The sequence below is a fragment of the Duganella fentianensis genome, from assembly GCF_964031615.1.
Classification (GTDB): Bacteria; Pseudomonadota; Gammaproteobacteria; order Burkholderiales; family Burkholderiaceae_D; genus Rugamonas; species Rugamonas fentianensis_A.
The window spans coordinates 114,521-172,191 of sequence record NZ_CAXIQN010000003.1; the positions used below are offsets into that span (position 1 = coordinate 114,521).

Annotated in this window: 36 protein-coding genes (2 of these 36 running past the window's edge); 17 read left to right on the forward strand and 19 right to left on the reverse strand. The window is 60.8% G+C overall.

What is annotated here, in order from left to right; all coding sequences use genetic code 11:
* The 4 genes from ABNT42_RS01425 to ABNT42_RS01440 all read left to right on the forward strand — a co-directional run.
* Positions 1 to 1,199, forward strand: partial view of a methyl-accepting chemotaxis protein gene (locus tag ABNT42_RS01425; protein WP_348693017.1) — the 3' portion only. The gene continues 526 nt to the left of window position 1, outside the view; 1,199 of the gene's 1,725 nt are visible here — the last part of the coding sequence; its start codon lies off the left edge, out of view; the stop codon is at positions 1,197 to 1,199.
* A gap of 137 nt (positions 1,200 to 1,336) precedes the next feature.
* Complete coding sequence (locus tag ABNT42_RS01430) at positions 1,337 to 2,893, forward strand: hypothetical protein (protein WP_348693020.1); 1,557 nt, start codon at positions 1,337 to 1,339, stop codon at positions 2,891 to 2,893.
* Between the two features lie 9 nt (positions 2,894 to 2,902).
* On the forward strand, positions 2,903 to 3,907 hold the full coding sequence (locus ABNT42_RS01435) for a sensor domain-containing diguanylate cyclase (RefSeq protein ID WP_348693023.1): 1,005 nt from the start codon (positions 2,903 to 2,905) through the stop codon (positions 3,905 to 3,907).
* A 19-nt stretch (positions 3,908 to 3,926) separates the two neighbouring features.
* Positions 3,927 to 4,175, forward strand: coding sequence for a TIGR02450 family Trp-rich protein (locus ABNT42_RS01440; RefSeq protein ID WP_348693026.1), 249 nt, complete (start codon positions 3,927 to 3,929; stop codon positions 4,173 to 4,175).
* Between the two features lie 5 nt (positions 4,176 to 4,180).
* On the opposite strand, the gene ABNT42_RS01445 is transcribed toward ABNT42_RS01440, so the two are convergent.
* The 5 genes from ABNT42_RS01445 to ABNT42_RS01465 form a co-directional block, all read right to left on the reverse strand.
* Positions 4,181 to 4,876: an SDR family NAD(P)-dependent oxidoreductase gene (locus ABNT42_RS01445; protein ID WP_348693029.1), complete on the reverse strand. Its 696-nt coding sequence runs from the start codon at positions 4,874 to 4,876 to the stop codon at positions 4,181 to 4,183.
* 254 nt (positions 4,877 to 5,130) lie between these two features.
* Entirely contained in the window at positions 5,131 to 8,007 is a 2,877-nt protein-coding gene (locus ABNT42_RS01450) for a TonB-dependent receptor (protein WP_348693032.1), read from the reverse strand.
* 387 nt (positions 8,008 to 8,394) lie between these two features.
* Positions 8,395 to 9,561: a glycoside hydrolase family 88 protein gene (locus ABNT42_RS01455; RefSeq protein ID WP_348693033.1), complete on the reverse strand. Its 1,167-nt coding sequence runs from the start codon at positions 9,559 to 9,561 to the stop codon at positions 8,395 to 8,397.
* A 62-nt stretch (positions 9,562 to 9,623) separates the two neighbouring features.
* Positions 9,624 to 10,850 carry a DUF4861 family protein gene (locus ABNT42_RS01460; protein WP_348693036.1) on the reverse strand — a complete coding sequence of 409 codons (1,227 nt, stop codon included), beginning with the start codon at positions 10,848 to 10,850 and terminating at the stop codon, positions 9,624 to 9,626.
* A gap of 187 nt (positions 10,851 to 11,037) precedes the next feature.
* Entirely contained in the window at positions 11,038 to 12,396 is a 1,359-nt protein-coding gene (locus tag ABNT42_RS01465) for a BNR repeat-containing protein (RefSeq protein WP_348693039.1), read from the reverse strand.
* A 447-nt stretch (positions 12,397 to 12,843) separates the two neighbouring features.
* Here ABNT42_RS01465 and ABNT42_RS01470 point away from each other — a divergent pair, with 447 nt between their 5' ends.
* Positions 12,844 to 15,789: a TonB-dependent receptor gene (locus ABNT42_RS01470; protein ID WP_348693041.1), complete on the forward strand. Its 2,946-nt coding sequence runs from the start codon at positions 12,844 to 12,846 to the stop codon at positions 15,787 to 15,789.
* 302 nt (positions 15,790 to 16,091) lie between these two features.
* On the opposite strand, the gene ABNT42_RS01475 is transcribed toward ABNT42_RS01470, so the two are convergent.
* The 5 genes from ABNT42_RS01475 to lldD all read right to left on the reverse strand — a co-directional run bounded on the left by ABNT42_RS01475 (position 16,092) and on the right by lldD (position 25,424).
* The gene (locus tag ABNT42_RS01475; RefSeq protein ID WP_348693043.1) at positions 16,092 to 17,105 is read right to left on the reverse strand and encodes a LacI family DNA-binding transcriptional regulator; all 1,014 of its coding nucleotides are present in this window, start codon (positions 17,103 to 17,105) and stop codon (positions 16,092 to 16,094) included.
* 181 nt (positions 17,106 to 17,286) lie between these two features.
* A complete protein-coding gene (locus ABNT42_RS01480) occupies positions 17,287 to 19,668 on the reverse strand; it encodes a beta-galactosidase (RefSeq protein WP_348693046.1) in 2,382 nt (793 codons plus the stop codon).
* A complete protein-coding gene (locus ABNT42_RS01485; protein WP_348693048.1) occupies positions 19,665 to 22,808 on the reverse strand; it encodes a glycoside hydrolase family 2 TIM barrel-domain containing protein in 3,144 nt (1,047 codons plus the stop codon). The genes ABNT42_RS01480 and ABNT42_RS01485 overlap by 4 nt, the downstream gene beginning before the upstream one ends.
* A 1-nt stretch (position 22,809) precedes the next feature.
* Entirely contained in the window at positions 22,810 to 24,060 is a 1,251-nt protein-coding gene (locus tag ABNT42_RS01490; protein ID WP_348693051.1) for a DUF2264 domain-containing protein, read from the reverse strand.
* Positions 24,061 to 24,275: 215 nt separating this feature from the next.
* Positions 24,276 to 25,424, reverse strand: a complete 1,149-nt coding sequence (gene lldD / locus ABNT42_RS01495; RefSeq protein ID WP_348693054.1) for an FMN-dependent L-lactate dehydrogenase LldD — start codon at positions 25,422 to 25,424, stop codon at positions 24,276 to 24,278.
* A 179-nt stretch (positions 25,425 to 25,603) separates the two neighbouring features.
* Between lldD and ABNT42_RS01500 the strand changes: the two genes are divergently transcribed.
* From ABNT42_RS01500 to ABNT42_RS01515, 4 genes are read left to right on the forward strand one after another with little or no spacing between them, the layout of a single operon-like run.
* Complete coding sequence (locus ABNT42_RS01500) at positions 25,604 to 27,496, forward strand: rhamnogalacturonan lyase (RefSeq protein WP_348693057.1); 1,893 nt, start codon at positions 25,604 to 25,606, stop codon at positions 27,494 to 27,496.
* On the forward strand, positions 27,496 to 28,719 hold the full coding sequence (locus ABNT42_RS01505; protein WP_348693060.1) for a DUF4861 family protein: 1,224 nt from the start codon (positions 27,496 to 27,498) through the stop codon (positions 28,717 to 28,719). The genes ABNT42_RS01500 and ABNT42_RS01505 overlap by 1 nt, the downstream gene beginning before the upstream one ends.
* 3 nt (positions 28,720 to 28,722) lie before the next feature.
* Positions 28,723 to 31,500, forward strand: coding sequence for a Tat pathway signal sequence domain protein (locus ABNT42_RS01510; RefSeq protein WP_348693063.1), 2,778 nt, complete (start codon positions 28,723 to 28,725; stop codon positions 31,498 to 31,500).
* Positions 31,497 to 32,783 carry a rhamnogalacturonan acetylesterase gene (locus ABNT42_RS01515; RefSeq protein WP_348693066.1) on the forward strand — a complete coding sequence of 429 codons (1,287 nt, stop codon included), beginning with the start codon at positions 31,497 to 31,499 and terminating at the stop codon, positions 32,781 to 32,783. Before ABNT42_RS01510 ends, ABNT42_RS01515 begins: the two co-directional genes overlap by 4 nt.
* Positions 32,784 to 32,859: 76 nt before the next feature.
* Here the strand turns inward: ABNT42_RS01515 and ABNT42_RS01520 are convergent, their stop codons facing one another.
* The 3 genes from ABNT42_RS01520 to ABNT42_RS01530 are packed head-to-tail and all read right to left on the reverse strand — an operon-like array spanning position 32,860 to position 36,707.
* Positions 32,860 to 34,278: a glycoside hydrolase family 88 protein gene (locus tag ABNT42_RS01520; RefSeq protein WP_348693069.1), complete on the reverse strand. Its 1,419-nt coding sequence runs from the start codon at positions 34,276 to 34,278 to the stop codon at positions 32,860 to 32,862.
* A 15-nt stretch (positions 34,279 to 34,293) separates the two neighbouring features.
* Positions 34,294 to 35,013 (reverse strand): DUF6250 domain-containing protein, encoded by a 720-nt coding sequence (locus ABNT42_RS01525; RefSeq protein ID WP_348693072.1) that lies wholly within the window; start codon positions 35,011 to 35,013, stop codon positions 34,294 to 34,296.
* A 20-nt stretch (positions 35,014 to 35,033) separates the two neighbouring features.
* Positions 35,034 to 36,707, reverse strand: a complete 1,674-nt coding sequence (locus ABNT42_RS01530; protein WP_348693075.1) for a rhamnogalacturonan acetylesterase — start codon at positions 36,705 to 36,707, stop codon at positions 35,034 to 35,036.
* A gap of 156 nt (positions 36,708 to 36,863) precedes the next feature.
* Here ABNT42_RS01530 and ABNT42_RS01535 point away from each other — a divergent pair, with 156 nt between their 5' ends.
* Positions 36,864 to 38,204: a hypothetical protein gene (locus ABNT42_RS01535; RefSeq protein ID WP_348693078.1), complete on the forward strand. Its 1,341-nt coding sequence runs from the start codon at positions 36,864 to 36,866 to the stop codon at positions 38,202 to 38,204.
* Positions 38,205 to 38,301: 97 nt separating this feature from the next.
* Here ABNT42_RS01535 and ABNT42_RS01540 read toward each other — a convergent pair whose 3' ends face one another.
* The 3 genes from ABNT42_RS01540 to ABNT42_RS01550 are packed head-to-tail and all read right to left on the reverse strand — an operon-like array spanning position 38,302 to position 42,103.
* Positions 38,302 to 38,637 (reverse strand): L-rhamnose mutarotase, encoded by a 336-nt coding sequence (locus ABNT42_RS01540; RefSeq protein ID WP_348693081.1) that lies wholly within the window; start codon positions 38,635 to 38,637, stop codon positions 38,302 to 38,304.
* An 18-nt stretch (positions 38,638 to 38,655) separates the two neighbouring features.
* Positions 38,656 to 39,951, reverse strand: coding sequence for an L-rhamnose catabolism isomerase (gene rhaI / locus ABNT42_RS01545; RefSeq protein ID WP_348693084.1), 1,296 nt, complete (start codon positions 39,949 to 39,951; stop codon positions 38,656 to 38,658).
* A gap of 43 nt (positions 39,952 to 39,994) precedes the next feature.
* The gene (locus tag ABNT42_RS01550) at positions 39,995 to 42,103 is read right to left on the reverse strand and encodes a bifunctional rhamnulose-1-phosphate aldolase/short-chain dehydrogenase (RefSeq protein ID WP_348693087.1); all 2,109 of its coding nucleotides are present in this window, start codon (positions 42,101 to 42,103) and stop codon (positions 39,995 to 39,997) included.
* On the opposite strand from ABNT42_RS01550, the gene ABNT42_RS01555 reads away from it, so the two are divergent.
* The 7 genes from ABNT42_RS01555 to ABNT42_RS01585 all read left to right on the forward strand — a co-directional run bounded on the left by ABNT42_RS01555 (position 42,030) and on the right by ABNT42_RS01585 (position 49,317).
* A complete protein-coding gene (locus ABNT42_RS01555) occupies positions 42,030 to 42,326 on the forward strand; it encodes a hypothetical protein (protein WP_348693294.1) in 297 nt (98 codons plus the stop codon). The two genes, ABNT42_RS01550 and ABNT42_RS01555, sit on opposite strands and share 74 nt — an antisense overlap.
* Positions 42,327 to 42,418: 92 nt before the next feature.
* A complete protein-coding gene (locus ABNT42_RS01560) occupies positions 42,419 to 43,279 on the forward strand; it encodes a DeoR/GlpR family DNA-binding transcription regulator (RefSeq protein WP_348693089.1) in 861 nt (286 codons plus the stop codon).
* Between the two features lie 2 nt (positions 43,280 to 43,281).
* Positions 43,282 to 44,286, forward strand: coding sequence for a rhamnose ABC transporter substrate-binding protein (gene rhaS / locus ABNT42_RS01565; RefSeq protein ID WP_348693091.1), 1,005 nt, complete (start codon positions 43,282 to 43,284; stop codon positions 44,284 to 44,286).
* A gap of 77 nt (positions 44,287 to 44,363) precedes the next feature.
* A complete protein-coding gene (locus ABNT42_RS01570; protein ID WP_348693093.1) occupies positions 44,364 to 45,908 on the forward strand; it encodes a sugar ABC transporter ATP-binding protein in 1,545 nt (514 codons plus the stop codon).
* Positions 45,908 to 46,906 carry an ABC transporter permease gene (locus tag ABNT42_RS01575; protein WP_348693096.1) on the forward strand — a complete coding sequence of 333 codons (999 nt, stop codon included), beginning with the start codon at positions 45,908 to 45,910 and terminating at the stop codon, positions 46,904 to 46,906. The genes ABNT42_RS01570 and ABNT42_RS01575 overlap by 1 nt, the downstream gene beginning before the upstream one ends.
* On the forward strand, positions 46,903 to 47,961 hold the full coding sequence (locus ABNT42_RS01580) for an ABC transporter permease (RefSeq protein ID WP_348693099.1): 1,059 nt from the start codon (positions 46,903 to 46,905) through the stop codon (positions 47,959 to 47,961). Before ABNT42_RS01575 ends, ABNT42_RS01580 begins: the two co-directional genes overlap by 4 nt.
* 3 nt (positions 47,962 to 47,964) lie before the next feature.
* The gene (locus ABNT42_RS01585) at positions 47,965 to 49,317 is read left to right on the forward strand and encodes an FGGY family carbohydrate kinase (RefSeq protein ID WP_348693102.1); all 1,353 of its coding nucleotides are present in this window, start codon (positions 47,965 to 47,967) and stop codon (positions 49,315 to 49,317) included.
* A gap of 111 nt (positions 49,318 to 49,428) precedes the next feature.
* Here ABNT42_RS01585 and ABNT42_RS01590 read toward each other — a convergent pair whose 3' ends face one another.
* The 3 genes from ABNT42_RS01590 to ABNT42_RS01600 form a co-directional block, all read right to left on the reverse strand.
* Positions 49,429 to 53,307 (reverse strand): beta-galactosidase, encoded by a 3,879-nt coding sequence (locus ABNT42_RS01590; protein WP_348693105.1) that lies wholly within the window; start codon positions 53,305 to 53,307, stop codon positions 49,429 to 49,431.
* Between the two features lie 4 nt (positions 53,308 to 53,311).
* Complete coding sequence (locus ABNT42_RS01595) at positions 53,312 to 56,461, reverse strand: TonB-dependent receptor (RefSeq protein WP_348693107.1); 3,150 nt, start codon at positions 56,459 to 56,461, stop codon at positions 53,312 to 53,314.
* Positions 56,462 to 56,700: 239 nt separating this feature from the next.
* Positions 56,701 to 57,671: the 3' portion of a porin gene (locus ABNT42_RS01600; RefSeq protein ID WP_348693110.1), read on the reverse strand. The gene runs 10 nt beyond the window's last position; the window shows 971 of its 981 coding nt (coding positions 11–981); its start codon lies beyond the right edge, outside the window — the gene reads right to left on this strand; the stop codon is at positions 56,701 to 56,703.

Sequence of the window (57,671 nt, forward strand, 5' to 3'; positions counted from 1 at the left end):
AAGCCACCATCATGAAACCGGTCGACGAATTCGTCGCACTGCTGGACCAGCGCACCGGCGATGCCGTCACACTGGCCGAGCAGACCAACAGCCGGCGCTATTTCATGGTCTTGCTACTGCAACTGACTTCCATCGGCGTGACACTGGGCGGCCTGTACGTGGTGTACCGCGCGCTGTGGAAATTGCTGGGCGCCGAGCCTGCCGTGGCGGCCGGCGTGGCCCGCCAGATCGCCGCCGGTGATCTGACCGTGGCCGTTCCCGTGGCCAGCGGCGACAGCAGCAGCCTGCTGCACTCTATGGCGGCCATGCGCAACAGTCTGGCATCAATCGTGACACAGGTGCGCACCGGCACCGACGCCATCGTCAGCGCCTCGACCCAGATCGCCTCCGGCAATACCGATCTGGCCAACCGCACGGAAGCACAGGCCACTTCCGTCGAGCGCACGGCCTCGTCGATGGAAGAGCTGAACACCACTGTGGCGCAGAACAGCGCCAACGCCCAGGCCGCTAACGACATGGCCCGCTCGGCGTCTGACATCGCCCGCAAAGGTGGCGAAGTGGTGTCCTCCGTGGTGGACACCATGAGCTCGATTAACGATGCCTCGCGCAAAATTGTCGACATCATTACCGTGATCGACGGCATCGCCTTCCAGACCAACATCCTGGCGCTGAATGCGGCGGTGGAAGCGGCCCGTGCCGGCGAACAGGGGCGCGGCTTTGCCGTGGTCGCCACCGAAGTGCGCAATCTGGCCCAGCGCTCGGCTGCTGCGGCAAAAGAGATCAAGATTCTCATCGACAGTTCGGTCGAACGGGTCAACACCGGTAGCCGTCTGGTGGAAGAAGCCGGCAGCACCATGACCGATATCGTCCGCAGCATCAACAGCGTCACCCGCGTCATGGGCGAGATTACCGATGCCACCCGCATGCAGACCGAGGGCATAGGCCGGATCAATCAGGCGGTGGCCGAAATGGATGACGTCACCCAGCAGAATGCAGCGCTGGTGGAACAGGCCTCGGCGGCCGCCGTCAGCCTGCAGGAGCAGGCCCAGACACTGGCTCAGACGGTGGGACTGTTCCAGCTGGAGCCGCAGGCAGGCAATGTGCACCGCCTGCAGCGCGAGCCCGAGCGGCTCCGGGGCGACGCGCTGAACGCGCCTCGACTGGCGCTGCGCAGGATCGCCAACGGCGTGGCTGACTAGTTAGAACACCAGTGGCGCTGGCGGCCGGCGCCACCTAAAGTGTTTTTGCCGTGTCGAAACAAAAAGTGGGTAGATTGTTGCAATCGAGATACTTTCATGTCAGCATCACAGGACTGCCTTGCGCTTCCGGAGCCCGCATGAAATCGTCAATCCGACTACTACAGATCATCACTACTGCCACCCTGCTGACCTACGCTAGCGCAGCCTCCGTGTGGGCCAGCGCAACCGACGCAGCAACAGCTCAAGCCAGCAAGGCCGAAGACAAAATCCCCGAGGCCAAAGTCTGGACCAGCAAACACCAGATCAGTCTCGCCGGCAAAGCTATCAGCTATACGGCCAGCGCCGGCACGATGCTGATGAAAAATGACAAGGACGAGCCGATCGCCCTGTTCGGCTACACCGCTTACGTCCGCGATGTCAAAGACGATGAGCAGCGCGTGCGCCCCATCGTGTTCGCCTACAACGGCGGCCCCGGCTCGTCGTCCGCGTGGCTGCATATGGGCATCATGGGCCCCAAGCGCACCGTGGTAAAGGATCTGGAGGCCAACACGCGCGGCCCTTTCCTCAGCGTCGACAATGAATACAGCATTCTCGATCAGGCCGACATCGTCATGATCGATCCCGTCGGCACCGGTTATTCGCGCCCGGTCGGCAAAGGCGAAGGCAAACAGTTCTGGGGCGTGGATCAGGATATCAAGTCGGTCTCCGACTTCATCGTCAAATACGTCAGCCAGCACCAGCGCTGGTCCTCGCCCAAATTCATCCTCGGCGAAAGCTATGGCGGCATGCGTACGGCCGGCGTGGCCTATGAATTGCTCAGCAAGAAAAATCTGGCACTGAACGGCATCATCCTCGTGTCGCCCTACCTCGACTATGGCTCAGGCGCTACCGAGTCGCAGCTGGACACGGCATACGTCAACTTCCTGTCCACCTATGCCGCCACCGCGTGGTACCACCATGCGCTGGCCGAGCGCCCGGCCGAACTGCAGCCCTTCCTGCGCGAAGTGGAAGCCTTTGCGCGCGACGTCTACGCCCCTGTGTTGTTCAAGGGCCGCCGTGCCAGTGCCGAGGAGCGCCAGCGCGTGTTACAGGGACTGGCACGCTACACCGGCATCAGCGCGCAATACTGGGATCGCGCCAACCTGCGCATCGATGAAGGCCACTTCGTGCAGGAGCTCAAGCGGGCAACGGGGCGCGTGGTCGCCCGTATCGACAGCCGCTATCAGGGCGACATCCTCAGCCCGCTGGCCGAGTCGATGAAGCATGACGCCTATGCGTCCGCGATCGCACCGGCTTTCGTCGCCAGCTTTAACGACTATTACCGGCGCGAATTGAAGGTCGATGCGGAGCGCGAATACGCGTTTAGCGGCGATGTCGGCAGAGACTGGGATGCACGCCATGTCCAGCCCGATGTGGGCGATAAACTCACGCAGCCGAATACCAGCGTCGATCTGGCATGGAGCATGAAGCTCAATCCCAAGATGAAGGTGCTGATCGCCACTGGCTACTACGATCTGGCCTGCCCTTACGGCACGGTGGAATATGTGCTCGACCATCTGGACCTGACGCCCGAACTGCGCAACAACATCGGCGTCGACTACTACGAAGCGGGACACATGATGTATGTACACCCTGCCTCGATGGTCAAATTCAAGCGCGCACTGGCGGGCTTTGTGGAATCCAACAGCCGCTGACTGCCTGCCATGAACGATCGCACCGACCAATTGCCACGCGAAGCCTTCCTCGAAGTGGTGATGGAAGCCGCTGAACTGGACGTCTGGGAAAACGAACTGGTCAGCGGTCAGGTGACACGCAAAGCCACCAAGATCTATGCCGAACTCGGTTACACCGAGCAGGAGGCTGGCGACTATATGGACAATATTTTCGCCATCATTCATCCGGACGATCTGGCGCGCATGAAAACGGCGATCGACGATCACGCCAGCGGCAGAACCGCCAAATACCAGTGCGAATTCAGGATCCGCGCCAAATCCGGCGCGTGGATCTGGTACGCCAACAGCGGCAAGATCGTCCGCGGCGAGGACTATCCTGCCACCAAGCACCTGATCGGCGTCACCTACAACATCCACGCACGGCGCCAGCAGGAAGAAGAACTCAAGCGCCTCAACCTCGAACTGGCAGCCCAGAAAGCGCAACTGGAACGCCTCAACAGCAGCCTGCACAACATGGCGATGACGGATGCGCTGACCCGCCTGCCCAACCGCCGTCTGCTGATCGACCACGTGGACCGCGCCCTGCAGCTAGCCAGAAGAACGGGGCAGATAGGCGCGCTACTGTTTATCGATTCGGATAATTTCAAGGCCATTAATGACCAGCACGGCCACTTGGCCGGCGATCTGTTATTAAAGCAGATTGCCGCACGCCTGCAGAGCACAGTCAGAGAATGCGACATGGTGGCGCGCATTTCAGGTGACGAGTTTGTCGTCATGCTGGAAAACCTCGGCACCGATCCCGCTAAAGCTGGCCATGCGATCCGGGCAATTGCCGATAAAATCATGGCGTCGCTGAATGAGCCCTACCAGCTCCGCCATGTTCAGTGCAACAATAGCGTCAGCATAGGCGCTACCCTGATGAACGCAGACCAGCAGAACTTCGATGACTTGTGCCGCTCGGCCGATACCGCCATGTATCAGGCTAAACGGGCAGGCAAGAATACCTTCAGGATGTTTGTCGCCACCCAGCCATAATGTGACTATCGCACCCAGGATGACTGAATTATCTCTACCACCCAACATCTTGCGCCTCAATCCGGCCAAACTGCTACGCAGCAAATGGACTGCTGTCAGCCCCGCAAACCGTGAAAAGCACTTTATCGTGACGGCACTCATCGAGCCGGAACCCGCCGACGCCGACATCGAGCTGATCACGCTGGAAGCCGTGCTGACACGGCGCAGCTTCAATCTGCGCTGGCGCGAGCTCAATGATGCCAGTCGCTGGCAGCAGGGCTGGCGTTAAGCCTCCTACCACGGCAGGATTTCGCCCTGATAGGAGCGGAAGCTGCCGCTATCTGCCGGCGTCAGGCTATCGATCACCTGCAACAGATCAGTCGCCACGTCGGCTGCAGCACGGCCTATCTGTTCACCCCGAAACGGCCGTGACAGCGGCGAGTTCACCGTACCCGGATGCAACGCTACCAATACGCTCTGCTTGTTGCTGCGCGCCAGTTCGATGGCAGCAGTTTTCACCAGCATATTCAAGGCCGCCTTGGACGCCCGGTAGCCATACCAGCCACCGAGACGGTTATCGCCTATGCTGCCCACCTTGGCCGATAGCACCCCCATCACGCCCCGCTCGGCGTCCAGCAAAGGCGTAAAGTGGCGCAACACCAGCGCGGGTCCCAGGGTATTAACCTGAAACATCGCCTGCAGATGGTCATAGTTAAGATCGGCCAGGCGCTTCTCCGGCATCAACGTTCCCTGATGCAGGATGCCGGTGGCATTGATGATGAGATGGAAGCGCGGCGCAGATGCCAGCTCACGGGCTGCAGCGGCAATGGTTCCCTCGTCGGCAAAATCAATCCGCGGTGTCGAATGGCGATGCAATCCCGTCACCGCACCGCAACGGGGCAACTGCGCCAAGGCCGCCACCAAAGCGGCGCCGATCGCGCCACTGGAACCGATCACTAGCGCGCGAAACTGGTCAGGAAAGCTATTCATGCAGCAGATTTTCATTCAGTTTAATTTGAAGCCGATGTCGCTATCCATTGTCCCGCACACCATAGATTTTCACAACGAGACAAGGCGCGACTCGCTGGCGCCCATGCCCGCATAGGTGCCGAGTCTGGAAAGCCAGAGCACAGGCCTAAACCAGTGCCGCCCGGCGTACGTCGCTGCATTCGGATAATGTTTGATGAACATCACAGCACTGCGGCATGGCGCCGCAGTGCTGCTAAAGCTGTGCTGTCAGCACATCAGAGTTTGCCGCGGATACCGAATTTAATGGTACGGCCATCGTATTTGGCGTAGTCCATACGGCTATTCTTACCATTGCCGTATTTACCACTGACATCTTCGAAGTAGTCATACGCCAGGGTATTGCTCAAGTTGAGCGCATCGATGCGGAACTCCAGCTTGTCGTTGATCTTGTAGCTGATATTCGCATCCAGATAACCGCGTCCGGCGCGCCAGCGGATCAGATCATCGCCCAGGTTGGTCGAACTATCCGTATTGAGCGACTTGTCCTTGTAGTTCCACGACATGCGCATCGCCAGCGGTCCCTGCTCGAAGTAGACCGTGGTGCTATAGGCATATTTCGGCACCACATTCACACTCACCACTTTGCCCGCGTTACTGATCCAAGGCACATAGCTGAACGGATTGATGTGGGTATAACTGGCCATCGCGCCCAGACCATTCCATGGTGCCGGCAAAGCCGTGAACGCCTGCTGATAAGCCAGCTCGAAGCCCTTCATGGTCTGCGAACCGCCATTGGTATAGGTACGCAGCGTCATCGCCAGATTCGGATCGACGTGGCCGTTGGCATCCTGGAACAATGGACCCAGCGCCGTATCAGGCAAGCCCAGCGAACCGAAGGTCACCACTTTGGTGTTGGCCACGGTGGCATCGGTCAGCTCCTTTTTGAACAATGCAGCGGACAGCAGGCTACCGGGCTGGAAGTACCATTCCAGACTGGTATCGAGATTCTTCGATTGCTGCGGCCGCAGATTCGGATTGCCCGAAGTGGCGGAATTGTCGAACTGATTCGGGATGACAGTCTGCCCTGCAATAATCGACAGCGAAGCGCGCGTAATCGTCTTGCCCCACGACGCACGCCACATCAGATTGTCCGTCACATCCAGCGCGCCGCTCAACGATGGCAGCACATTGCTGTAGGAACCGTCTTCATGGTTGGGCGCATAGGCCAGATTCGTGCCCTTCTGCTTGAAGTTGTCGATGCCCGTATCCGTGCTGGCGAAACGCAGGCCGGCATTCAGGCGCAACGCGTGCTCATCCCACAGATTGCCTTTGAAGTCGGACTGCACAAAGGCCGTTTTGACCGCCTCTTCTGCCGCGAAACTCTGGTTAGGCTGGAACGTAGCATCGGTGTTGTAAGTGGCTGGATTGAACTGGGAATAGAAATAATTGCTATCCCAGGTGGCCCAGGTTTTAGGCCAGCCCGCCCCCAGATCCAGATTGGAAATCGGCGGCGTGGTGGTCATGGCGCTACGCAGTCCAGCCGCACCGATCGTATTCAAGTGGGCGGTCGCCAGACTGGTGCCATTGCGCTTGTTGACGCCTTTAGTGGTCGACACATAGCTCACACCGGCCTTCAGATGGCCACTCCACTCATAGGGCAAATCATAATCCCAGTCCGCCACCACGCGGGCCTGCTTGCCCTTATCCGTTTCACGGGTACGGTTGGTGCCGATGGTGAAGCCCGACCAGCTATTCGGATCGGTGTAACTGGTGCTCGAACTGACGGATGGATAAACGTGATCATTGCCATAATCGATGGTCGAGGTAGCACCATAGATATAGCCGGACAAAGTGCCGCCCATGCTTTGCGCACTACTCTGGTTAAGGCTGGCCTGACCGGTAATGTTCAGTTTGGGCGTAGCTTTCCAGCTAGCGTTCAGGGCGCCATAGCCGAACTGGGTCTCATCCTTGGTATAGGCCGCGCCGCCGTTGTAGGTGGTATTGCCGAACGTGCCAGTGAGCAGATTGGTGGCCGGATCGATGTGTACGTTCTGCGGAATCAAGCCATTATTACCGGAAGCGCCTACCGGTAAATTTCGGTTGGTGGTGGCCGTGCTACGAATCAGGATACCGAACAGTTGTTCCTTGCGGGTATTTTCCAGTTTGGAGTACATGGTATCGAAGCTGACGTTGAGCGTCGGCGTCTTCCACTGCAGCGAGGAAACCAGACCGTCGCGGCTACGTTCATTCTGGCTACCATAGAAGCGGTAGATACGCGGCAACAGCGCATTGGCAACCTGCTCGCGGGTATACCCCGACAGATTAGCCAGCGGGCTGTCGAAATCCAGCGCCAGCGCAAAATTGCCTTTGACGGGCTTGGAACTGCCATTGGCCGAACTATTGTAGCCACCGGTCGCTTCAAAGCCGGAGCGGGTATTCACGCTGCCCGTATGCGAGGCGCCGATCAGGAAGCCCAGATTGTCCCAGGTATTCGAGTACAGCGCATAGCCGTTCGGATCCTGATGCTTGGACTGGGTGTTGTAGGTGTCGGTGATGCCATAGCGGATAGTACGCTTGGGATTATCGAACGGACGCGGGGTCTGCAGGTCGACCACGCCGCCCATGCCCCCTTCCGTCAGTTCGGCCAGCGGCGATTTATAGAAATCGACGCGACCAAACAGTTCGGAGGCGAACACGTCGAAATTGAAGCCGCGCGCCGCGCTACCGATGGTCGAGGTGGAAGTGGTGTTGACGGGCGCACCGTTCAGGGTGGTGACGGAATATTCCGTCGGCAGGCCACGGATCGATACACGCTGGCCTTCACCCGACGAATCATCGCGATTCAGAATGATGCCCGGTACGCGCTGCAACGACTCGGCCACGTTCGCCTCGGGGAATTTGCCGATATCTTCAGCCACGATGGAATCGCGCACGCTGATGGCCTGCTGCTTGAGATTCAAGGCTTTCTGCAAGCTGTTACGGAAGCCCGTCACGACTACAGTGGCCGTATCGGCTGCGGGCGTGGCTTCCTGATTGCTGGCTGGCGTGGCGGCAGCTTCGGGCTGCGCTGCACGCTCTTGCGCCAGCGCCGGTGCGCCATACGCGGCGGCGAGTGCCACGGGAACCAATGTGGCGAGAATTTTCTTTTTCATCCATGTCTCCTTTTTTCAATCTTGACCATCTGTCGTCGCAGATGACCCCGTGCGTGACCTTGCATCACAGCATACGGCAAGCGTAGCAGAAAAGTCGGGCAACGTTACCATACTAAATGCATATGCAATCAAAACCAATTGATATGGCTGCCTTCAGCCATCCCCTAAGTCATTGAAAAACATGACATTAATTCAGCCAATCAAAGGCAGGTAGTGCCTCGCACTGGAAGAAATGGGGGATTAGATATGATATCGTTGTCACTTCGCAACGTCGTTGCGACACTCAAAAAGACAGCGCGGGCATGGCGCCCGCGCTGGAAAGACCTGCACGAGCTATGGCAGGTCTGAGGAGCTAGTCTGGCTCAGTTGCGGCGCAGGGGTTGGCCGTCACGGCTGAAGAAATTTGGCCATTTCTGCCCCGGCCAGCAGGAAGGCACCGACGCCGAAATGCGCGGTGCTTTGCTTATCCACCACCTGCCCGGCCACCGCGCGATCACCGATAGGCTGGACGTAGGCGATTTTGCCGTCTGGCTGCAGCGCCACTTCACGCAAGAACTTCCAGCCACGCTGCGCCGTCGGCAGATATTCCTGTTGCGACAGCACATGATTATTGATGCCCCACAGATAGGCGTAGGTAAAGAACGCCGTGCCGCTGGCTTCCGGCCCCGGTGCATGGTCGGCATCGAGCAAGCTGCGCGCCCAGTACCCATCGGCTTGCTGCAGCGGCTTCAAGGCTTGCGCCATCTGCACAAACTTGCGCTCGAACTCGGGCCGGTAGGGATCATTCTTGGGCAAGTCCTGCAACACGCGCGCCAGACCCGCAAACACCCAGCCATCGCCCCGTGCCCAGAAATCCTTTTTCCCATGCAGGCTTTGATGTTTCGGATACACATAGCGGGCATCGCGGTAGTACAACTGCGCCGCGCTGTCATACATGATCTCGTTCGCATAGGCGAAGTACTGCGCCAGCTTGTCCAGATAGCGACGGTCACCGGTAATAGTGTAGAGCTTGGTCATTACCGGCATCACCATGTACAGCCCATCGGCCCACCACCAGTAATCGCGATTCGGCGTGCTCATCTGGTATTCCATCACTTCGCGTGCGCGCGCGATCTTTTTGGGATCAGGATTTAGCTTGTAGAGGTCGGCATACACTTGAAAACAGATTTGCCAGTCGCCGAACATCACGTATTCATCGGTTTCACCGTAAGAATACTTCCAGCGTGACTTGTCGGGCGAGCGCGCACCAGACCAGCCATTATGTTCGGCCCACTGTTCGGTGTAGGCCAGCTGGGCGCGATCCTGCGTCACCTCATAGGCGGCCATATTGCCGGTATGGTAGGCGGCAACATTCCAGAAAGCCCATTCGGTGGCCGGCACCTGCTGCTGCCAATAGCGATTGGCCTTATTCATGGCCGCCAGCACGTCGGCCCGCTGGGCCGCCACTTGCACCGAGGTGCCAGGCGCCGTGCTGACCGGACCGGCACAGCCGGCGAGGCCAGCAGCCATGAAGGCGGCCACTAGCACACTGAGAACGCGTTTTTTCTTACTCATCATTTCCTTTCCAATTACGGCAGAATGTGTCCGGCGCCCTGCACCATGGCGGGTACACCGGATCAGGGCAGTACGGTGGTGGTAATCGTCAGAGGCGCTTGCAGGCGGCGCGCCTCGGCTTCAATTTCACTTTGCCACTGGCGCAGACTGTTGATGCCAGAAGCCTCGCTCCAGGCGGCGCCCGCGTAGTACAGCAATGGCCGCCCCGAAGTAACGCGCTGCAGGATCAGGGCATTTAGCCCATCTTCGGCATACTGGGGCTGCTTAGCCTCAGGGAGGATCACGGCGACGCCAAAGTTCCCATCACGCTGCTGACTAACCCATTGCGCCAGCACACCGTGCTGTGGCAAGCGCAGATACGCGATCTGCGGTTGCCGCTCCGGATAAGCAGGCGTCTTGTTCAAACCCACCGCAGCGTTCAGGCTAGCCTTGCCATCAAACACAAAGGTCGATTCAATGCGATCAAACCGATGGCCGGCATCGACCGTGATACGTTTGGTTTCCCGCACCACTACCCCCGCTGCATCCCAGCTGTCATAACTGAGCTCAAATACGCTACGGATCGGACCATTGGCGAGTATTTTCCAGCCGTGGTAATTGCGGCTGACCGCCAGCGCTTGCCCATCCCAGATGCCGACTCCGCCGGCACCGCGCGAACCTCCGACGCTATACATATCGAGCCCCTCGCCCTGGTCGGTGTGGTAGTGCTCATGTCCTTTGTTATACCAGCGATCGAGCACGGGATATGACACGCGCTTGAACCACACATCCATGCCGCTGGTTACCAGCACTTCCTTATCACTGCCTGCGGGCGCAGGCGCGGCCAGTGCCTGACCATAGGTGCGATGGCCGATCAGGTCATTTTCCCAGGCAAAATCGTCGAGACGTTCAGGCACGTAGCGGGCGTATGCACGCGTTGCAGATGGCGGGCTGACCTGCTCCGCACGCTCAACGGTAAAGCTGCTCAGTTGCTCGCCTGCGGCAAAGTCATGCTGGAACAGCAAGCTGCCGTAAGAGGCGCCGCGCTGATCGGGGTCGCGCGCCAGTGGTCGTTCATTGGTGACCTGATAGGCAATGCTCTGGCCCTGCTGGTTACGTACCACCAGATGCTGCAACAGTGCACCGGGCAACGCCGCCTGCACGCTGGCCCACGGAATGGCGATGGTTTCCCCGTTGCGCGCTTCGCCCAGCGTATGTGCGGCAGTAATCAGCAGCCTCGGTGCCGCATAGACATGGCAGCACGCACAAGTAAAACTTAGAATTGCCACCCGGGTAAGCCAATGCATCATGATTATCCTGTTTTTGACAGACTTGATTACTTCGCCTCAGAAAAAGACAACGTTACCACAAGCAAGCCAACAAAAACCTGCGAAATTCCATAACATTTTCATATATCATTTTAAGTTATTGATTTTAAATATGAATTTAAAATATAAAATCTGATAACGATGTCCGCTAGCAGTCTTGCGGCAACCTTTATGGCGTGGAACGGGACGGTGCGGCCCATTGCAGTACCCGCACCATGCTGGCAGGCGCTTGCGCGATGCCCTCGCCATCGACTTGCGCCACGGCTTGCAGGAAAACGTGCAGTTCGCGCCGCTGACGCCACAATTCTGTGTCGTAACTAGGCTCCCACGCCCCTACCCCGTGCTCGGTAAGGTCGCGTACCTGATACGTGCCGCTGGAAAAGTCCGCGATCTGCGCCACCGAGACGCGGTTGCCCCGCTCGGCATCACGGAACAGCAGCAAACCCGTCAACTGGTCACCCTGTTGATCAAGCAATAGCTGGGGCCGCGAAATCGGGATGGCCTTGGTGCCCTGCCCTTCCAGCGTAAATGGCGACTGGCGGAAATTCAGCGCCCGGGTGTGCCATGCGCCCTGAACATTGTAGACGATGTGAAACTGGGGAATCTTGCTGCCGGCGTCACGCCAGTAAGTCGCAATATAGGGATGGCCTGCGGCGTCGGCGCTCATCGACGTCTGATTGATGAGCTCACTATGCTGGGGGATGCGGGCAGCATACTCGGCCGAGGCTGCAGTGATCGGCAAGACATAGGGCGTGCCACGCGAGGTTTCCCAGCTGCGGCCGCCATCGCGCGAACGTGCATAGGCCAGATCGTGATTACTGCCCACATCGGGCGATTCACGCCAGACCCAGGACACGTGGATGGTGCCCTGCTCATCCACACAGGCTTGCCAGTAGGCGTTGCGCGCGCCTTCGCCACTGATTAAATTATCGGCCACCCGCGTCCAGCGCGCCTGCTGGCTGTCATAGCGATTGAGTACCAGATTGCCTTTGCCCGAGGCGCCATTGCGGTAGAAGAACAGCAGGCCGCCATCAGGCAGGCGGAAGAATTCCGGATAGGACACCGACGCTTCATCTGACCCTATCATGCTCAGCGGCGCAGTCAGGGTCAGTTCGCCGGGACGGATGCTATGGGCGTAGTGCAAGGCATCGTTATGGTGATCCCACGCTACATGCAAGGTCCCTCGACCATCGAGCATGATGCTGATGGCGTTATGGGCATCGCTGGCATTGCCGCGATACGGCGTACGCGCCATGGTCCATTGCTCGCTACCCAGCTTACGCTTGCCCAATACCACGTAGCGCTCGCTATCGTAAAACGCGATGTACTGCATCTGGCCATCACTGACCAGCGAGTTCTTGCGGAAGATCACCGTGTTGACCGAGTTATTGGCCCAGCCCGGCGCCACATCGACCAGTCTGGTAGTCAGTACAGCCGATGATGGGGCCAGCGTATGGCAGCCGGTCAGTGCGATGCCAGCGCAGGCGCCGAGCACCCGGAGCGAGCGAAGGAAAGGAGCGTAGTTCATAAGAGGAAGTGCTGGCGCGATAGGTTAACCTTAACAGGATTGGCGTAACCCTATCATTGCACGCTGGCGGCATGTGCTCAATTCGATGATTGTTAGGGACGCCATGGCGTCTGATGTCGGATCACAACATCAGCAGTTTTTTATTGCGTGACCGAGAAATTCTCAAATTCGTGACTGTTTGCGATGTCGCCGCACCCGCGCACTAAAACTGCCGCTTGATTATAGCCCTAGCTCACTTTTGCTAGCGTATTACACCCGCGCGTTAGCATAAAAATATTTATAGACGCAAGCCCCATTGCGCCATCGGACGCGCATTTGGCCACAAAACAGTGCGCGCAATCCGCTAATGTCAACGTTGTCACACAAAACTGCTCCCGCTATTCTGCAATGGTTGTTTCGCAGGCATGCGCTCAACTTGAATGCCCAATCGAATAATAAGGAGATGGAATGAGTAAGTTAGCAAAGAAAATATGCGCCCGTCAGGTCAGCTATGCACTTGCCCTACTCGGTGCTTTACCCGCAGCGCAGGCGCAGAACAGCGGCGCAACTGAAACCGCTGTGCCCGATTCAAGCGTGGTGCAAGTGACCGGCTTCCGAAAAAGCTACACCGATGCGCTGGTGATGAAGCGACAAAATATCGGCGTCACCGACAGCATTAGTGCCGGCGACGGGCGGTTTCCCGATCTGAACGTGGGCGAAGCCCTGCAGCGCATTTCGGGTATTCAAGTCAACCGTGAAGAAGACGGCCGCAGTGCATCGGTCAATCTGCGCGGTCTGCCCAGCGCCTTCGCCAAAGTCACCATGAATGGCATGGACTTCGCTGCCCCGGTGCTCGGCGGCGCGACCCCGATGGGAGCATTTGACTCCGATATCTTTAGCGCATTCACCGTGGTGAAGTCGGTCTCGGCGGCTGATCAGAGCGGCGGCATTGCCGGCAATATCGATATGGTGATTGCACCCGCGCTGTCGCGTAAAGAAGGCGCTTTCGTCAAACTGTCGGGCGAACATGATGCGCTCGGCGGCTACAATTCGCCCAAGCTGTCCGTCAACGTGGCCAAGAAATATATGGATGGTCAACTCGGCGTGTTCGGCATTCTGACCCGCAAGACCGAGAAATTCCGTCGCGATTCGCTGTATATCAATCAGTTCACCCAGCTCAATCCGGCCACCACGCCCGATTTCGCCCGCTACAAGGATTACTATGCGGCCGACTGCACGGGTCAGGCAGCACCCTGCGTCGCCGCACCCGGTGGTACCGGTCTGAAATCCAAGGCCGGCGTCACGCTGCCTTCGGATATCCGCCAGGGTGTGATGGTCAATGATGGCTCGCTCACCTCGGGCGCCTTCGGTGCCGAATTCAAGGTATCGCCGCAGCTCAAGGCTGGTGCGCAATACTTCTTCAGCAACCGTGAAATGAAGGGCACGTCGCTCGACATTCTGGACATCGACTATCGCGACAATAACACCATCATCAATCCCACTTCGGCGCCGTTCCTGCATTCCGATGGCCGCTACTATGTGATGGACTATAACTTTACCAACCCGCGCGTATATGGCTCGATGCGCAAACAACCGTTCGAGCAGAAATCGAATGGCCTGAATCTAAAAGCTGCGTACACCGATGCTGCATGGCGCATCGAAGGTACGGGCGTGGTATCGAAAGCCACCAACTATGGCTATCAGGGTCAGGTGGATATCCGCAATACAGCCAAGCCGCTCGGCGCCAGCGGCCTGGGTAACGGCATCACGGGGCGCGTAGGCCTGTCGGGCGGAGTGGATAATTTCGCGATGCTGTTTAATCAAAGCGCGCCAGCGTTGGGCGCAACCCAGCTGACGGGTCCATGGACCTGGGGCGGCACGGGCAATTCCCCGACCGTCACTAATGCCAATGGCGATGTGTTCATCGTAGCCGGTTCGGATAACTACGCCAACAATCAGGTCAAATCGGCGCGTCTCGATATTGAACGCTATGTCGATTTGCCGTGGATCGAATCGATACAGGGCGGCGCCCAGCTCAACAAGAATCAGTACAATTCGCGCGCCTACCGCTCGAGTGCAGCGGGCATAGACTATAGCAAGATCAGTTCGGGCTTCGTCACCCAAAGCGCTTTTGCCAATGATTTCTTCGGTGGTAATGCGGGCAATTATCTGACCAACTGGCAAACCGTGAACTACAACCTGGTCAGCGCGACGCTGCAGCCGACTATCGCTGCCAATCTGCAGAAAACCGCCAGCGGCTGGGTGAATGATCCGGCCGACGGTGGTTTCACCAGCAATAACTTCAGCATGGATGACGACATCAAAGCACTGTATTTGATGAGCAAGATCGATGGCAAACTGGGCGGTGTGCGCCTGCGTGGCCATGTCGGTCTGCGCCATGAGGAGACCAAGCAGACTGTGGTGTCGATGGACCGTACGGGTACGGGGGCGAGTGCCGTATTCAAGACCAATACCAAGGAAACCACCTACAAGAACAATCTGCCGTCGATGTTGCTGGCAGCCGATCTGAGCGACAAGCTGGTTATGCGCTACGGTAATTACCAGACCTTCATCCGTCCAAATCCGCGCGACATTTCGCCGATTTCTACCACCGTGGTGGAAGATAGCGTCAATGGTGGTTTCACGGTCAGTCTGGGACGTGTGAATATCGAGCCCTACACCTCGAAGTCGCAGGATCTGTCGCTCGAATATTACAACCGCCCTAACAGCATGATAGGCATGGCCGTGTATCGCAAGAAGATCGCCGGCATGATCGTCAATGAAAATCGTGACGCCCTGCTGTGCCCTGCCAATGGCTACAACCTGGGGCTGGGTAACTGGAGCGTAGTGGGCGATCGCTGCATCAGTGATCTGGCGGCACCAGCCGGTAAAGGCCTGAACGGTAAATACACCATTGATGTGAACGGTGCCGTGAACTCGCCGAACGACCTGATCGCCGAAGGTGCCGAACTGACGGTACAGCAGTCCTTCGACTTCCTGCCGGCGCCATTCAATGGCATGGGCGGTGTCTTCAATTATTCCTACACCCGTACCAAAGGCAAAGCGCCCGATGGCACACCGGCGTTCCTGAATAATGTCTCGCCCCGTTCGGCCAACTTTATCCTCTACTATGAAACTCCGGTATGGGGTGTGCGTGGCGTGTACAACTATCGCGATGACTACAACCTGCCTAGCGGTGGTACCTTCAGCGGGGCAGCGCGTAGCGTCAAGGCGCGCGGCCAGTTCGACCTGTCGGCATCGTACAAACTCACGCCCGATCTGACGCTGGCGGTGGATGCGTTCAACCTGACCAACACCTTCCGTCAGGAGTATGAAGGCACCGAAGCGAAGCTGCGCCGCGCCGATTATGATGGCCGCACCTTCCAGTTCTCGCTGCGCTATACCTTCTTCTAAGCTGCTCTGGAACTGGCAACGGCGACATGCTATGTCGCCGTTTTTTATTTCTACTTCCCCGGTTGCCACATAAAAAAGCCAAAGGCGTAAGCAAGCGCCTTTGGCTAAAACCCTGATGGACACTGGAAGCCTCAGGAGGGAGACGTCTGACGAAGCAGCTTGTCATGTGGCACCCTGCTGAAAGCAAGGCTGCTTTGCCACGAATATGACAACGTTGTCTCTCGCCTATCATACTGTGTTCAGGCGCACTTAGATAGTGTTTTTTAGGCTGATATGCAGGCGCCCCGCTCGGGGCGGCGGCCTTAGCCGCGCGGTGCCGGGCCGGTCGAATCGCGTTCCACAAACAGCGTCGGCAGCTCTAGCCGCCCACCGACCATGGTCTCGCCGTTGATGATGTTGACCAGCTCTTTGACGGCTCGGCTCGCGATGCTGGCCAAAGGCTGGCGGATCGTCGTCAATTTGGGGAACACATAATTGGCAGCGGTGACGTCATCGTAGCCTATCACCGACAATTGCTCGGGTACATTGATGCCCTGCTCTTTCGCGGCATCGAGCACGCCAAAAGCCATATCATCGTTCGCGGCGAAAATCGCCGTAGGCCTCTGCTTGAGGGCAAACAACTGCTTGGCAGCGTGTACCCCTGTGGGGTGGGTGAAATTACCCTGTTGAATATACTCTGGGCGTAGCGGAATCTGCGCATGGGCCAGCGCTTCTTCATAGCCGCGCTGGCGCTCCAGACTTTGCCCCGTATTACTGGAGCCCGCAATAAAGGCGATACGCTGATGACCAAGCGCGATCAGATGCTCGACAGCCTGACGCGCCCCTTCGCGATTGGCGCCGACGACCACGGGCAGATTAATCGGACGGGCACAGAAATTAATCAGCACACACTTGGCGTGATCACGCTCGAGTTTGTCGATATAGCTGTCGTGCACATTGGGTAAGATCAGCAAGACGCCATCGCATAATTTCCCCATCATCTTGCTGGTGCTGATGCGGCCTGGCGCATCAAAATTTTCCGCATTAAAAATCAGCAAGTCGAAACCGAGCGCCCGTGCTTCACGATTAACGCTGGTAATCAATTCATGCACAACGGAAGAGCCGAAGTGATTGACGAACACACCGATCAGGCGCGAACTGCCGCCGCGCATACGCTGCGCCATGATGTCGGGTTCATAATCGAGCGCCTTGGCGGCGGCCAGGACTTTTTTACGCGTACCATCTGCCACATAGCCAACGCCTCGCATTGCACGGGATGCAGTAATGACGGAGACGCCGGCAGCGAGCGCGACTTCAGTGATGGTGTTTTTTGCCATGGGCTTTCCGATTCAGGGGTTCAGCCACGAGCTAGCTGATGCAATAACGTGCAAGGTATTTCGTGGCAACGTTATCTTAACATGGCCTGCCCTGCTGCCCCCTATCGTCCCATGTGCTTTTTAGCAAAAAGCACAAAGTAGCCATATGCAAAGTGATATGGCTGCCTGCGTGCAGTAGCACTCAATCTTCACTCACCAGCTGATCGCCGACATAGATGTGGAAGTTGCGGATACGCCCCGTCACAGTGTCCGGTCCCTGTCGTGGCGTGTAGCGTATGCCGCCAATCTCGACCGACTGCCCCAGATCGATGATCAGCCGGTGCGGGTAGCTGGCAGCGCTACCCGGCCCGCTCCATGCCGTGTGCCAGTAATCCGTGGCCTGACCGTTAATGGCATTGAGGGCGGAACCATCTTCCTTGCGCACTTCTTCGCTGCTGGCGTAGGCAATGGTCCAGCTGGTCTGGTTCAAGGGCTGTCCCTGAGCATCTGCCAGTGCCAGTTCCGCTATCGCTGCCGACGGCTTGCCATCGTGGGCATCAAGCGCTTCCAGACACAGGTAGCGGCCCCGTGCGGGCCTGCCCCAGCGCACTTCCTGTACCTTGGCACCGGGCGCGAAAGCGCCGCTGTGTACGGGCGCTAGGCCGGCCAGTTGCGGTCTGACCTTGCTCGGCGGCCGCGCGAGGTCCCGCTCCGGATGCAACTGGTCGAGGATAGGCGTGGCCAGCCCGGCAATACTGGCCGAGCGCGGGCCGGTCAGATCGAGCACGACGATGTCATTGCGGCCTCGCTTCAGCCACGGCCCCGGCAGATACATGGTCTGGGTGGGGCCGATGCTCCAGTAGCGGCCCAGACATTTTCCGTTGACCCAGACGATGCCCTGCCCCCAGCTCGACATATCGAGGAAGGTATCGGCGCACTGACTCACGTCGAACGTGGCGCGCCAGAACGCGGCGCCCTTGCTGCGTCCGCGACGCCACTGCAGTGGCGGCAAGCTGCCATCGGCATCGAAATCGATGGCACGGATTTCCCAGTTTTCCAGCACCAGCGGCGTGCCATTTCTGGGCGTATAGCTGACCGGCCCCTGCAGCCCTTTACGGTCATGCACTTCCATCCCGAAATTCACCCGCGCGATGGTGTACACCAGAATGTCGAGGCGGGCAGGCGCGGCGCGCGCCGGCACATCGATTTTCACGCGCCGATAGCGCGTATCCATGGTACCGATTTCTTTGCCGTCCAGATGCACCCATGCCAGATCACGCAGTTTCGCCACCTCCAGCACGCCGGCGGCACCGGCGGGCAGCGTCACGGTATAGGCGATCAGGCCGCGACTAATGTCGTAGTGCTCGATGGCGCGCGGCGTGCGATCGCGGATCACCTGCGCCGGCAGGTTGTCCAGCACGCTGGCCGATTGCTTGAACGTAAAGGCAGGAATCGCCATCACGCGCTGGCGCGGCGGTGGCGTCGGCAAGGTTTCATCGGGGCGCAGGAAGGGGGCGATGCCGGCCCGGTAAGCCTGAAATTTTTCGCCCATCCAGCCTGCTTCACTGATGGGCGCATCGTAGTCATAGCTACTGGTGTCGGGGCGGAACGGGCGATCGCAACCACCCCACAGTCCGAACGAGGTACCGCCGTGAGCCATGTACAGACTAAATGAACCGTTAGCCGCCAACATGGCCTTGATGTCGGCCACCGCATTGGTGGCATCGCCTTTGCGATGGGGCGCGCCCCAGGTATCGAACCAGCCCGAGTAATATTCCCCGCACATTTTAGGCCCCGTCTGCACGGCTGCCAGCGCGGCAAAGCCGCCCTGCGGGTCGCTGCCAAAGTTCGCCACCTGGAATAATCCGGGGATGTGCGATTTGGCGATGGCATTGGTCGGATTGCACTGGAATAGCGGCACATTGAATCCGGCATCGAGCAGCGCCTGACGCATGGCCCGCATGTATTCGAGATCGGTGCCAAAGAAACCATATTCGTTCTCGACCTGCACCATCAGGATAGGCCCGCCCTGAGTAATCTGCAGCGGGCCCAGTACCTTGCCCACCTGCTGCAACCAGCGATTGACGGGCTTGGTAAAGCGCTCGTCGCTGCTACGCAGGAATGCGTCACCGGGCTGTTTCAACAGCCACCACGGCAGGCCGCCCATTTCCCATTCGGCACAGGCATAGGGGCCGGGGCGCAGAATGACCCACAAGCCTTCCTGCTGGGCGATGCGACAGAATTCGGCAGCATCGCGCTGGCCCGCCCAGTCATATTGCTGTTCGCGCCATTCATGGTAGTTCCAGAACAGATAGGCGCACACGGTATTCAGGCCCATGGCCTTCAGGGCCTGCAAGCGATGGCGCCAGTATTCACGGGGCACGCGGGCAAAATGCATTTCGCCACAACGGATCTGGATGGGTTTTCCATCGAGCATAAAGTCCTGCGGCCCGATCATGAAACGGGCCGCCGCTGCCGCCTCCGGCTGTGCCTCACTGGCGAACGGGACAAGCAGACCGCCCATGGCGGCAACAGCACCGCCGAGCAAGCGCCGACGTGGTGGAAAATGTTTGCTAGAAGTCATAACGGTTCCAGTTGAGGGGCGATAGTGAAGCTGTAGCGCAGCGGTTTGAGAGGAATGCGGAACTGCATATGCGGCCGGCCACGTGCATCCCAGCCGGTATCGCCACCTAAGCCGGTCTGGCGTGCATCGATCAGCAGCGAGCCGGCGCCATGGGGCACGATATCCGAGCTATGCCAGCTGCCGCGTGGACGCGGGTACAGGTCTTCGTAGGGAAATGCCAGCGCATTCACTGAGAGCGGCTCGGTGCCGGTGAGCCGGATGCCGGAACCTTCAGCGTCCGTCAGCGCCAGCCAGCGCACCTCGGTCTTATTGCCGGATTCCTGCGGCCGTACGTAGGAGTGATACTGCTCCGCCAGCTTGCCCTGATAGCGCCCGATCGCGGCGCCAGTCTGGCGGTCAATATAGGATTCCTGCGGGCCGCGGCCGTACCAGTTGACCTGTGCCAGCGCCGTATCGAAATTAAAGCGCAAACCTAGCCGCAGTGGATCTGGCAACGTGTCCCGCAGGGGCACGAAGCGGGCTTCTACCGAGACGATGCCTTGCGCATTCATGCGGTAGGTATTTTCCCAGCGCGCGGCACCGGCACCGAAGGCATAGCTCACACGGATGGCGTCGCGCTCGGCCACGACGGAACGCACGGCGCGCTGTTCCGAGAACGTCTTCCAGATCTCATGCGAGCGCGCCAGTCCCGTCCCTTCATCGTTATCGGTCAGGGCGCGCCAGAAATTCGGTGCCCCGCCGGTAAGCACGGGCTTGCCATGGATAGCCAGGGCCATCAAACCATTGCCCGTTTCGACAGTCAGCCGCGAATTGCCGGCCTCCAGCAGATACTGGCCATGTTGTTCCAGCGGCTTCTGCCAGCTTGTCTGCATCGTGTGGCGTGCCGCCTGCAGGATGAACTGACGGAATGCCAGCTCGGTGCCGGCAGCAACACCGGCGATAGCACCTTCCCTGGCCACGGCCTTGAACGTCACGATGTATTCCGCCCCGTCGGCGCGCGCAATTTTGGGCCAGCGGAAGTTCGCTGCCACCTTGCTCTGGGCTGGCACGTTTAGCTTGGCCAGCTCGCCGCTTTCGATAGGCTGGCCGTTTTTGCTGAGCACCCAGCGCAGGGACAGCTGCGACAGATCATTGAAATCATGCCGGTTGATGACCGTCAGCGTGCCCTTGCTCGGATCACCTTCAAAGGCAACCGGGGCATACACCTGACGCAGTTCGTAGTATTCCGGGTCCGGCGTGCGATCAGCCTGCACGATGCCGTCTGCCACCACCGACATGTCATGGCGAGGGTTCGGGCCATAGTCTTCTCCCTGCGCCCAGTAGGTTGTACCGTCCGCAGTCTTGCGCAACATGGCCTGATCGACCCAGTCCCAGATAAAGCCGCCCTGCAGCTTTTTATAGCGCCGGATGGTTTGCCAGTACTGTTCCAGATTGCCCAGACTATTGCCCATCGCATGTGCATATTCGCACTGTATCATCGGCTGGGTGTATTGCGGGTCTTGCGCATAATCGACCATCTTTTCGATGTTGTCGTACATCGGCGCATAAATATCCACGTAGCTGTTAGGCCGGTGTACTTCTCCCAGCGCCGGCTGGCCCAGATAGGAAATCAGACGGCTGGGGTCGCGCTGGCGTATCCAGCGCGCCGCCTGCTCGAAGTTGGGGCCGGTGCCCGCTTCATTGCCGAGCGACCAGAAGATGACGCTAGGATGATTTTTATCGCGTTCCACCATGCGGGTAATCCGGTCCAGATGGGCCACCGCCCAATGGGGCTTGTAGCCGAGCTGTATTGTTTCGCGCGCGCTGCCTGCGTTGTCACCGGCCTGCATGTATTCGTGCGATTCGATATTGGCTTCATCCATCAGATACAGGCCATATTCATCGGCCAGATCGTACCAGCGGGGATCATTGGGATAATGCGAGGTCCGTACGGCATTGATGTTGGCCCGCTTCATCAACTCTATATCCTGCCGCATGGTCTGTTCCGACAACACCCGGAAGGTGTAGGGATCATGTTCATGCCGGTTCACCCCTTTAATGGTGATGCGCTTGCCGTTCACGCGGACTTCGCCCCCGCGCACTTCCACGCTGCGGAAACCGATCTTGCGTGCAGTGGCGGAAATCAGCTGACCGCTGGCATCGATATGCTCGATCAGCAGCCGGTACAGCTTGGGCGTCTCGGCCGACCACGGCTGAACGTTAGGAATAGTGCCTGCCAGCGGCGCCGCCTTGCCATGTTCGATATTCCCCACCAGCGTCAGGATGGCCTGATCCTGTTCATACACGGTGGCGCGCAACTGGCCGTTGGCATCGCCGCGCATGACGGGGGTAATCTTGAGCCGGCCATCCTTGTAGTGCTGCGGGTCCAGTGTGGCTTCGGCCGTGTAGTCACGCAAGTGCTGCTGCGCATGTTCTGCATACAGATACACACTGCGCTCGATTCCCGAGACGCGCCAGAAATCCTGATCTTCCAGATAGGAGCCATCGGCAAAGCGGTATAGCTCGATGGCGACCAGATTCTTTCCGGGCTTCAGATAGCGCGTGACATCGAATTCAGCAGGCAGCTTGGAGTCTTCCGAATAGCCGACTTTTTCGCCGTTGACCCAGATGTAATAAGCCGCACCGGCCGCACCAATATGCAGATAGACTGCACGCCCCTGCCAGACTTCAGGCAGCGTAAACTCGCGCCGGTACGAACCCACTTCATTCATTGCATGGGGAATGTAAGGTTCATTGCGGGGAAACGGATAGTCGATATTATTGAAATACGGCTGGCCATAACCTTGCGCCTGCATCATGCCGGGCACTTCTATCGTGCCCCATGCGCTGACATCGTAGCTGGGCTGGTAAAAATCGCGTGGGCGTGACTCGGGCGTTCTGGAGTAGGCAAACTTCCAGCGGCCATCGAGCGCGAGATACCAGCGCGATGCCTGCTTCTCGCCGCGCATGGCCAGATCACGCGTCTCGAAATTGAAGAAGGTGGCCTTCATGGGTTCGCGGTTGACCTGTACGATCTCCGGCTGTTCCCATTCCGCGACAGCCGTATCAGCGGACTGAGCGTAACTGTGCGCGGCACTCAGTTGCACGATGGCGCAGGCCAGCAGCAACTGGTGCGCAAGCGAGAAAAGAGGCTTGCGCATATCAGTAGTTCACCGGATAGTCTTTAGGGAAGCGGCGACCAGAAAACGCTTTTTTCTGCGTCCAGTCCTGTGCCGGTGCCGTCCAGTAGCTGTCCGACTCTGGCAGCCCCAGCGCGAGCAAGCCGGCCGCGGCGATATACATGCTGCCGTTATTCGAGTACCAGTCGCCGAGTTCAGGCTGATGGCCGACGAAACCTATGGTCAGATAGCCATCTTTGGTGAAATTGTCCGGCGCCGTCCAGACCGTTTTGTGTACCGCGTGCAGCACGGCGCGTACCTGCCCTTCCGGCAGACTCTGCGGCAATTGCTTGCGCCAGGCCAGCAGTGCCAGCGGCTGGAAGGCTGCCGTGCGATACGTGAGCGAACGTCCTATCGGCGGGAACGTGCCTTCCGGCGAGACAAAGCGCTCGAGATGCTCGCAATAGCGTTGCATGCGCTTCAGCGCCTGCGCGTGCAGATCGGCCGGCTTGCCATTCCAGAACGGCACATTGGCCTGTTTCATCGCCTCCAGCACTTCCAGCAACATCGGATACATGACGAAGGAATTGTAGTAATCGAAGTGGAACGCTTCGCCATCTTTAATCCAGCCATCGCCCACATACCATTCGTTGATTTTACGGATGGCCACGTGCATACGCATCGGGTCATGCTCTTCGCCGACCGATAGCAGGAAGGCTTCGTTCATGGCGGCAAACAGCATCCAGTTGATATACGGTGGCTCGATCCGGCGCAGACCTTTGATTTCAGCCACGATGCGACGCTTGGTCTGGGCATCGAGCGGCTCCCACAGGGCTTTAGGCGCACGCATCAGCGCATTGGTGAAATAGGCCGAATCGACCAGCGCCTGGCCCGGACCTTTCCACAGCAGGTAGTCCGGGCTGGCCGGATCGACCGCATTGGTATAGCTTTGCAGCGCCAGTTGGCGCAGGCGCTTGCGCGTCTGCCCTTCCGCTGTACCGTCGTCGGGCAAGGCCAGCCATGGCGCGATGCCCGAAATCAGCCGGCCAAAACATTCAAGGTAGCTGACGCGCTGATCGCGCCCATCCCAGGTAGGACTAACTTCCAGCGGGAACTGTTTTTGCAGCGTGCCGCGGGCCATATTGGTGAGAACCGGCTCGGCCATTTTCTGTGCCAGCGCCGCCATGTATTGGCGCTCACCTATGCTGCGTTCAACGCTTGATGCTGCTTGTACGGATGCACTGCTTGCAGCCATGCCGGCTGCGATTGCTTGAATGAAATTGCGACGTTCCATGGAGTCTCCGGGTTTATGACAACGCTACCATATTGTCCCCGAATATTAGCCGAGTTTGTTTTTTGTGCCAAATCGCTCAGCTTTCCATTTTTTGAAAATGGGCGCGTAAAATCAATGACTTAGAAGGCAAGTCTGGCGCAGCTATATAAAAAAAGTCAGCAGATATATGAAATCTGTATGCGCCCCGCTTGCCGTTTAGCAGCTAAAGCTTGCCCTCACTGTCCTGCTGATGGGCGATGTAATTGGTCAGCACAGATCTCGCTGACCGCTTTCACCCCTGTCAGAACCATATTGGTGCGCAAGTCTTTTTCCATAATGCTCAGCAGCCGCTCTACCCCGGCCTGCCCCTGACAGGCCAGCGCATACACAAACGCGCGCCCCAGCAGCACGCCATCGGCGCCCAGTGCCAGCATGCGGAACACATCCGTGCCGGTACGCACGCCACCGTCGGCGAACAGCGTCATCTTGCCTTTGACGGCGGCCGCAATCGCCGGCAGTGCCTGTGCCGTGGAGAGCGCGCCATCGAGCTGGCGCCCGCCATGGTTAGAGACGACGATGCCATCCGCGCCAAAAGCCAGCGCATCCTGCGCATCGCCCGGTTCCAGTATGCCCTTGATAACCAGCTGGCCCTGCCACTCATCACGTATCCACTGCAAATCCTGCCACGTGATGCCGGGGTCAAAATTCTCACCCAGCCAGCCGATATAGTCGGCCAGGCCCGTAGCATGACCGCGATAAGTGGAGATGTTGCCCAGGTCATGGGGCCGACCGAACACGCCCACATCGAGTGCCCAGCGCGGATGGCACAGTGCTTGCAGCACGCGCCGCAGTGGCCCGTTGGCACCGCTCATGCCGCTATGGGCATCGCGGTAGCGTGCACCGGGCACCGGCATATCGACTGTGAACACCAGCGTGCGGGCGCCAAGTTCCCACGCGCGCCGCATCACATCGCGCATAAAGCCGCGATCCTTGAGTACATACAACTGGAACCAGATCGGCTGGGAAATCTGGCTAGCCACTTCGGCCAGCGGGCAGACTGATACCGTGGACTGGATAAATGGAATATTGCGCGCGCAAGCGGCGCGCGCCGCCTGCACTTCGCCACGTCGCGCATACATGCCGGTCAGGCCCACGGGCGCCAGCGCCATCGGCAGGCCGTATTGCTGGCCGAACCACTGCACACTCAGATCGAGCTGCTCTGAGCCGCGTAACACCTGCTGCCGTAATTTGACCGCCTGCAAGTCGTCGACATTGCTGCGCAAGGTCTGCTCGGCGCCAGCCCCGCCATCGAGATAATGGAACAGAAAAGGCGGCAGGCGGCGCTGGGCGGCCGCACGAAAATCAGTGGCAGATGAAATAATCATGGCTCAGTTCTTAAGCGGGTGGAATCCCGATTCTACGCCGGTCGCCAGAAACCCGTCCATGGCGACCGCTTGATTGATCATGCGCCTGATTATATGGACGCTAACAGGGGTGGCAGGTTGACACTGCCGGTGCACTGAGGGAATACTCGACTCCGCTTGTGAGCTGACCGGATACCACTATGGCATGGATACGACAACCTCCCCCTCTGCGGCGCTGTCTGGCGCTGGCTTTGCTCGTCTGCGCAGGTAGTAGCGCCCAGCACAGCGCGGTTGCTGGCGCACGTCAGGCTGAACAACTGGACCGTGGTCTAGTCGCGCTGCATACCGAACAGGGCAACTTTATTAGCTGGCGCGCGCTAGGCAATGACAGCGCCGCCACGGCCTTCAACCTGTATCGCGACGGCCAGCGCCTCAACGGGGCGCCGCTCACCGTCACCAACTATGCCGATGCCGGTGCCGCCGCAAGCGCGCGCTACAGCGTGCGCTTGGTGCTCGACGGAACAGAAATCGGCGCCACCGAGCCGCCACGCGCCACCTGGGCCCAGCCCTATCTGACTATCCCGCTGCACAAGCCGGCCGATGGTGTCACGCCAGATGGCCAGGGTTATCACTACAGCGTCAACGATGGCGCCGCCGCCGATCTCGATGGCGATGGCAGCTATGAATTGCTGGTGAAATGGCAGCCCTCGAACGCACACGATAATTCGCAGCGCGGCTATACCGGCCCTACCTATCTGGACGCTTACAAGCTCGATGGCACGCAGCTATGGCGCATCGATCTGGGGCGCAATATCCGCGCCGGCGCGCACTACACTACCTTTCTCGCCTATGACTTCGATGGCGATGGCCGTGCCGAAGTCATGATGAAAACCGCCGACGGCAGTGTCGATGGCACGGGCAAAGTGATCGGCGACGCCGCTGCCGACTACCGCAATAAGGATGGCTATGTGCTCGATGGCCCCGAATATCTGACCGTGTTCGATGGCCGTAACGGCGCCGCGCTGGCCAGCGCCGCCTATGTACCGGCGCGCGGCAATCCCGCAGCCTGGGGCGATAGCTATGGCAACCGGGTCGATCGCTTTTTGGGCGGCGTGGCCTACCTCGACGGCGCGCGCCCCAGTGCGATTTTTTCACGCGGCTATTACACCCGTGCCGTGCTGGCCGCGTGGGACTGGCGCGACGGCAAGCTGACGCAGCGCTGGATTTTCGATAGCGATACCCCCGGCAACGGCGCTGCCGCCGGTCAGGGCGCACACTGGCTGGCCGTGGCCGATGTCGATGGCGATGGCCGTGACGATATCGTGTATGGCGCAGCTACCATCGGCAGCGATGGCCGCCTGCTGTATAGCACCGGCCTGTGCCACGGCGATGCGCTGCACGTGGGCCAGCACATGCCGGATCACCCCGGCCTGCAAGTGTTTATGGTGCACGAGACGCCATCCTGCTACCGCGGCCACGCTGCCGAGATGCACGATGCCGCCACCGGCGAAATCCTGTGGAAAGTGAAAGCCGACAATGACGTGGGACGCGGCATCTGCATGGATATCGATCCGGCCTATCCGGGCAACGAGTGCTGGGCAGCGCTCAGCACGGCCGGCCAGGCCAGCGGTGGCTTGTTCAGCGCCCATGGCGTGCAGATTACGGCCCAGCGCCCGCGCGCCTACAACTTCGGTATCTGGTGGGATGGCGATCTGCTGCGCGAATCGCTCGACGGCACCCGTATTGAAAAATGGCAGCCGCAAACGCAGCGTCTGCTGCCGCTGCTCGATGGTGCGCGCTTCGGCGCAGCGTCCAATAACGGCACCAAGGCCACGCCTGTACTCTCGGCCGATTTGCTGGGCGACTGGCGCGAAGAAGTGGTGTGGCGTAACCAGACCGACGACGCCCTGCTGCTGTTCAGTACCACTACCGCTACGCCCTACCGTCTGCCGACCCTGATGCACGATTTACAGTATCGGGTACAGGTGGCGGCCCAGAACGCCGGCTACAACCAGCCACCCCATACTAGCTATTTCCTGGGCGAGGGCATGCGCCCGCCGCCTGCTACTAACCTGCAACTGCGCAAACCATGATGATGCTACGCTTTGTATTACCGGCGCTGGGCGCCGCCCTGCTCCCCCTGCACGCCGACGCGGCCGAACGCCTGCGTGTGACGGCCAGCCACACGCTCGACATGGCCCGCCCCAGCGAAACCATCAGCATACCGTGGCGCAGCGTCAGCGCCGCGCTACCCCATGCACTGGCACAGCAACTGGTGGTCAAAGATGAAGCGGGCCACCGCCTGCCCTATCAGGTGACCAATATCGCGCCCACCGCCAAAGATCCGGACATGAGCGGTGCCGCCTATGGCGAGCTGCTGTTCCAGTACAGCTTCAAGCCGGGCCAGAAGCGGGCCCGCTTCACAGTCGAAAAAACCGCTGCCACCGTACCGCCTTTCCCCGCGCAGACCTATGCCCGCTTCGTCGCTGAACGGCTCGATGACTTTGCCTGGGAAAACGACAAGCTCGCGCATCGTACCTATGGCCCCGCGCTAGCGGCGCCAGCCAGTGCCGGCAGCAATAAGGAAGTGCTACAGACCAGTGGCCTCGATATCTGGTTCAAGCGCGTGCCTTATCCTATTGTCGATCGCTGGTACAACATCGGCCATGACCATTACCACGTCGATGAAGGCGAAGGCATCGATATGTACAACGTCGGCACCACGCGTGGCGCGGGCGGCACCGGCATCTGGCATGGCCAGCAGCTATTTTTCGGCACCAATTACAGCACGTGGCGCCTGCTTGCCAATGGCCCGGTGCGTACCGTGTTCGAGCTGCAGTACGACAGCTGGGATGCGGCCGGCACCCAAGTCTCGGAAGTCAAACGCTTTACCGTCGATGCGGGCCAGTATTTCGATACCATCGACAGCACCTTTAGCTTTAGCGGACCGCGCACGCTAACGGCAGCCGTGGGTCTGAACAAGCATCCAAGCGACAAGGGCGAGGAAGTCAAGGTAGCATTCAGCGAGAATCCGGCCGACGGCACGCTGGTGCAATGGGTCAGCCAGCGCAGCCTCGGTGACTTCGGCGTCGCGCTGATCATGCCGCCAGCCGAAGGCAGCGCTTACGCCGCCGATGAACGCAATGCGCTAGTCACCCGCACGGTGCAGTCGGGCCAGCCGCTGCGCTACTACGTGGGCGCAGCGTGGACGCGTGGCAGCCCTTACACCAGTCAGGCTCAGTGGCAGCGCCATGTGGCCGAAGCGGCCGCCCGTTTGCGCGCCCCGCTGACGATCACCACTGTGGCGGAGCATTAAGCCATGGCGCCGATCACCCGCCGCAATTTCTTCAAGGCTGGCGCAGCCGTCGCAGCATTGCCGCTGGCTGGCGCCAGTGCTAGCGCCAATCCGACTGACAGCGCTGCCGCCGCCGGCAGCCTGCCAGATTCACCTCTAAACACGCTGCCGGCTCACGCCGGCATGGCGGAACTGAGCTGGCTGGAAGGCCCGCCTGCACTACTGACGGGCACCACCTTCGGCGTGCCATGGCCACGCGGCAGCGTCAGCAAACAGCAAGCGTTTATCCTGTCCGGTCCGGCCGGAGAGATAGCCTGCCAGAGCTGGCCCACCGCCTACTGGCCTGACGGATCGCTCAAATGGACCGCGCACGCCATACCGGCGCAGGCCGTGCCGGCAGGCCCGCTGCGCTTGCGCCCCGCCGCAGCCACCCCGTCTGCAGCCTCCACTACAGCATCGTCTACCGGCTTATCAGCGGCGCAAGTGCGCATCGTTGAACACAGCGACGCCATCCTGATCAACACTGGCGTAATCGAATGCACGGTGCCACGACGTGGCAGCGCGCTGATCACGCGTATCCGCCGCAATGGCCGCGACATCGCCAGCAACGGCCATCTGGTCGCGCTCAGCGATGACCAGCCCGATGGACTGAGCGGCACCACGCGCCAGACCGCGTTCGAAAGCCAGCTCGATAAAGTCAGCATCGAACAGCGCGGCCCTGTACGCAGCGTGCTCAAACTCGAAGGCCGCCATCGTGCCGTTGGCGGCACGCGCGCGTGGCTACCATTTACCGTGCGACTGTATTTCTATGCGGGCGCCGAATCGCTGCGGCTGATGCACACCTTCGTGTTCGACGGCGACGAACAGCTCGACTTCGTGCGCGGTCTGGGCGTGCGCTTCGATGTGCCGCTGCCCGACCAGCTGCACAACCGCCATGTGCGCTTTGGCGGCGAAGCGGGTGGACTATGGGCCGAAGGCGTGCGCAATCTGACGGGCTTGCGGCGCGACCCCGGCGCCGATGTGCGTCAGGCCCAGCTGGCCGGTCAGGCCGTGCCAGCCATCGCCGAGCGCGTCAACCGCTCGCTGCACCTGATCCCCGCATGGGGCGACTACAGCCTGGCCCAGCTTTCGGCCGATAGCTTCCGCATCCGCAAACGCACCAAGGCAGGCCATGCGTGGATCGATGCGGGCTGGGGCCGGCGTGCTCCGGGGCTCGGCTATATCGGCGGTGCGGCTGGCGGACTGGCCTTCGGCTTGCGCAATTTCTGGCAGAGCCACCCTACCCAGCTCGATATCCGCAACGCCCATACGGAAGCGGCACAGGTGACCTTGTGGATGTGGTCCCCCGAAGCGCCGGCCATGGACTTGCGCTTCTATCACGACGGCATGGGCATGGAGACCCATGCCGAAGAATTGCAGGCGCTCGACGTGACCTATGAAGATTACGAAAAAGGTTACGGCACGCCGCTGGGCGTGGCACGCAGCAGCGAACTGACGCTGTGGGCTTGCGACAGCACACCGACACGCGAACGGCTGGTGCAAATGGCGGCCAGTGTGCAGCTACCACCACAGCTTGTGGCCAGTCCCGCGCATATCCACGCGACGCACGCGCTGGGCAATCTATGGTCGCTACCAGACCGCTCGACGCCGGCACAAGCCAGCATCGAAGACCGGCTCGATGCCCACTTCGCGTTCTACCGCAATGAAATCGAGCAGCGCCACTGGTACGGTTTCTGGGATTATGGCGACATCCGCCATACCTATGACGCCGATCGCCACGAATGGCGCTACGATGTAGGCGGCTATGCCTGGGATAATTCGGAGCTTTCGCCGGACCTGTGGCTATGGTTTGCCTTCCTGCGTACGGGCCGAGCCGACATCTTCCGCATGGGCGAAGCCATGGTGCGCCACACCAGCGAAGTCGATACCTACCATCTGGGCCGCTTTGCCGGACTGGGCTCGCGCCACAATGTGCAGCACTGGGGCTGCAGCGCCAAACAGGTGCGCATCAGCACTGCCGTGTACCGGCGGATTTACTACTACCTGACGGCCGACGAACGCATCGGCGACATCATGCGCGAAGTGCTCGAAGCCGACCAGCGTCTCGATGCTGTCGATCCGGTGCGCAAGATCGCCAACCAGCCGCCCAAAGGGCCGTATCCGGTGCGCGCCAGCTTTGGCACGGACTGGGCTTCGCTGGCGGCCAACTGGCTGACCGAATGGGAGCGCAGCGGCAGCACCCATTATCGCGACAAGATCTTGACGGGCATGCGCGACATCGCCGCCATGCCGCGCGGCTTCTTCAATGCCGAACGCATGGGCTACGAGCCTGCATCGGGCCATCTGCACAATATGATAGGCAACGATGTCAGCGCTTCGCATCTGAACTCGGTGTTCGGCGCGGTGGAAATTTTCGATGAGCTGATTAGTCTGACAGGTGATCAGGCCTTTGAACGGGCCTGGCTCGAATACTGCGAACTGTATAACGCGCCGGCCGAAGAACAGCGCCGCCGTCTGGGCAAAAAACATGGCGGCACCGACGCCATCTATATCGGCCATTCGCGCCTGACAGCGTATGTGGCATGGAAGCGCAAGGATGCACAACTGGCACGTCGCGCGTGGCAGGAATTTGCCAGCGTGGAAAAACCCTATCCGCCATTCCGGCTACAGCACGTAAGCGGCGCGGCCGTGCTCAACCCCGTCAACGAGGTGCCATGGGTAACCACCAATGAAACCGCCCAGTGGGGGCTGGCAGCGATCCAGAATCTGGCGCTAATCCGCGCGGCACTGGTGTCGCCATGAGCCGCCCACCGATCGCCCCCGCCTTGACGGCTGCCCTGCTGCTGGCCGGTTGCGCCAGTGCGCCGCCAGCCGTGCCTCCACAACGGTACGCGTTTACGCCGGCACCGGCACCGGCCGGCTACACCGTGGTAGCGCCACAGTTGCTATACAACGCCGGACGCGGCTTCGGCTTTGAGCCCGGTTATCCGCCGGGCCGCTATTTTTCGGTCGATCTGGCGGAAGGTAATTATCGCGTCAGCGTAAGTCTGGGCGACGACAGTCACGCCGCCAGCACTACCATCAAGTCCGAAGTACGCCGTCTGATGCTGGAAAATGTGGCAACGGCAGCCGGCGAGCAGGTCGAGCGCAGCTTCATCGTCAATGTACGGCGTGCGCAGATACAGCCTGTTGCGGGCATTGCCGCTGGCGCGGTGGCCTTAAAAGCGCCACGTGAAACGGAAACCGAAGCATGGAACTGGGATGGTCGCCTGACGCTCGAATTTAGCGAGGCCGCCGCCGTGCGCAGCATGACGATCGCGCCGGTACGAGTGCCTACCCTGTTCCTGCTGGGCGACTCCACTGTCAGCGACCAGCCGGGCGAGCCTTATACTAGCTGGGGCCAGATGCTGCCGCGCTTTTTCAAGCCGACGCTGGCCGTGGCCAATCACGCCGAATCCGGCGAAACTTACCGCGATTCGCTGGCGCGCCGGCGTATCGACAAAATCGTCAGCCAGTTGCAGCCGGGTGACACCGTGCTGATGCAGTTCGGCCATAACGACCAGAAGCAGCTCAAAGATGCTAGCGGTGGCCCGTTCACCACCTATCAGGCGGAAATCCGCCGCCACGTGGCCATGGTGCGTGCCCGTCAGGGCGTACCGGTGCTGGTAACGCCGGTGGAGCGGCGCCGCTTCGGTGCCGACGGCAAACCGGAAGCCACGCTGACCGACTATGCGACGGCCGTGCGCCAGTGCGCGCGCGAACTCGGTGTGGCCGTGATCGACCTGAACACGCTGAGCCAGACGCTGTATGCCGCACTGGGAGAAACCGGTTCGCAGGCCGCCTTTGCGCTGCCCGAAACGGGTCGGCTCGATAATACCCACCATAACCGCTATGGCAGTTATGAGCTGGCCAAGGCCGTGGTACTGGGCTTGCGCCAGAGCGGTTTGCCGCTGGCGGCCCATATCGTCGACGACTTCCAGTTCGATCCCGCTCGGCCCGACCCAGTCAGTACGTTTGCCGTGCCGCCTAGTCCGGCGCGCAGCCTGCAACGCCCGCTCGGCGACGAAAGCAACGCGGCGCGCTAACCCCGCCCTCGCCTGACAGCCATTACCCACCAGCCGCCAGCCTGAACATCCGCATTCAGGCTGGCGGATCTGGCGCTTAGCGCACGCCCTGGAACATCAGGCCACTATCATTGAGGCCGAAGCGGTACTTCTTATTCATTTCCATGATCTCTGCGCCAGCCAGCAAGGCCGGACCATAGCCATGCGCCGCTTTGACACTGGTCGGACGATAAGCGTAGAACGCAGGATCGAACGCCATGCCGGTACCAACGCAGATACCTTCGATCTGGCCATTCGGCTGGACCTTGCTGGCCACGGCATTCCACGCCAGATTGGCCATCGGGCCATACATTTGCGCTTCCACATAGCCGCGGTTGACGGCACGGGCAATGGCGTAGGTATAGATTGCCGTGGCCGAGGTTTCCTGATAGGTATCGTTACGGTCGATCAGCTGATGCCAGAAACCATCCTTGCTCTGGTAGGATGCCAGTCCTTTGATGTGGGCTTGCAGCTGCGCCAGCACGGCTTTATAGCCCTTGTGGTCCTTCGGCAGCACCTCCAGCACTTCCACCATCGACATCACGGCCCAGCCGTTGGCGCGGGCCCAGTGCAGTTCCGGATGATCGCGCATGCCTTCCACATAGCCGTGCATATAGATGCCCAGCTTCGGATTGAACATGCGGCGCGAGAATTGCAGCACCTGACGCACGGCATCGTCATAGTGGGCCCGCTCGCCACGCACTTTACCCAGATAGGCCATGGTCGGAACGCCCATGAACATATCGTCCAGCCACAGGGTATCGGGCAGCGGGCGCATCTTGCGGCCACCCTGACCATCGGGACCGCCGCGCGCCAGCGTGCCGTCCGGCAGACGGTATTCGCGCTTGGTGACAAAGTCGCCGCAAACGCCCAGCATCTGGCTGTAATCGACTTTGACGCCCGCCAGCTTGGCTTTCAGGAAGCTGTGGCACAGGGCGCCCGCATCATCCAGTGCATGGGGGTTGAGGAAGCTTTTGATGGGAGCGTGAGCCTGTTTAGGGTCGGCCTGCACCACTGGCAAATAGGTTTTAGTCAACTGGGCCAGCAGGCCGTGGCGCTTCTGCACGTAGTCGAAATAACGCTGGTCGCCGCTGGCCTGCGCTGCTGCCAGCATGCCGATATAGGTCACGCCCCATTCATAGCTGGTCAGACGGAAGTCGCCCGGTTTCAGCACGGCGTCCGGTTCGGCCTGCGACAGGTCGGTAATGGCGGCGCCGCTGGTCTTGTGCACCAATTCGGCCGGCGTGGTCTGGTCGAGGTAGGTGTACACCCGATCCAGCACCGCCTTGACTTCGGCCGCCTGCATGGGCTGGTAGCGCGTCGGATAGTTGACGTTTAGCGCGTGCAGCATGGTATCGGCGGCGGCTGGCCCCTTCTCTTGCGGTGGCGGGGCTTCCTGCGCCCAAGCGTGGATGGCTGGGAACAGGCCGGCAATGAGCAGGCTAACCAGTGCGCGGCGCGGCAGGGGGACGTTCATCAAGATATCTCCTTATTATTTGAGCTGGTGAATTGTAAAGTGAGTGATGGTCTGGCGCGACCATGTGGTGCGAAAGCCGAAATAGCCTTGGCTGTAGGGTTGCGGATCGCGGTAACTGAAGATGTCATGCCCATCGATGCGCAAGCGTGTACAGCCACGATACACGCGTATCTCGATCTGGTAATCGCGGTTGGGCTCCAGCATAAATTCGCTGCCCTGACGTTCAGCTACCAACTGGCGTTGTCCCTGACCGTAGCGGCGCATACGCGTGGTGCTGTTATTGTTGCCGCCCACACCGGCGTAGTACAGCTGCAGGTCGTCATAGTCTTCCAGCTTGCCGCTGCGGGTGAACAGGGTGCTGCGGGCCGGATCGCTGGCCATCCAGAACTGGTTGAGGTCGGACAGACGGTCATTTTTTCCGCCCTCCAGCAGCACCCGCCGCGTGTAGGCGATCACCAGATCGCCCGCCAGCGGCTTATCCAGCCAGACGGTGGCGCCCGCATCGACATCGATCAGCAGGCGGCCCGCGCGATTGGTCACGATATTGCCGGGCGTGTGCGGGTATTCGCTGACATAGCCTTGCAGTGGGCCGCTAAAATCGTCGCTGTGCAGCAGTGCGCCGCGCTCGCCCCACTCGGTGCAGGCCGTAGCGGACGCTTCTGCGGCAGACGCACTGGCGCCGGTCTGGCAGAACAAGAGCAGCGCCAGCGCTGGTGCTCGAAGCACAGCCTGCATCGTCCGCCCCTGCATGCGTCTCATCGCACCTTGGCCGCGAGCGGCGTGAACACAGCGCCCAGCGGGTTGCCAGCCAGCGTTTTGAGGCCCGCCACCACACGTTCGGCATTAAAGGTCGCACCGGCGTCGTTGGTGTGGGTACGCGCATCGGAAAACAGGGTATCGACCTGCGGCGCGCCAAGCGCGCGGTAGCCATCGCTGACCAGCAGCGTCAGATCCATGAAATGCGCGCCGCCAGCGGCTGCAACCTGACGGCCCCAGTCGGCAAACTCGGCGAAATCGCGCTCCTGCTGCCACTTGTCGCGGTGCGGCACCGGCGCAGCGATCACCACCTGCGCGCCGCGCGCCTTGGCATCGGCCACATAACGGGCCAGATACCAGCCGAAGCTATGCACCAGCTCCACGCTGCCATCGGCCAGCGTGTCGGGCACCGTGTCGGGGCCGACACCGGCCACCGAAGCGCGGTGTTTATTGGCAGGGTCGCCGATCCGGCCACCATCGTTATGGCCGAACTGTATCAGCACCATGTCGCCGCGCTTGAGCTGTTCCAGCACGCGCTGCCAGCGCCCTTCGGTATAAAAAGTACGGCTGCTACGCCCGCCGATGGCAGCATTAACCAGATTGATTTTGCTGCTGTCGAAATATGGGGCTATGCGCTCGCCCCAGCCAATCGCGCCATTCTGGCCGCCGCTCTTGACGGTGGAGTCGCCGACCAGAAACAGGGTCGGCAGGCTGGCATCGCGCACAGTTTCTTCCTTAACGCTACGCGCATCGACCACAGGGCGCACATCTTCGGCGGGCGCCAGCAGAGTAGCGATGCGCGCGTCGCCCAGCGCTTTCAGTCCGGCCACCACGTATTCGGCATTGAGTACGGCACCGGCCCAATTGGTATGGATGCGCTCCTCGGGCGTGGTGACGGGGAACAGGCCATCGACGGCCGTCTTGCCCAGTGCCTCGTAGCGCCGTGCTACTTGTTCGTTCAGGTCGATGAAGCCGGTGCCCTGCTGGCGTGCCACGTCGGCGGCCCAGCCGGCATAATCGTCGCGGTTACGCCGCATCGTGCCATCGGCATTCCAGGCTTTGCGCGGAACCAGCGACACCACCACCGGCGTGGCACCTTTGGCGCGGATGTCGGCAATGTACAGGCGCAGATACCAGCCATAGCTATGCACGGTTTCGCGCTTGCCCGTCAGCAGATTATCGATTTCGCTGCTGTCGTCGCCGGTTCCGCGCAAGGTGCCGCGCGCGCGTTTGTCGTCATTGACGGGCGAGGCATCGTTATGGCCGAACTGCATCAGCACGATATCGCCGCGCTTGACCAGCGCCAGCGTACGCTCCCAGTGGCCGCTGGTCAGATAGGTGCGGCTCGACAGCCCGCCTACCGCGCGGTTGACGACGTTCACGCGGCGCAAATCAAAATATTTAGCCAGCGGATGGCCCCAGCCCCACTGCCCCTCGGCGCCCTTGCCCTGACCATCATCATGGCCGTTGCGCACGGTCGAATCGCCGATCAGGATAATCGACGGTAACGCCGCTTGCGCCGGTTCCGGCAGCACCACCTGAGCGCGCGCCGGATCGGTATTGACGGCCGGTGCCGGTGTCTGCGCCTGCACCGGCCCATGCAGGGCCGCGAGCAGCATAGGCGCCAGCGACAGCAGGCGGACGGCGCGCATCAGGGTACTCTGGAACGACATAGCAGGGGTCTCCGTTTTTTTCGGTGTGTATGCGATTCTATGCGGCGGTGGCGCCGCTGGCAGCAAGCACGCAGAAAGAATCAGCATCATGATCGGTTTTGCGCGAAAACGGCTGCGACAATGCATTCACTACCACTATTATGGAGACTCCCGCTTATGCAACTGCGTACTCTGTCCTGTCTGCTCGCCGCACTGCTGGTGAGCACGCAGGCATCCGCCCAGATCGGCAAGCGCTTCCCGTCCGAGCGCCAACTGGTCAAGGACCCTGTGACCGGCACCATGCTGACTTTCCTGACCAGTAAGCCGCATGGCGACTCGAAAATCTACCCCACCCACCCGCAATGGACCGCCGATGGCAAGTGGCTGGTATTCCGTTCGCGCCTGGCGGGCGATGAAGCACTGGCCGTCAACGAAGCCAGTGGCGACATCGTGCAGGTCACGGAAGGCGGCTACACGGGCATGCTGAATCTGGCGCGCCGCTCGATGAAGCTGTATTACATGCGCAAGCTGGGCAACGGCCTGCAGATCATCGAAACGGATCTGGCGCGGCTACTGGCCGACAGCGCAGCCGGCCATATGCAGCCTGCCAGCACTTATCAGCGCGTGGCCGCCGACCTGCCGGCCGAACTGGAAGCGGGTGGCGATCTGGCGCTCGATGCGGATGAAGAATGGGTGTATTTCAAGGTCGGCGAGGGTCAGGCCGCGCGCCATCTGGCGCCCGGCACCCGCATCGAGCCTGCTTTCGGGCCGCGCAAGATGGGCGCCGGACCGCAAGGCATCACCCGATTGAACGTGCGCAGCGGCGAAATCCGCCACGTGGTGTCCGTGCCGTTCCAGATCGGCCACATCCAGGCCAATCTGTGGAACCCCGGCGAACTGGTGTTCTGCTGGGAGACGGGTGGCAAGTCGCCGCAGCGTACCTGGACCGTGCGCGCCGATGGCAGCGGCCTGCGTCCGCTGTATCCGGAAGCGCCGTATGAATGGGTGACCCACGAAGCAGTGATCAGCAAGGATGAAGTGGCGATGGCCATCATGGGCCACCGCACCATTGCCGGCGCAGCGCAAGCGGTTGACGGACCGGCCACCGATGTGGGCGGCGCCAATCCGGGGCAGGACGATGGCTGGGGCCAGACCGGCACGCGCGAAAAACCCAGTGGTCTGGCGATCGTCAATCTGCGCACGCGCCAGATGCAGATCGTCGGCCAGACCCCGTCGGGCAGCGGCTTGTGGCATGTACACGGTTCCAGCGACGGGCGCTTCGCCGTGGGCGATGATTTTAGCCGCAGCGTCTATCTGATCGATCGCCGCAGCCACGAAATGATGTTGCTGACCACTGGCCACAAGACCACTGCCGCCGACCATCCCCACCCGACCTTCAACGCCGACGGAACCAAGATCGAAATCCAGTCTGCCATGCTGTCGGCCGATGGCCGCTCCATGAACATCGTGGTGGTGCCGGTGCCGGAAGCATGGCTCAAGCGCGCCACCCAGCCCTGACAGGAACAAAAAAACGCAACAAGGGCGAGCCAGCGTTAGCATGGCTCGCCCTCGTCAGGCCCGGCCTATCTTCACAAGATAGCCCTATTACCGCAAGCTAGGCCAGATGAAACACCTGCACCAGCGGCCACTCGCAGGGCCGGTTGCCCGGCTCCACTTCCATCAGATCGGCCATGTAATCCCACCAGCGCCGCATCACCGGATGCTGCGGCAAAGGCCCCAGATCATGCCCGGGCCGCAGTTTCATCACGGCGAACAGATCCAGCGTGGCTTCATCGAGAAAGATCGAATAGTCATAAATGCCGGCGTCGTGCAGCAGTGCCGACAACTCCGGCCAGATCGCATCATGCCGCTCGCGATAGACCTGCTCGTTGCCGGGCTTGAGCTTCATGCGGAACGCCCGCGTACCTGGACTAGTGCTAGCACTGCTCATACGCTCTCCTGATGCCGCTTAGACGATGCCGCTGCCACTGACACCAGCCTTGGCCGGACGCTCGCTGGCCACACGGTCGCGGTAGCCGCTGGCGCGGTAGCAGGCCACCGGATCGGCCGCACCACCGGCGCGCAGGCGTGCCATGGCCAGAATCGGGCTAACGTCGGTGCGGAAGGCGCGCTTGAGCACCTGCGCCGATTGCAGCACATCGTTCTGCTCCTGCAGGCCGGCCAGTTCGGCACGGTCCACCAGCGCCGACTGCACAAACGCGCGCTGTACTTCGGCCGCACTGTTCATCAGGCTTTCGATCGGATCGGTCACATTGTGCGACTGGTCCAGCATGTAGGCAGGCTGGAAGGCCGCGCCATCGCGCAGCGCGGCATCGGCTAGCTCATTGAAGACCAGGAACAGCTGGAACGGATTGATCGAACCGGAATCCAGATCGTCGTCGCCATATTTGCTGTCATTGAAGTGGAAGCCACCGAGCTTGCCGAACTGCGCCAACCGCGCCACGATCATTTCGATGTTGGTGTTAGGCGCATGGTGGCCCAGATCGACCAGACATTTGGCTTTAGGGCCTAGCTGGGTGGCGCAGGCAAAGCTGGTGCCCCAGTCAGCGATGGTGGTGGCATAGAACGCTGGTTCGAACAGTTTATGTTCGATAAACACGTTCCAGTTCTCAGGCAGCGCCGCGTAGATCTCACGCATGCTGTCCAGATAGCGCTCCAGCGCGCCGCGCAGATTGCTCTGGCCAGGGAAGTTGGCGCCATCCCCCACCCACACCGTCAGCGCTTGCGAACCGAGCGCCTTGCCCAGTTCGATGCACTCGATGTTGTGCGCGATCGCCTGATCGCGCGCCGCGGCACTGGTGGCCGTCAGGCTGCCATATTTGTAGCTATGCTGCTGGTTAGCCTGATCCTGGAAGGTATTCGAGTTGACAGCATCGAAGCCCAGGCCCAGTGCTGCCGCCGTTTGCGCCAGTTCGCGCGCATCGTCCGGCTTATCCCACGGGAAGTGCAGCGACACGGTCGGCGTGGCGCGGGTCAGCTGGTGGATCACGGCGCAATCGTCGAGCTTCTCGAACACATTGCGCGGCTCGCCACGGCCGGGGAAGCGCGCAAAGCGCGTGCCGCCCGTACCCACGCCCCAGCTAGGAACGGCCACGGCAAAGCTTTGCGCCTGCGCCGTGATTTTTTCAATATCGATGCCGCGACGCGCCAGCATACCGCCCAGCGCCTCGTAATCGGCCTGCAGACTGGCGCCCAGTTTATCGTTGTGCTGCGCGACCAGTTGCGCGTCGATCACTTGTTTCATACTTGTCTCCTTGAGTCCTGTTATCGTAGTGTAGCTTAGCCGCTTAGCGAGTAAAGGCGGCGGCATTGCCCGCGTCCACATTCAGGACATTGCCAGTGCTCTTGCCGGCTTTATCGCTAGCGAAGAAGTACACGGCTTCCGCAATATCTTCCGGCAGCACGCTCAGTTTCAGCATGCTGCGTTTGCGGTAGAACTCTTCGATATCATCGGTTTCGATCTTATTGGAAGCAGCACGCTCCTCTTTCCACTTGCCGTCCCAGATGCGCGAACCGCGGATCACGGCATCCGGATTGACCACATTGACGCGGATACCGTGTTCGGCGCCTTCCAGCGCGATGCAGCGGGCCAAATGGATTTCTGCCGCCTTGGCGGTGCAATAGGCCGACGCGCCAGCCGACGCCACCAGACCGTTTTTGCTGCCGACGAAGACCATGCTACCGCCCAGACGCTGCTGCTTCATCATCTGGAAGGCACTGCGGCTGACCAGGAAGTAACCGGTGACCAGAATATCCTGATTGCGCTTCCAGATTTCCAGCGTGGTTTCATCGAGCGGCGCCGCCGAGGCGATACCCGCGTTGGACACCAGCAGATCAACCCCGCCAAAGCGCAGCGCGGTAGCGGCCAGCACTTGCGCCACATCGTCTTCGCTGGTGATATTGCCGCGTACAGTGGCCAGATTATCCTTGCCAGCCACCTTGGCCAGTGCCTGTTCGGCGGCCTCCAGCGCATTGCTATCGATATCGGTCAGCATCACGCAAGCGCCTTCCTGCAGCAACTGGCGTGCTACCGCCTGACCAATACCGCCGGCGCCGCCCGTGACCAGCGCGATGCGTCCAGCCAGACTCTTAGGCTTGGGCATGCGCTGCAGTTTGGCTTCTTCCAGCAACCAGTATTCGATATCGAAGGCTTCCTGCTCCGGCAGGCCGACATAGTGATCGACGCCATTGGCACCGCGCATCACATTGATGGCGTTGACATAGAACTCGCCGGCAATGCGCGCGGTCGCCTTGTCTTTGGCGAAGGACAGCATGCCCACGCCCGGTATCAGATAGATGATCGGATTAGCGTCGCGCACTTTCGGGCTATTGGCGCGCTTGCAGCGCTCGTAATACGCAGTGTAGTCAGCGCGATAGTCGCTCAGGGCCTGATCGAGACCGGCCAGCAGGCGCTCGAAGTCTGGTGCGGCGGGATCGAAATCGAGTACCAGCGGACGGATTTTGGTGCGCAGGAAGTGGTCAGGGCAGGAGGTGCCCAGTGCAGCCAGTGCTTTGAGATCGGCGCTGCAGACGAATTCCAGCACAGCCTCGCTGTCATCGAAGTGGCCGAGCTTGTATTCGCTCTGGCTGATCTTGCCGCGCAGCAGAGGCATCAGGCGGGCCACCAGCGCCGCGCGCTGATCGGCCGGCAGCGCCGTGGCAGCCTGACCGCCAAACACCGGCTGCTTAATGTTCTTGGCCAGCCAGTCTTCCGCACGGCGGATCACGGCCAGCGTGGTTTCATAGCATTCCTGCGCCGTATCGCCCCAGGTGAACAGGCCGTGGCCTTCCAGAATCAGACCTTTGAGCTGCGGATAGTCGCGCGCCATAGCTTCCAGTTTCAGCCCCAGATCGTAGCCGGGACGCTGCCATGGCAGCCAGCCCAGTTCCCCTTCGAAGATGGAAGCCGTCAGCGCCTTGCTGTTCTGGCAGGCGGCGATGGCAATACAGGAATCCGGATGCATGTGATCGACATGCTTGCGGTTGATGTAGGCGTGCAGCGGAGTATCGATACTGGCCGCGCGCGGATTGAGGTTGAAGGTGCAATGGGGCAGATAGGCCACCATTTCATCTTCGTGTTCGAGGCCGCGATAGCGCTGTTTGAGCGCTTGCAGCTTGTCCATATACAGAGTGGAAAAACCGTCCAGCTTGATCGAGCCAAGATCGCCGCCCGAACCTTTCACCCACAGTACTTCGACCGTCTGGCCCGACAGCGGGTCAGGCATCGCCACCTTGGCCGAGGTATTGCCGCCACCAAAATTGGTGATGCGCAGGTCGGAACCGAGCAGGTTGGAACGGTAGAGCAGCAGCTCGGGCTCACTCATGCCTGCTGCCACATTATTGTCCCAGCGCGAAGTGATTGGTTCTCGCTGGCTCGTTGCGCTATTTGCACCCATTAATTTCTCCAAGTTGATAGTTTTTTTCCTGCAGCCGCATCTTGTGGCGACACCGGCAGACAGTAGAAATCAGGGGGGTGATCCATGTCAACAGAGTAACAATCAACTTGATGATCAAGTCCGAATCAATCAAATAATTGATCGGTTTGCGCGTTTATGCGGCGCAGCACAACGAAACAATCAATTATTTGATCATTACTTGATTGACCAGATTGCAATATGAAATTACTCTGCTTGTACGCATCGCGATTCCGACCACTTGAAGGCGGGACGACGAGAGCTATGCCGCACAAAGACGGCTTTCATGGAGACAACATGGTTAATCACAAACGCCGCAAGCTTTTGTTGAAACTGCTTGCCGAACATCAGAGCGCCACGGTCCAGCAACTGGTCGAGTGGCTCAATGCTTCCCCGGCCACGGTCCGGCGCGATATCAGCTGGCTAGCATCGCGCAATCTGCTGGTACGTACGCGCGGCGGGGCCGAGAATCTGGCACCGAAAACCCGCCAGTTCCCCCTCAAAAGCGAAACCTTCCAGCACAATATCCAGTGCTATGCCAATCATAAGCGCGCGATTGCGCGCTACGCGGCCGGCATGTGCAGCGATGGCGAAACCATCATCATCAACGGTGGCACCACCACCTTCATGATGGCGGAATTCCTCACCGACAAGCAGCTGAAAATCCTCACCAATTCCTTCCTGATGGCAGAACGCTTGCTGGTGACGAGCCAGAATGAAATTATCGTTCCCGGAGGAAAGGTTTATCGGGAGCAAAACGTTATCCTGACCCCGTTCGATAACGACATCACCCAGCACCACTATGCGGGCAAGATGTTCATGAGCGTGTATGGGCTGTCGCTGCTGGGGCTGATGGAAGCCGATCCGCTGCTGATCCAGGCTGAAAAGCGCTTGATCAGTCAGGCCGAAAAACTGATCGTGCTGGCCGACAGTTCCAAATTTGCCCGCAAAGCGGGGCTGATCCTGTGCGGACTCGATCGCGTGTCCTGCGTGATCACCGATACCAATGCTACCGATAACGCCGTACAACTGCTGGAGCAGCACGGCGTGGAAGTGATCACCGTGCCCGCCGACGATACGGCCCCTAGCCCCGCCCTGGCGCGCTACCACGCCCACTATGATTTGCAGTCCGCCGCCCTGATGGAGATTTCACATTGAACATGAAGCATGTATTGTTGGTACTGGCATCCGTCGCTGCGCTGGCTGCCTGTGGTGAGAAAAAAGCACCTGAGGCGGGCGGCAAGACGCGCATCGCCATGGTGGTTAAAAGTCTGGGCAACGGTTTCTTTGATGCGGCCCATACGGGCGCCGAAGAAGCGGCGCGTGAACTGGGCGGCGTCGAAATCATCTATACCGGCCCCACCACGCCAAGTGCCGAAGGCCAGATCGAAATCATCAATTCGCTGATCAGCCAGAAAGTCGATGCCATCGTGATTTCGGCCAACGATCCGAATGCGCTGGTACCAATCACCAAGAAAGCTATGCAGCGCGGCATCAGCGTGATCTCGTTCGATAGCGGTGTGGCTGCCGGCGGGCGCCAGATGCAGCTGAATCCCTCGAATGCCCAGCTGATCGGCGAAAAGCAGATCCAGATGGCCGCCGCTGCCATGCAAGGCGCCGGTGAACTGGCCATCCTGTCTGCTTCGGCGCAGGCCAGCAACCAGAATATCTGGATCGGCGAAATGAAAAAGGTGCTGGAGCAGCCAGCCTACGCCAAACTCAAGCTGGTGGCCACCGTGTATGGTGACGACCAGTCCGACAAGAGCTACCGCGAAGCCATCGGCCTGCTGCGCAGCCATCCTGGCCTGAAAGCCATTATCGCTCCGACCACGGTGGGCATCGTGGCCGCCAGCAAGGCGGTGGCCGACGAGCATCTGGTGGGTAAAGTGTTTGTCACCGGACTGGGGCTGCCGTCGGAAATGGCCGGCCACGTCAAGAGCGGCGCCGTGCGCGAGTTCGCCATCTGGAATCCTATCGATCTCGGTTATGCCGCCACCTATGCGGCGCACCAGTTCGTGACGGGCAAGGCCAAAGCGCAAGCGGGCGCCACGGTGGCCGTGGGCCGTCTGGGTCAGGTCACCATGGATGGCAATGGCGAAGCCGCACTGGGCGCGCCCTTTACCTATAACGCCAGCAACGTCGAGCAGTTCGCCAAGATTTTCTGATCTTCTCTCGCCGCCTGACAGTGCCCTGCCCCGGGCACTGCCGGCCCTCTATTACCCGTTAGCGACACCTGTATCCAGTGAACCAACTGACTAGCCCTCCCCTGCGCCACACCACGGCGCCCGTCCTGCAGCTGGACGGCATCACCAAGCGCTTTAACGGCGTCCATGCGCTGAATGGCGTGCGCCTGAGCCTGCAACCGGGCCAGGTGATGGCCCTGATCGGCGAAAACGGCGCCGGCAAATCCACCCTGGTCAAGACTCTGACCGGCATCCACCGTCCCGATGCGGGCACCATCCTGCTCGATGGCAAAGCGGTCAGCTTTGCCAGCCCACAGCAGGCCATGGCCGCCGGCATCACTGCCGTGCATCAGGAAACCGTAATGTTCGACGAGCTGTCGGTAGCGGAAAACATTTATGTAGGCCGGCATCCGACCCGCGGTGCCAGCGGCCGCATCGACTGGGCCGGCATCGAGGCAGCGGCCGAGCAACTGTTCGCGCGGCTCGAAGTAGATTTGCCGGTACGGGCACGCGTACGCGACCTGTCGGTGGCGCAGCGCCACTTTGTGGAAATTGCCCGCGCGCTGTCGCAGGATGCGCGCGTGGTGATCATGGACGAGCCGACAGCCGCCCTGTCGCAGCGCGAAATCCGCGAGCTGTATCGCATCATCGCGCAATTGCGCGCAGCCGGTACGGCAGTGATCTTCATTTCGCACAAGTTCGATGAAATCTTCGAAGTGGCCGACAGTTATACCGTGCTGCGCGACGGCCAGTACGTGGCCGATGGCCAGCTGGCCGATATCACCGAAGCCGAACTGGTCGCGCTGATGGTGGGACGCAGCGTGCACAACGCCTATCCCAAGGCGAATGTGACGATCGGGGCACCACTGCTGGAAGTGCAGGGACTGAGCCACCCGAGCGAATTCGATAACGTCAGCTTTACCCTGCGCCGTGGCGAAATCCTCGGCTTTTACGGGCTGGTGGGCGCTGGCCGTTCAGAGGTGATGCAGGCCCTGTTCGGCCTGACGGCGAACGTGCGCGGTACGGTGCAACTGGCGGGCCAGCCGGCCCGCTTCCGCACCCCGAACGAAGCGATTGCACGCGGGCTGGCCTATGTACCGGAAGACCGCCAGCAGCATGGCGCGCATCTGAGCTTGCCTATCCTGCAGAACATCACGCTGCCGATTCTGTCGCAATTCGGTTTCCTGCTGCGTCCACGCGCTGAAGCGCGGCTGGCGGGCCGTCTGGCCCAGCAACTGGAACTGAAGGCTGGTTATCTGACCCAGCACGTGGCAGAACTATCGGGCGGCAACCAGCAGAAAGTAGTGCTGGGCAAGTGGCTGGCGACCCAGCCGCAGGTGATCATCCTTGATGAACCGACCAAGGGCATCGACATCGGCTCCAAGGCCGCCGTACACCGCTTTATCAGCGAACTGGTGGCCGATGGTCTGTCCGTGATTCTGGTGTCGTCGGAACTGCCGGAAGTGCTGGGTCTGGCCGACCGCATAGTGGTAATGCGTCAGGGCCGTGTGGTCAGTGAATTCAGCCGTGCGCAGGCCACGCCCGAAAGTGTGGTGGCTGCCGCCTCCGGTGTGGCGCTGGCAAATGTTGCGGAGCTTGCATAATGTCTTTATTAAATCGTCTGAAACAGCGCGAGCCTCTGCTCGCCGTAATGGTGGTGGCGCTGGTGCTGCTGGTGGGCTTGCGGGCGCCCGTGTTCCTGAGCCCGCGTTCGCTGGCCAACCTGCTCACCGATAGCACCTTGCTGGTGATGCTGGCCCTGACCCAGATGCTGGTGATCGTCACGCGCGGCATCGACCTGTCGGTAGCGTCGATACTGGCCCTGGCCGGTATGGTGGCGGCCATGCTGGCAGCCGCGTTTCCAGCGCTGCCACTACTCGTGATCATGCTGGCAGCCAGCGTGACGGGGCTGGTGCTGGGTCTGCTCAATGGCTGGCTGATCGGCTATCTGGCCTTGCCGCCTATCGTCGTCACACTCGGCACCATGAGCGTGTATCGCGGACTGGTGTTTGTGCTGTCGGGCGGCGCCTGGGTATCGGCGCACCAGATGCCCAAGGAGTTTATTGCCTTCCCGCTGCAGACCCTGCTGGGCCTGCCGCATCTGGTCTGGATCTGCCTGCTCGTGCTGCTGGCCATGGCCTATGTGGCGGGCCATACGCGCTTTGGCCGTGACCTGTTCGCCATCGGCAATGCGCCGCACTGCGCCGCCTATATCGGCATTCCAAGCGCACGCCGGCTGTTCTGGACTTATGGCCTGTCCGGTCTGGTGGCCGGTCTGTGCGGTTATCTGTGGGTGGCGCGCTATGCGGTCGCCTACACGGAAATTGCCTACGGCTTTGAATTTACCGTGATTGCCGCCTGCGTGATTGGCGGCATCAGCATCGCCGGCGGCGTCGGCTCCGTGCTGGGCGCCACGCTCGGTGCGCTGTTCCTGTCGGTAATCGGCAATGCGCTGCCTGTGCTGCAAGTCTCGCCGTTCTGGCAGAGCGCCCTGACCGGCAGCGTGATCCTGATCGCCGTGCTGCTCAATGCCCGCGGTAACCGTCAGCGCAGCCGCCAGATTCTGCCGCTACATCATATTTCTACAAGGAGCGCCGCGTGAACGCGACCACTATCGTCCAGACTCCGGCCGACACTTCGGCCGACAATCCGGCAGACACTAAGGCAGGCGTCACGTCCCGCTACACCATTCTCGAGCGCGCACCGTTCTCGCTGCGCCAGCTGGCCTTGCGCTGGGAAAGCCTGTTGGCTTTGCTGCTGCTGGCCGTGATGCTGGTGGGCGGCCTGAGTTTGCCGCACTTCCTCGATCCCTACAATCTGCTCGACGGCACCGCCAACTTCAGCGAAAAAGCCCTGATCGCACTGCCCATGGCGCTGCTGATCATCTGCCGCGAGATCGATATTTCGGTGGCCGGCACGCTGGCGCTGAGTTCGGTAGCGATGGGGCTAGCCCACCACGCCGGCTGGCCAGCGGGCTACTTGCCGCTGGTGGCAATTGGTACGGGCCTGCTGTGCGGCTGGCTCAATGGCTATCTGGTCACGCACTTCATGCTGCCTTCGATCGTCGTTACCATCGGCACGGTGTCGCTGTATCGCGGTCTGGCCAGTGTGGTGCTCGGTGATCAGGCCTACACCAACTATCCGCAACTGATGGCGGACTGGGGTCAGGGCCAGTTGTTCGATTGCGTGCCGCGCAGTTTTGTCATCCTGCTGGGCGCTGCGCTGCTGTTTGCGTTTGTGCTGCACGCCACCACCATCGGCCGGCGCCTGTTTGCGATCGGTACCAACCCAGCGGCAGCACGCTTTTCCGGCATCGCCGTGGATCGCTACCGCCTCGGCCTGTTCATGCTGACTGGCGCCATGGCCGGACTGGCAGCCTTCCTGCTGACGGGCCGTATCGGCAGCACGCGGCCAAATATCGCTACCGGCTGGGAACTGGAAATCATCACCATGGTGATACTGGGCGGTGTCAGCATCGCGGGCGGCGCGGGCACCATAGCCGGCGTGCTGCTGGCCGTGCTGACCATGGGCGCTGTTACCTACGGTCTGGCGCTGGCGAATATTCCCGGCATCTACATGACCATCGTGGTGGGCGTGCTGCTGCTGGCGACGATTGCGCTGTCGCGTCTGTTGCGCGGCCAACCTACACGTCACTAAGCCATGGATGCACTGATAGTTCTCGATATCGGCAAGACCAATGTCAAACTGGCGCTGGTCGATGCCAAAGGCCAGTTGCTGGACGAGCAGCGCCGCGCCAATGCCATCGTGGCGGACGCGCCCTACCCGCATCATGATACAGACGGTATCTGGCACTGGATGCTGGCCACCTGCCGCGTGTTTGCCCGGCAGGCCAGAGTATCGGCCATCGTCCCCGTTACCCACGGCGCCACCGCAGCGCTGGTGGATGATGCAGGGCTGGTACTGCCCGTACTGGATTATGAAGCCGAACTGGGGCCGGACGATTACGCGAGCCTGCGTCCGCCGTATGCGGAAACCTATTCGCCAGCCCTGCCGGCTGGCCTGAATCTCGGCCGCCAGCTCGCATGGCTGCAGCAGCACCATGCAGCGGATTTTGCGCGCGCGCATCACATCCTCATGTATCCGCAGTACTGGGCCTGGCGCTTGTGCGGGCAGGCAGCCGGCGAAGCCACTTCGCTGGGCTGCCATACGGATTTGTGGGATCCGCAGCGACAGGATTATTCGTCGCTGGTCACGCGTATGGGCTGGCACGACAAGCTGCCGCCGCTGGCGCGCGCCGGCGCTGCACTGGGTCCCTTGCTGCCCGAAGTGGCAGCGGCGACCGGCCTGCCGGCCGATTGTCAGGTGCTGTGCGGCATCCACGACAGCAATGCTTCGCTGATCCGCTATCTGGGCGGCGCGCAGGCACCGGCTGCCCGTACCGTGCTGTCCACGGGTACGTGGACCATCGTGGCAGCCTTCGGTATTGCGCTCGACCATCTGAATGAAGCGGCCGACATGCTGGCCAACACCAATGCGCTGGGCCAGCCCGTGGCCTGCATGCGCTTTATGGGCGGACGCGAGTTTGCCGCACTGGCCGGCAACGCACCGGAAACCTGCAGCGCGCAGGAACTGCTGCAAGTGCTGGCGCAAGGCAGTATGGCACTGCCATGCTTTGCCGCTGGTGGCGGGCCGTTTGCCCAGCGTCAGGGTAGCCTAGTGGGGCCAGCGCCAGGCAATGCGCGCGAGCGTTATGCCATCGCGACCCTGTACAGTGTGCTGATGACGGATTACTGCCTCGATGCGCTCGGCGCACGTGGTCCCTTGACGGTGGAAGGCAGCTTCACGGCCAATCCGTGGTTCGGTCCCCTGCTGGCCAGTTTGCGCCCGCAGCAGGCCATCAGCTATTCGGATGATGCCAGCGGCACGACAGTGGGGGGCTGGTTGTTACGCTACCCTGACGCTAGTGCGCCCGGCAACATCGTCGCCCAGACGGCCAGCGATCTGGCCGGACTGGCTGCCTATCGCGCGAACTGGCGCGCAGCCCTGCTCTAAACTTCGGCGAGGCGAACTGGCAGCGCCAACGCCAGTTCGCCAGCATTTCAGCATTCCAGCATTTCATTATCCAGCAACGGCGGCGCCAGCCTGGCGCCGCTTATTCCCTGCTTATTCCATCAATTCCAGAGGCACACCGCCGCGCGCAGCACGTAGCTTGACCAGCGCCACCGGCTCCAGCGCATTCTCGGGCCGACCATCGCTGGTGACTGCCAGTGCGATGGTGTTTTCGCCGTGCGGATTGAGTATGCCGGGTGGGATCACGAAGGTGCGCTGCGGTCCCACATGGGCGATGAATTGCCCCATATTCCAGCCATTAACGAAGATCAGCACGCGATTTTCGCGTTCCGAGCGCGGCTGCTTAGGGTCGCCAAACGTCAGCCCTAGCTGCACATCATGATCGGCCGGCAGATCGAGCCGGAACTGTGTGCGCAGCCAGTAGGTACCCGCTGCCGGTGGCGTGACGCCGATGCTGGCCGGCTGCCAGCCGGTGGTAGGGGTAGCCGGCAGATGCCAGGCCATACGCTCGCCATACAGGCCGCCGTTATTCATCGGCCCGCGCAGACGATCAATTAGTTCCTCGCCACCTTGCCGGCCCTGCAGACGCCAGCTGATCGGCACGGCAAAGCGCGCACCGCCACGCCGCGTGAGCGATGCGGAAATCAGCCCGCGCGCTTCACGGTGATAGTCATCGGCCATCAGATTCCAGTTATGCGAGTTATTGCGCACCATCACGGCAATCACATGCTCGCCCGGCGTCAGTTGGCCCAGCGCCAGCCGCACACTGTCGGTGGTCTCGGGGAAGGAGCGACCCGTATCGAGTTCATGCTGGCCGATAAAGCGGCCATCCAGCCAGACCTGTATCAGTCCCGCACCGCCCGCGCCATAGAATAATTCCAGCTGATTGGGCAGCAGTTTATCTGCCGTGAAGCGGCCGCGATACCAGACATCGCCATGATGGTAACCGTAGTCGCTCATCGCCAGCGTCGGCTGCCCACGTTCGGGCATGGTCCAGGTTTGCGCTGCCGAAGGGCGCTGATCGGCCTGCAGCCATAGGCTATCATCGAAGCTAGGCATAGCTTCCGGACTGTCGGTATGCAGTTGCCACGGCAGTTGCGCCAGATCCGGCAGGCGGATGCTGGCGGGTCCGGCGATGGCGGCGCCAGTGCGCCAGCTACCATCGGGCTGCTGTGTCAGTGCCAGCGCTCGCCCGTTCAGGCTGGCGGTGCGGAAGGCAGGCGCCCACAGTTCGAGCGAACTATCCTGCTCGGCATCGCCCTGCAAGACCAGCTGGCCATCGACCAGTTTGGCCGAGCGCACCAGTGCCGGCGTCCACGCAAGCACGGCGCCGGCACTGGTCTGTTGACGCCAGAATTGCAGGCTCGCGGCTTCATCGGCCAGCAGCAGCAACAGCGGCGCTCTGCCACCACCGCTAATCCTCACACGCGCCAGTCCCGTATGCACATAGTTCAGTTGCAGATCGCCACGCGCGGCATCCCAGTGTGCTGTCACTTGTCCGGCCAGCACTTCCACTTTCGGTTCGCTGGTGTAGCGCAGCACGGTTTCGCCGGCCAGTTGCGTGCGGCCATGCAGCAGCGCGATATCACGCTCACCCTGACGCAGATGGGTTTGCAGCTCGGAAGTCGAATAGACCAGACGCTGCCGCTCCATATCGTAAGAGGCTAGCAACATGCGCGCATCCTGCCCGCGTATCTGCCCCGTGAGCGTGTAAGCACCGTCACGTGTTACCAGCGGAATGCGGTAAGTTTGCTCGCCCTGCCCGTCGGCAGGATTGTGAGCAGCAAACAGGATATGCGTGCCGAGGCGGCGGTTGATGTTGTGGTAGAGCCGCAGCGGGCCTGCAGGCTGTGCCAGTTCCGGTCCCTTGTCCATTTCCGCCAGCACCTGTTCGGCGGCCTGCACCAGCATGCCCTGCTGCTTGAGCCCATAGGCTTTGGGGCGCAGGCTGCGGTCCTCGGCGATGGCAGCGCCGTAATCATACGAGGTGTACACCACCGGTCCGGCCAGCCAGCCCCACGAGGTGCCGCCAAAAGTCATGTAGATGTTGTGGATGGTGATGCGGTTGATCAAATTCGTGCCATAAAACACCCGCTGATAGCCCTTGCCTTGCCGCTCGGCCGAACAGGCATAGGTGCCATTCGAGCCCCAGTAATCAAACCAGCCGCCGCCCAGTTCTGCCGCGAAGCCCGGCGTGGCGGGCGATGTGAGCGCGCCGGCGCGCGCGCCCGGTTTGGCGTACATGCCCCAGTCCGGCGCCGGGTTGGCACCAGCCGGATCGGCATGGACATTGCAACTGCCCCCCGGATAGCCATCGAAGGCATACAGATCGGTCGGGCCGGGGTTACTCCACGGCGCGCTCGAGGCCGGCGGTGCCCAGTCGGGCAGACGTCCGGCCGCATTATGGAAGAACGGTACGGTGATACCGTCGGCACGCGCTTTGCGGGCCAGATGCTCCATCTGGCGCACGTGCTTGGGCTCCACCTTGCCCAACTCATTTTCCAGCTGATAGGCAATCACATTGCCGCCACCGTCCGTGAGCTGGTGGCGCGCGATGATGGCATTAATCTGGGTCATCCACTCATCGGCAGCAGCCAGATAAGCAGGATCATCGGTGCGTGCCTCGCCCCGGTTGCGCAACATCCAGCCCGGATAGCCGCCGCCGGTCAGCTCGGCATTCACATACGGTCCCGTGCGGGCAATGATGTACATGCCCTCCTCTTCGGCAATCTGTAGCGCCCGTTCGACATTGCGCACGCCAGAAAAATCGTAGACACCCGGGGCCGGCGAGTGGTAGCCCCAGTCAAAATAGAACGCTACGGCATTGAAGCCGAGCGCCTTCATCTTCTGGATCACGTCGCGCCAGAGCGCAGGATTAGGCAGCCGGAACGGATGAATTTCGCCGGACCAGACCATGATGCGCCGACCGTCGACCTTGAGCGAATACTGATCCCAGCTGATCTGGTGCGCCGCTTTGCGCGGAGTGGCCGCGCGCAGCGCAGTTGCGGCGACGCTGCTGGCATGCAAGGACGTGGCCATGGCCGCAGTGCCGCTGACGCGGCGCCATGCGCTCCAGTGCTGGCCACCGTCGCTAGTGTCGGCATACCATGCGCGCTGACCACCGTCGCTGCTGGCATACAGGCGCAGACCATTGGCGTGGGGAATCAGCGAGCCTGGCTGCATGGCGCCAGCCGCAGCGTTGCCAGTGAAAGGCGGCCATGCCGAGCGCGCATCGATCTGCCACGGTCCCAGCACTTGTTCGGCGCGCGCCAGTACCAGCTGGCCATTGCGCACATCTTGCGCCACCGCCAGAAAGCCCTTGCCGTGCGCCGCCACCACCGTGCCGGTATAGCCGGCCTCGAGGCCACGCATGGGCACGGCTGCCGGCCAGTGCTTGAGGCTGGCGTCGGGTGTCAGTACATGGGCGCCATACTGGCCAGCGCCATCGGCGAGCGTGATGACCAGCTGTAGCTGGCCATCGGCGCCCTGCACCCAGCCAGGCGACAGTGCGGCGGCCGCGATGGGCGCCGGCTTGGCCACAGCGGCCGCCCCACTGGGCGCGCTAGCCTGCGGGCGCAGCTTGCGCTCGAAGGTCCAGTGGCGTGCATCGGCCGAACTGGCCAGACCTAGACTGCCATCGCTGCTGACGTAGGCCAGCTGATAGCGGCCATCGGCGCGTACGGTCAGGCTGGGCGACGCCAGCTTGCCGTCCGGCGCCTGCCAGGTCTCTGACGCATACGACGTAAAGTTGGCGCCGTCGGACGACGCCAGCACGCTCAGAGCCTGGGCAGCGCCGTTACTGACCGTAGGCAGCAGCACCATCGCCGCGGGCGCGGCCGAGTTGGCCGAATTGGCCGCCCCGACGGCGCCGGTGCTAGCGCTGCGCTGGCCCGATCCCTGCGGTATGCCCAGTTCCTGGGCTGGCGCCACCTGCAGGGTGAACAGCGCCAGCGCGGCCGCTATCGCGCGCACGGGATCACAGCTTGAACGAAGCGGTGAGGAAGTAACGGCGTCCGGACCAGGCCAGTTCGTTCAGGCGGAAGCTGTCGCCAGCATCGGTGCGCTTGACTTCATCGGTCAGGTTCTTGCCTTCCAGTGCGAAGGTGACGTGGTCGTTATAGCGCCACTGGATCTTGGCATCGAGGAAGCCAGTCTTGGCCTCGAACACGGGATTACCCGAAACGTCGTTGGTACCGGTGAAGAAGCGGTCGCGATAGCCATAAGCCAGACGGGCATTGATCGGACCACGGTCGTACCACAGCGACAGGTTGTAGGCATTTTTCGACATGCCCGGATACGGCAGCACGGTATTGTCGAGCACGTTCAGGCGTTCGGTGCCAGGTGCATATTTGTAGCTCATGCGGGTGTAGTTGGCATCGATACCGAAGCCGCCCAGCCAGCCCGGCAGGAAGGTCAGCGCCGTGCGGCCGGCCAGTTCGATACCCTTGGTGGTAGCGCCCTGACCATTGACGGCCTGGGTGACATCGAACAATTTACCATCGTGGAACAGGTCTACGCCCTTGGTCAGTACCTTCTCCATGACATAGCTGGAGATATCCTTTTTAAACAGGGCCAGCGACAGCTGGCTGTCAGCGCCCGGATAGTACTCGAAGCTCAGGTCGGTATTGGTCGAGCGGTAAGGCTTGAGGTCGGGATTACCGGCCGAGCAGTCATCAGTGCCGTCACCGCCGAACTGCGGATTGCCGCTGTTGACGATACAGGTGGCATTTGGTACCAGCAGGTCCATGCGCGGACGTGCCATGGCCTTGGCCAGACCGAAGCGTGTCACCAGCTTGTTATCGATCAGCCAGAGTGCGGCATTAAAGCTCGGCAGCACGTCGTGGTAGGTGTTGTCCACCGTGGCCAGATTGTTGCTGATAACGATGTCGGTGAAACTGGACGAGCCCGGTGCATTGGCGGTACGTACCGAGTAGCGCGCCAGACCGGTCGAGCTGTCGCGGGTACGGGTATAACGCACGCCGAAGTTGCCATCGAGTTCGTAGCCGAACAGATCGGTTGCATAATCGGCGCGCAGATAGGTGGCGGCAATACGTTCGCTCACGGCAAACGCAGGAATCTGCGGATACATCTTGCCATCGCTGCCCGGGGCCTGACGCAGGTAGGTGTGATTGAAATTCGACACATCGAAGAATGGCAGCGCATTAGCATACACGGGCGCCATCCAGCTGGTCGGCAGGCCGGATACCTTGTCGTAACCGCTGAAGAAGGTACCAGGCGAGCGGCCGGCCACGGCCGTAACCAGTTGCGCCATCTGCGCCGCATTCACATAGCTGGTGCGGAAGTTCGAGTTAATAAACGATTGCGTATCGTTGGCGCGCTGGGCAGTGCCGGTGTACAGCTTATCGTAAATCGCGGTCTGGTTGATGTTGGCGCCCAGCACATTGATGTCGTCGGCCGTCGACGTCAGATTGGTGCCGTTGCTGGCCAGATAGCCGCCACCGTTGTATTGCTCGGACGAGGCTTTGCGCGCCTGCACGCCGAACCACAGTTTCTTGATGAAGCCCGACTCAAGCCGGTATTTGAAATCCAGCTTGCCTTGATTTTCCCGGTTATCCGTTTCGCTCGGACGGTATTGCAGCTGTGCCTGCACGTAGGATGCGGGATTATCAGGGCTATAGCCACTCGGGAAGGTGAACTGCGGAATGCTCTGGGCATTCAGCGCCACTTTCAGACCCGGCGCATTCTGCGTCAGCACGATACTGTTGCTATCGCTGCTGTAGGCCGAATTCGAGGTACCCAGCAAGCCTTCCGCTTCCAGGCGGCCGCTCTTGTAGCTGAAGCCCGAAGTGATATAGCGCGAATCGATATCCAGCTGGAAATCGCGCGCCGAGGTAGTGAATGCCCCCTGACCACCTGCCCCGGTGGCAAACAGGCAGCTACCGACCACGTACTCCGTCACGTGGTGATTGCTCACCACCATACCCGGTGTCGCACTGGTGGGAGTCGTGCAGCGACCCGCCGTGGTCGGCACGCCGGTGGCCGCGTTATACACGGGCGCGCTGCCGGTGTTGGCCAGCCGCGAAGCACTGGCAAAATCGGTGCCGAAGTTACGGTCATTGAGGCGTTGACGCTGGGTGTTGGCCTGATAGCTGACCCAGGCGTTGAACTCTTTGCTGAACGCATATTGCGCCGTCAGTTCGCCCGAGGAGCGCTTGTGGTCGCGGGTCCAGATGCCGTAGCGCGCGATGCCCGGCGAATAATCGTACCACTGGCTGCGGCAGGCGGTTTGCTGGGCGGCCGTCAGGGTGCTGGCCGAGCAACCGGCAGCCGTGCCGATGGCGGCGACGGCCGGATCGGTACTGGTGACGGTTTTTTCCGGCGACTGATCCCAGTCCTGCAGGAAGCGCCAAGACGTGTTACGTGCATAGTCATTCCGGGTCAGCACGTTATCGTAGGTCAGATTGGCCATCAGACCGAGTTTGCCGTCGAGGAATTTGTCGGCCATGTACAGATTGCCGCGTGGCTGGATGCCACCGCGCGAACTGGAATTTTCGGCCGACAGACTAGTGCCGATGGTGCGCTCTTTGAAATCCAGCGGTTTGCGCGTGGTGATGACGACGCTGCCGCCTACCCCGCCCTCGGTCATATTGGCCGTGATACCTTTATAGACATCAATCGAGCCGATCAGCTCGGAAGCCAGTTCGCGCAGCTCGGCGCCGCGTCCGGCACCACCATTGGTGCCCAGCACCGACATACCGTTGATTTCGATGCGGTTCAGGTCGGGTTCGACGCCGCGAATCGAGACTTGCGAGCCTTCGCCGAATTCGCGCGACAGCTGCACACCGGTGATGCGCGACAGCGCTTCACCCACGTTTTTATCGGGGAACTGGCCGATGTCTTCGGCCACCAGCGAATCAGATACCGTACCGGCCGTCTGCTTGCGCAGAATCGCCGATGCCACCGAACGGCGCGTACCAGCGACTTCCACAATTTGTACCGCACTAGCGTGCTCGTCTTTCGCTTGCACATCCGTTGCTGCCGCGCTAGGCGCCGTGCCAGCTTGCTGGGCCAGTGCAGCATGGGCCGTCATCAGGGCGATTACGGCGGCTACCGCCTGGGCACAACGGGTGGGTTGTAATTGCTTACGCTTATCTACTTGATTCATCTAGCTCGTCTCCATGGGCATTGTTGTTTAGTGTTCTACACTCCCTGAAAAATATTCTAGAGTTGTTGTACGACGACTGGTCACGCACTTATGAAAGAATCATCAAGATGATTGAAACTTGCTAGCAACTGATCAAATAGCTGAGCATTTCGCGCATTTGTGTGGCAAATCGGCATAAATGAGACACACGCATCGATCTCGGCACAAGCGGAACAGGGCTGCCTCGATGGGGCATGGGCTTAAAAGACGTGGCTTAGACCTAAGCCGTACGAATTCATAGCACCTTGCGCGCCTTGCCTTTTCCGTCCTAAGCTCAGATACAAGGTGCTACGCCGCGACAACAGATAATCAGCCCCTAGCCCAACAAACGGGTTGCTATCAGCATTTAGCTGCTGGCGGCTGTATCCGGCTTTCAGCACCGTGGCAGCGCCCAGCCGGTAGGTGGCCGACAGCGTCATGGTACGCGAACGTTGCTGACTGGCCAGCGCACGACTATCGTCGTAGGCGGCCATCAGCGCGGCATCGCCCAGCACGTATTTCCCGGCCAGATAGTTATTTTCGTCGCCCAAGCTATTGCGCTCATACGCTGCCATGCCAGCCCACGATCCCTGCGCATATTCCACGACCGCCGAAATCGGGCGGCATATGGCCCGCGCATCGCGTTCCGGCGTCGTGCTCAGGCGCAGCGTGACGCCGCCGTAGCTGGCCGAATCGAAAAACACCCCGTTATTCAGGCGCCCATACTCGGCCTTGCCATTATTCGCAAACGGGTCACTAGGCGTCAGATAGTGCCAGTGCTGCCACGCTGGCGAGGCAATGCGGTTGTAGTTGGACCACGGATCAAATTTATAGTCATTGGCCCACATTGCCGTCATTGCGCGGCCCACTCTGAGCGTGCCCCACGCGGCCTTGATGCCCAGCGTGGACTCATCGTGCCAGAACGGCTTGTCGGGCGCGCCCTCGCCCTTACCGGTATCCAGTTCCGCCCGTGTACTCAGGCGGAATATGGCTTTGACGCCACCACCCAGTTCTTCATAGCCGGAGAGCGCCAGATTGCTGCGCTGGACGGTGCCCACCTGCGCACTGCCATCGTAGTCCCGCATCATGCCCAGATCGAGCATACCGTTCAGTGTCAGTGCAGTCTGGCACCGGGCAGGCGCTGCCATGGTCAGTGCGCTCAGGGCAGCACTAGCCAGCAGCGCAATTGGAT

Bases quoted from the DNA above. Each gene is read 5' to 3' on its own strand.
- ABNT42_RS01595 (WP_348693107.1), bottom strand. From the start codon at position 56,461: ATGAATCAAGTAGATAAGCGTAAGCAATTACAACCCACCCGTTGTGCC.
- ABNT42_RS01535 (WP_348693078.1), top strand. From the start codon at position 36,864: ATGCAACTGCGTACTCTGTCCTGTCTGCTCGCCGCACTGCTGGTGAGC.
- ABNT42_RS01445 (WP_348693029.1), bottom strand. From the start codon at position 4,876: ATGAATAGCTTTCCTGACCAGTTTCGCGCGCTAGTGATCGGTTCCAGT.
- ABNT42_RS01515 (WP_348693066.1), top strand. From the start codon at position 31,497: ATGAGCCGCCCACCGATCGCCCCCGCCTTGACGGCTGCCCTGCTGCTG.
- ABNT42_RS01500 (WP_348693057.1), top strand. From the start codon at position 25,604: ATGGCATGGATACGACAACCTCCCCCTCTGCGGCGCTGTCTGGCGCTG.
- ABNT42_RS01555 (WP_348693294.1), top strand. From the start codon at position 42,030: ATGCCTGCTGCCACATTATTGTCCCAGCGCGAAGTGATTGGTTCTCGC.
- ABNT42_RS01530 (WP_348693075.1), bottom strand. From the start codon at position 36,707: ATGTCGTTCCAGAGTACCCTGATGCGCGCCGTCCGCCTGCTGTCGCTG.
- ABNT42_RS01560 (WP_348693089.1), top strand. From the start codon at position 42,419: ATGGTTAATCACAAACGCCGCAAGCTTTTGTTGAAACTGCTTGCCGAA.
- ABNT42_RS01510 (WP_348693063.1), top strand. From the start codon at position 28,723: ATGGCGCCGATCACCCGCCGCAATTTCTTCAAGGCTGGCGCAGCCGTC.
- ABNT42_RS01540 (WP_348693081.1), bottom strand. From the start codon at position 38,637: ATGAGCAGTGCTAGCACTAGTCCAGGTACGCGGGCGTTCCGCATGAAG.
- lldD (WP_348693054.1), bottom strand. From the start codon at position 25,424: ATGATTATTTCATCTGCCACTGATTTTCGTGCGGCCGCCCAGCGCCGC.
- ABNT42_RS01520 (WP_348693069.1), bottom strand. From the start codon at position 34,278: ATGAACGTCCCCCTGCCGCGCCGCGCACTGGTTAGCCTGCTCATTGCC.
- ABNT42_RS01460 (WP_348693036.1), bottom strand. From the start codon at position 10,850: ATGATGCATTGGCTTACCCGGGTGGCAATTCTAAGTTTTACTTGTGCG.
- ABNT42_RS01435 (WP_348693023.1), top strand. From the start codon at position 2,903: ATGAACGATCGCACCGACCAATTGCCACGCGAAGCCTTCCTCGAAGTG.
- ABNT42_RS01485 (WP_348693048.1), bottom strand. From the start codon at position 22,808: ATGCGCAAGCCTCTTTTCTCGCTTGCGCACCAGTTGCTGCTGGCCTGC.
- ABNT42_RS01480 (WP_348693046.1), bottom strand. From the start codon at position 19,668: ATGACTTCTAGCAAACATTTTCCACCACGTCGGCGCTTGCTCGGCGGT.
- ABNT42_RS01525 (WP_348693072.1), bottom strand. From the start codon at position 35,013: ATGCAGGCTGTGCTTCGAGCACCAGCGCTGGCGCTGCTCTTGTTCTGC.
- ABNT42_RS01585 (WP_348693102.1), top strand. From the start codon at position 47,965: ATGGATGCACTGATAGTTCTCGATATCGGCAAGACCAATGTCAAACTG.
- ABNT42_RS01450 (WP_348693032.1), bottom strand. From the start codon at position 8,007: ATGAAAAAGAAAATTCTCGCCACATTGGTTCCCGTGGCACTCGCCGCC.
- ABNT42_RS01440 (WP_348693026.1), top strand. From the start codon at position 3,927: ATGACTGAATTATCTCTACCACCCAACATCTTGCGCCTCAATCCGGCC.
- ABNT42_RS01490 (WP_348693051.1), bottom strand. From the start codon at position 24,060: ATGGAACGTCGCAATTTCATTCAAGCAATCGCAGCCGGCATGGCTGCA.
- rhaS (WP_348693091.1), top strand. From the start codon at position 43,282: ATGAAGCATGTATTGTTGGTACTGGCATCCGTCGCTGCGCTGGCTGCC.
- ABNT42_RS01470 (WP_348693041.1), top strand. From the start codon at position 12,844: ATGAGTAAGTTAGCAAAGAAAATATGCGCCCGTCAGGTCAGCTATGCA.
- ABNT42_RS01550 (WP_348693087.1), bottom strand. From the start codon at position 42,103: ATGGGTGCAAATAGCGCAACGAGCCAGCGAGAACCAATCACTTCGCGC.
- ABNT42_RS01505 (WP_348693060.1), top strand. From the start codon at position 27,496: ATGATGCTACGCTTTGTATTACCGGCGCTGGGCGCCGCCCTGCTCCCC.
- rhaI (WP_348693084.1), bottom strand. From the start codon at position 39,951: ATGAAACAAGTGATCGACGCGCAACTGGTCGCGCAGCACAACGATAAA.
- ABNT42_RS01455 (WP_348693033.1), bottom strand. From the start codon at position 9,561: ATGAGTAAGAAAAAACGCGTTCTCAGTGTGCTAGTGGCCGCCTTCATG.
- ABNT42_RS01575 (WP_348693096.1), top strand. From the start codon at position 45,908: ATGTCTTTATTAAATCGTCTGAAACAGCGCGAGCCTCTGCTCGCCGTA.
- ABNT42_RS01475 (WP_348693043.1), bottom strand. From the start codon at position 17,105: ATGGCAAAAAACACCATCACTGAAGTCGCGCTCGCTGCCGGCGTCTCC.
- ABNT42_RS01430 (WP_348693020.1), top strand. From the start codon at position 1,337: ATGAAATCGTCAATCCGACTACTACAGATCATCACTACTGCCACCCTG.
- ABNT42_RS01465 (WP_348693039.1), bottom strand. From the start codon at position 12,396: ATGAACTACGCTCCTTTCCTTCGCTCGCTCCGGGTGCTCGGCGCCTGC.